The organism is Micromonospora haikouensis (assembly GCF_900091595.1).
In the GTDB taxonomy this organism is placed as follows: domain Bacteria; phylum Actinomycetota; class Actinomycetes; order Mycobacteriales; family Micromonosporaceae; genus Micromonospora; species Micromonospora haikouensis.
The window spans coordinates 1-57436 of record NZ_FMCW01000006.1; the positions used below are offsets into that span (position 1 = coordinate 1).

The window sequence follows — 57436 nt, forward strand, 5'->3', positions numbered from 1 at the left end:
GACCGGCCTCGACGAACGCGCCGCCGTCATCTCCATCGGCACCGCCCTGCAGGAGTCGAAGCTGCACAACCTGGGTCACCTGGGTGACCGCAACGACCACGACTCCCTCGGCCTGTTCCAGCAGCGCCCGTCCAGCGGCTGGGGTTCGCCGGAGCAGATCACCGACCCGCAGTACGCGACCACGGCGTTCCTCAAGGGCCTCCGACAGGTCGACGGCTGGCAGGACATGCCCCTGACCGACGCCGCCCAGACCGTCCAGGTCTCCGCCTACCCCGACGCCTACGCGCAGTGGGAACAGCAGGCCGCCGACCTCGTCACCCAACACTGGAACAACAGCTGACACCACACACGCACACACACACGCTGCCGGCCGGGCCCCGACAACAGGGGCCCGGCCGGCAGCGTCTTCACCTCACCCAGCCGAGTGTTAGGAAGGGGCCCCTCCTATACCGAAAGCGTTAACAAGGGGCCCTTCCTTGCACCTCAGCAGAGGTGGCGCAGGAGGGTGGCGGCGCGGCCCGGGTCGAAGGCGTCCGGGTCGTACGCCTCGCCGGCCCAGTCCCGCAGCCGTTCGTGCTCGGGGTGTGCGGGGTCGGCGAGCGCGGCCAACAGCACCTGGTGTCCGGCCGGACCGCCGACGTCCTCCGGCGGACAGGCCCGCTCGCCGGCCAGGCAGGTCGGGTACCGCTCGTCCGGGTCGGCGGTGACGGCGTCCTCGACGACGATGTCGTGCTCCCACCAGTCGCCGAAGTCGTAGGTGTAGTGGAAGCGGCTGCCCTTGCCGAGCACCGCGTCCAGCCGGACGTCCAGCTCGTCGCGCACGGCCAGTTCCCCGTCCGGGTCGGGCTCGGCGTACTGCGTGCCGTCGATCTCGAACGAGTGCAGGTGGCAGTCGCGCCAGCCCATCGCGTGCTGCACGACCCGGTGCAGCCGGTCCAGCGTGTAGCCGGCGGGGACCAGCACCCGCCGCCAGACGAGGGGGTGGACTCCGGCGAGGGACACCTTCAGCTGGAATATCTGACGTGGCATGTGCTGCCCCCTTCCATCACGACATAGGCTGCCGGCATGATCTGCCGAGCCTGCCGGGAACGGCGGCACGACGAATGCCCGGGCCGGAAGTGGTGCGACTGCCAGCACCGTACCCCCGAACCCACCCCTCCGGTCACGGGTCCGGCCGGCGAATGAGCGCCGACGCCGCGATTTCCCGGCTCTGGCCGGCCCCGTCGGCGGCCCCGTTGGACGACACGGAGCTGACCGCGCTGTACGGCCGGACGGACCGGCCCCGCCTGCGGGTGAACTTCGTGACGAGCGTCGACGGCGCGGTCTCGCTCGACGGCTACTCGGCGGGGCTGTCCGGCGTGCCGGACAAGCGGGTCTTCGGCCTGCTGCGGATGCTCTGCGACGGGCTGCTGGTGGCCGCCGGGACGCTGCGCCACGAGGGGTACGGCGCGGTGCGGCTCGACGCGGCGCGGCGGGCCTGGCGGCGCGCCCACGGGCTGGCCGAGTATCCGACCCTGGTGGTGGTCTCCGGCTCGCTGGACCTGGACCCGGCGCAGGCCGCCTTCGCCGACGCACCGGTGCGCCCGGTGGTGCTCACCCACGCCGCCGCCGAGGCGCCGCCGGGCCTGACCGAGGTGGCCGACCTGGTGCGCTGCGGGGCCGACCGGGTGGATCTCGCCGCCGGCCTGGCCGAGCTGCGCCGGCGCGGCCTCTCGCAGGTGCTCTGCGAGGGCGGCCCGCACCTGTTCGGCGCGCTCACCGCCGCCGATCTGGTAGACGAGGTCTGCCTCACGGTCGCGCCGCTGCTCGCCGGGGCCGGGCCGGGGCGGATCGCCGCCGGGCCCGCCGGCGGGCACCGGGAGCTGCCGCTGCGGCACGTGCTGGCCGCCGCCGACGGCGTGCTGATGCTCCGCTACGCCCGCGCAGCCCAAGCCAACGCCAACGCCAACGCCAACACCGAAGCCGAAGCCAACGCCGAAGCCAACCCCGACGCCGCCAACGCCGAAGCCAACCCGGACGCAGCCCCGGCCCCGGCCCCGGCCGCCGCTTCGTAGGCGGGGCGGGGACGCGGGGCCGGGGACGCGGGCGGTTCCGGCACGGCGGGGACGTCGCCGCCCCCGCCGTACGCCGATCGGGTCAGGCGACCTTGACCGCCGTCCAGGCGGCGGCGACGGTCCGGTACTCGACGCTGCTGGCGCCGTACAGGTCGGCGGCGGCCGACAGGGTGGCGGTGCGGGCCCCCGAGTAGTTGGTCCGCGAGGTCATGTAGGTGGTCAGCGCGCGGTACCAGATCGCGCCGGCCTTGGCGTTGCCGATGCCGGTGATGGTGCTGCCGTCGCAGGTGGGGCTGTCGCCGTACGCGGACGCGCCGCTGCCGACGGCGAGCAGGTAGAAGAAGTGGTTGGCCACGCCGGAGGAGTAGTGCACGTCCTTGAAGCGCAGGAGGCTGGACCAGCAGTCGGCCGAGGAGCCGTCCTTCGAGGGCTTGTCCATGTAGCGCAGCGGCGTGCTGCGCAGCTTCTCGCCGATGAGGTAGTCGCCGGGGTCGCTGGCGTTGGCGGCGGAGAACTCCACGAGGGTGCCGAAGATGTCGCTGGTGGCCTCGTTGAGGCCGCCGGACTCACCGCTGTAGACCAGGCCGGCGGTGTTGCTGGTGACGCCGTGGGTCATCTCGTGGCCGGCGACGTCGAGGGAGGTCAGCGGGGCGAAGCCGGAGCCGCCGTCGCCGTAGGTCATGCAGAAGCAGGAGTCGCTCCAGAACGCGTTGGCGTAGTTGGTGCTGTAGTGCACCCGGCTGTAGGCGGCGACGCCGTCGTTGCGGATGCCGTTGCGGCCGAACGTGTTCTTGTAGTAGTCCCAGGTGACGGCCGCGCCGTAGTGGGCGTCGGCGGCAGCGGTCTGCCGGTTGGCCGTGGTGCCGTCGCCGAAGACGTTGGTGGCGCTGGCGACGAGGGTGCCGGTGCCGCTGGTGGAGCCGTTCAGGTCGTACGTCTTGTGGCCGCCGCGGGCGCCGTCGGTGAGCTGGTACGTGCTGCCGGAGGCGGTGGTGCCCAGCGGCACGGTGCCGGAGTGGAGGGTGTTGCCGGTGCCCTCGCGCTGCACGCCCTCCCAGGAGCTGCGGACCCCGCCGGTGGCGGCGTCGACGAGCACGTGCAGCTCGCTGGGGGTGCCGTCGGCGTACACGCCGCCGACGACCACCTCGTAGGCGAGGGCGGTGCGCGCGCCGTCGGCGTCGTACACGAGCTGGGTGCCGTCGACGCGGCGGGCGGTGGCGGTGGAGGCGGCGAGGGCGGCGCGGCCGGCCGCGGCCTCGCCGACGGCGGTCCGCGCGGAGCGGTCGGCGCGGCGCGGGGCGGCCGTCAGGGTCTGGCTGGCGCCGCGCCAGGCGCCGCCCTTGCCGAGGTGCACGACCAGGTCGCCGCCGAGCACGGGCAGCCCGTCGAGGTAACGGTGCAGCCGGACGTGCTCGGTGCCGTCGGCGTCGGTCGCGACGTTCTTCAGCGTGAAGCTCTGCCCGTCGCCGGCGAGGGCGTCGCCGGCGTGGGACTTCAGCTGGGTGACGGCGCGGGTGAACGCGTCGGCGGAGGGGGCGGCGGCCGGGGCGGCGACGGCCGCGCCGGGCACGGCGGTGGCCAGCAGCGCGGCCGAGGCCAGGCCCGCCAGGACAGTGGTACGACGCATGAGGCTCCTGCCTTCGATCGACGGCCGGTCGGAAGGGGGTGCCGACCGGCGGTGACCCGGCGGTGGTGGCCGCCGGGCCGGCCCACGGCCCGCAGGTGGCGGGCCGCAGGGGCACACCCCGAAACATCGACGTAACGAAGATCCTCGATGAGTGCCGGTGTCATTGTTGCGCCGAGCAACCGGTTCGTGTCACCTCTGCGCCGAGAAATTTTTCGACACCGTGCGCGTTCGGAGGAATCCGACGAGTGATCGCGTACCGGGCGGAGGGTGGCGTCCGCCGCGTCGCGTGGCAACCTGTCACATCCCTGCGGCAGGATGCTCCTCGTGTGCCGTGACCGAGACGACCAGCTGACGGGAGCGGGCCGATGACCGAGAGCCTGCCGATCACCGACGACGGGTCCGCCGGCCCCGGCGAGGGGGTCGGCCGCGTGCTCGGCACCGCCGACGCCACCCCGCTGACGTTCTGGACGGCCGTGGCCCCGGGCAGCTACCTCCAGCTCGACGACGTGGTGGTGACCCGCCGCGAGATGCCCGACCGCGAGCCGGTGACCATCGCCGGGGTGGTGACCCAGGTGCGGGCGCGGCACGAAGGCGCCCAGTTCGACTCGGACGTGTTCGCCATCGCCGACGGCACCCTGCCGGCGATGGTGCAGGAGGCCGCCGAGATCACCACCACCCGGGTCGACCCGGAGGTCTACGTCCCGCCGACGCCGGGGGCGGTGGTGCACCGGGCCGAGGGCGACGCGCGGGCCCGCGCGCTGCACTTCGACCGGATGGAGCGGCGCATCCCGATGGGCATGGGCCGCGACGGGGTGCCCGTCTACCTCAACGCCGACTTCCTCGACGGCACCCGGGGCGCGCACGTCTCCATCTCCGGCATCTCCGGGGTCGCCACCAAGACCAGCTTCGCCACGTTCCTGCTCTACTCGGTCTTCCGTTCCGGGGTGCTCGGCGGCGACGCGGTCAACGCCAAGGCGCTGATCTTCAACGTCAAGGGCGAGGACCTGCTGTTCCTCGACCACCCCAACACCCGCCTCGACGACGCCACCCGCGCCGGCTACGCCAGGCTCGGGCTCAGCGCCGGGGCGTTCCCCGACGTGCGGGTCTACGCCCCGCCCCGGGTCGGCGACTCCTCCGGCACCCCCGACGTGAGCAGCCGGCTGACCGGGGTGGACAGCTTCTACTGGACGCTGAGCGAGTTCTGCGCCGACCGCCTCCTGCCGTACGTCTTCGCCGACGCCGACGACGAGCGCCAGCAGTACACGATGGTCGTCCACTCGGTCGCCGCCCACCTGGCCCGCTACGCGCAGCCCGCCGACGGCGGGGTGAGCGTCGACGGGGTGCGCCTCGGCTCCTACACCGACCTGGTCGACCATATCGTCGAGCAGCTCAACGACGACGAGACCCGGGGCGACTGGGCCGGCAGCGCCGTCGGGCTGGGCACGGTCAACGCGTTCGCCCGGCGGCTCATCGGCAGCAAGAAGGACCTGGGGCGGCTGATCCGGGGCGACCTCGCCACCCGCCGCCCGCACAGCATCAACACCAGCGAGTCCGCGCAGGTGACCGTGGTCGACCTGCACAACCTGCCCGACCGGGCGCAGCGGTTCGTGGTCGGCGTGACCCTCAAGAGCGAGTTCGAGCGCAAGGAGAAGGCGGGCACGGCCAAGCCGCTGCTCTTCGTCGTCCTCGACGAGCTCAACAAGTACGCGCCCCGGGAGGGCTCCTCCCCCATCAAGGAGGTGCTGCTCGACATCGCCGAGCGGGGCCGCTCGCTCGGGGTGATCCTGGTCGGCGCGCAGCAGACCGCGAGCGAGGTGGAGCGGCGCATCGTCACCAACTCGGCGATCCGGGTGGTCGGCCGGCTCGACCCGGCCGAGGCGTCCCGCCCGGAATACGGCTTCCTGCCACCGGCCCAGCGGCAGCGGGCGCTGCTGGCCAAGCCGGGCACGATGTTCGTCAACCAGCCCGACATCCCGGTCCCGCTCTGCCTGGAGTTCCCCTTCCCGGCATGGGCCACCCGGGTCTCCGAGGCCGGTCGCGCGCCCTCGGAGACGCTACGGTCGATCACGGGGGCGGCCGACCCGTTCGCGGTGGTCGGCTCCGGCGGCGGCACGAGCGACGACGACATCCCGTTCTAGGGGGCAGTCATGAAGATCCTGCACACCTCGGACTGGCACGTCGGCAAGGTGCTCAAGGGGCAGTCCCGGGCCGAGGAGCACAAGCAGGTCCTCGCCGGGGTGATCGAGGTCGCCCGCGCCGAGCGCCCCGACCTGGTGATCGTCGCCGGTGACCTCTACGACACGGCCGCGCCCACCCCGGAGGCGACCCGGCTCGTCACCCGGGCGCTGACCGCGCTGCGCCGCACCGGCGCCGACGTGGTGGCCATCGGCGGCAACCACGACAACGGCCAGGCCCTCGACGCGCTGCGGCCGTGGGCCGAGGCCGCCGGCATCACCCTGCGCGGCGGGGTTCGGGAGAACCCCGACGAGCACGTGATCGACGGCACGACGGCCGGCGGCGAGCGCTGGCGGGTGGCCGCGCTGCCGTTCCTGTCCCAGCGCTACGCGGTGCGGGCCGTGGAGATGTACGAGCTGACCGCCGCCGAGGCCACCCAGACGTACGCCGACCACCTGGGCCGGGTGCTCGGCCGGCTCACCGAGGGCTTCGGCGAGCCCGACCGGGTGCACCTGGTCACCGCCCACCTCACCGTGGTCGGGGCGGCCACCGGCGGCGGCGAGCGCGACGCGCACACCGTCCTGGGCTACGCGGTGCCGGCGACGGTGTTCCCGGGCACCGCCCACTACGTGGCGCTGGGCCACCTGCACCGGTCGCAGCGGGTGTCGGGGCCCTGCCCGATCCGCTACAGCGGCAGCCCGCTCGCCGTCGACTTCGGCGAGCAGGAGAACGTCCCGTCGGTGACGGTCGTCGAGGTGACCGCGACCAGCGCGGCGCGCATCCGGGAGGTGCCGGTGCCGGCGGCGGTGCCGCTGCGCACGGTGCGCGGCACCCTGGCCCAGCTCGCCGAGATCGCCCCGCCGGAGGGCTGGCTGCGGGTGTTCGTCCGCGAGCAGCCCCGGGCCGGGCTGCGGGAGGAGGTGCAGGAGCTGCTGCCCCGGGCCCTGGAGATCCGGATCGACCCGGAGCTGGTGCCGGCCCCCGGCAGCGGCACCCGCACCGCCCAGCGGGCCGGCCGGTCGCCCCGGGAGCTGTTCGCCGACTACCTCGACAGCCGGGGGCACGCCGACGCCGACGTCCGGGAGCTGTTCGACGAGCTGTTCGAGGAGGTGGACCGCTGATGCGCCCGATGCGGCTGGACATGGCGGGCTTCACCGTCTTCCGCGACGAGACCACCGTCGACTTCACCGACGCCGACTTCTTCGCCCTCGTCGGCCCGACCGGCTCCGGCAAGTCCACGGTGCTCGACGCCATCTGCTTCGCCCTCTACGGCACGGTGCCGCGCTGGGGCGGGACGCGGGGGCTGGTCAACGCGCTCGCCCCGTCCGCCACCGAGGCGCGGGTGCGGCTGGTCTTCGAGTCCGCCGGGGACCGCTACGTGGCGACCCGCGTGGTGCGCCGCGACGGCCGGGGCAACGTCAAGACCGCCAACGCCGGGTTGCAGCTCATGCCGCCCGGGTTCGACGTGACCAAACTGGACACCGGGCTCAGCCCGGAGGACCTGGGCGAGGTGGTGGCCGGCACCCCGGCCGAGATGGACCGGGCGGTGCTGGAGGCGGTGGGGCTGCCGTACGACCAGTTCACCAGCTGCGTGGTGCTGCCGCAGGGGCAGTTCGCCGACTTCCTGCACGCCAGGCCGGCGACCCGGCAGCAGATCCTGGTGAACCTGCTCGGCCTCGGCGTCTACGAGGAGGTGCAGCGGCGGGCCACCGAGCGGGCCGGGCAGGCCGAGGCCAAGCTGGAGGCGGTCGACCGGATCCTCGGCGGGCTCGCCGACGTCGACGACGCGGCGCTGGCCGGGGCACAGGAGCAGATCGGGCGGGCGCACGAGCTGGCCGGGGCGGTCGCGGCTGCCGTACCGGAGCGGGATGCGGCCCGGGCGGCGGCGCGGGACGCGCACGCGGCCCTGGCGGCCCTCGACGCCGAGCTGGCCGTGCTCGACGCGGTGCGCGCGCCGGGCGGGGTGGCCGAGGTGGCGCGGGCGGTGGCCGACGCGCGGGCCGGCGTCGGCGAGGCCGCGGGCGCGGTGGCGCTGGCCGAGGAGCGCGAGGAGAAGCTGCGCGGCGAGCTGGCCGGCGCGGGCGACGAGAGCGCGCTGCGGCTGCTGCTGAAGGCGCACGCCGACCGGGACCGGCTCGCCGGGCAGGCCGGGTCGGTGGCCACGGCGGTGACGGCCGCGCAGGCCGAACACGACGCGGCGGTCGCCGCGCTGGACGCGGCGCGGGCGGCGGCGCAGCGCGCCGAGGCGGAGCTGGAGGCGGCGTTCCGGGCGCACGAGGAGGCCAAGGCCACCGACCAGGCGGTGGCGCTGCGGGCGCACCTGGTCGACGGCACGGCCTGCCCCGTCTGCGAGCAGGTGGTGCCCCGGGTGCCGGCGGTGCCGGCGGGTTCGGCGGTGGCGCGGGCCACGGCCGCCGGGAAGGCGGCGCGGGCGGCGGCGCAGGCGGCCCAGCGGGTGGTGCAGGAGCGCGACGCGGCGGCCCGGGACGTGGAGCGGGTGCTGCTGCGGGCCCGCGCCGAGCACGAGCAGCTGCGGGGCCGGCTGGCCGAGCTGGACGACCAGCTCGCGGGTGCCGCCGCCCCGGCGGCGCTGCGGCACGACCTGGCCGAGCACGCCCGGCTGCGCAGGGCCCTCGACGACGCGGCGGGCGCGGTGCGGGCGGGGCGCGACGCCGCCCGGCGGGCCCGGGGGGCCCTCGACGCGGCAGAGGAGCGGCTGCGCGGCGCGTGGCGGGACTTCGACGCGACCCGCGACGGGCTGGCCCGGTTCGGCCCGCCGGCCGCCGACCGGGACGACGTCGCCGCGGCCTGGGCGACGCTGACGGGGTGGGCCGGCGGGGAGGCGGCGCGGCGGCGCGCGGACCGGCCGGGGCTGGCCGGGGCGGTCGCCGGGGCGGAGGCCGCCGTGGCGGCCGTGCAGGACCGGATCGCGGAGATCTTCGCCGCCGCCGGGCTGGCCGCCACCGACGACCCGGTGCGGGCGGCCACCGTCGCCGTGGAGCGCGCCGAGGCCGCCCACCGGCGGCTGGTGGAGCGCCGCGAGCAGGCCGCCGAGCTGCGCGAGCAGCGGGCCGGGCACGAGCGGCAGGCCCGGGTGGCCCGGGCGCTGGCCGGGCACCTGCGGGCCAACAACTTCGAGCGCTGGCTGCTGGCCGAGGCGCTGGACCTGCTGGTCGACGGCGCGTCGGGGATCCTGCGCGAGCTGTCGGGCGGCCAGTACGACCTGGTGCACGACAAGGGCGAGTTCTTCGTCGTCGACCACCACGACGCCGGGCTGCGGCGCGGGGTGCGCACGCTCAGCGGCGGGGAGACGTTCCAGGCGTCGCTGGCCCTGGCGCTGGCTCTGTCGGAGCAGCTCGCCGGGTTGTCCACCACGGCGGCGAGCCTGGAGTCGATCGTGCTGGACGAGGGGTTCGGCACCCTGGACGCGGCGACCCTGGACACGGTGGCGGCCACCCTGGAGAGCCTGGCCGCCCGGGGTGACCGGATGGTCGGCGTGGTCACCCACGTGCCGGCGCTGGCCGAACGCATCCCGGTCCGGTTCGAGGTCCGCAAGGACGCCCGCACCGCCCGGGTGGAACGGACGGGCCTGTGACGGGGCCGGGCGGGGGCGCTCCGACTGGGCGGGGGCCGGGCGGGGCGGGGCCGGGCGGCGCCGATCCGGTGGGCGAGGCGCCGGAGCTGTTCGTCGACGCCTGGGACCCGGGCTACGGCGCGTCCTTCGAGGCGGTGCCGGGCGGGCCGGCCACGCCGAGCCGCCAGCAGGTCGACGCGGAGGTGGAGCTGCCGGCGGTGGACTGGCGGGCCATCGACGTCCGGCCCGGCGTCCGCGCCCCGGACGTGGTGCTGCTCGTCGACGGCGTACGCCGGATCGACGCGAGCGTGTGGACGGCCGAGGCCGACGGGGCGTCGTTCCCGGGCGTGGCCGCCTCGTACGCCGCCGGGGTGGTCCGCTGCGACCTGGAGCGGGGCGCGGCGCGGCTCGCCGGCACCCAGGTGCGGCGGGGGCTGTTCACGGCCAGCCCGTCGGCCCGGGAGGTGCGCGCCGGCACGGTGCGCTACCCGGTGCACCGGGTCGGCGGCACCGGCGAGCTGAACAAGCTCCAGGCGGCCGTGCAGGGGCCGCTGACCGCGCTGGAGGTGGAGGTCTCCGGCGCGGCCCGGGTCGACGGGGACCTGCTGGTCGTCGACGGCCCGCTGCGCAGCCGCCGGCAGCTGCCCCGCACCCTCGGGTACGTCAAGACCCAGCACAGCCAGTATCTCGACGCCCGGCTGACGGCCGTGGTGACCGGGCTGCGGGCCGGCCAGCGGTCCCCCGTGTTCCGGCTCGTCACCGCCTGGGGCGGCTACTCCTGGTATCTGCGGCTGCCCGTCTCCGGGGGCGCGCCGTGGGCGGGCATCGTGCGGGTGGAGTGCTCGGCCGAGCTGGCCGAGTCCGAGGCGTTCGCGCTGGCCGACCTGTCGCTGGTCACGCTGCCCCGGTTCGCGTCCACCCCGTACAAGGACCCGCGCGCCCCGCAGAACCTCGTCCCGATCGCCGGCCTGGAGCGCCGCCTGCGGGCGCTGCTGGGCGACGCCCGCCTGCTGCACCGGGCGCTGACCGCCGCGGCCCGGGGCCGCGGTCCCCGCGTCTGATGGGCCGCCGCCGGGACACGGGCCGGGTGACCGCGCGGGTCGACACCGGCGAGGCCGAGCTGGTCCCGGACGCCGACCGGCCGCGGTCGTTCACCCTGCTGCTCGACGGCGCGCCGCAGTCGCACGTGGACCTCGCCGACCCCACCCACCTGGAGTTCGAGTACGTCCGGCGGCTCGCCGCCGCCCTCGACCTGGTCGCCCCGGCGGGCGCGCCGCTGCGGGTGCTGCACCTCGGCGGCGGGGCGCTGACCCTGCCCCGGTACGTGCAGGCCACCCGCCCCGGCTCCACCCAGCGGGTGTCCGAGGTGGACGCCGCCCTCGTGGAGCTGGTCCGTCGGGAGCTGCCCTGGCCGGCCGACCCCCGGCTGCGGGTGCGGGTCGCCGACGCGCGGGCCACCCTGGGGTCCACCCGCGACGCCAGCTACGACGTGGTGGTCGCCGACGTCTTCGCGGGCGCCCGCACCCCGGCGCACCTGACCAGCGTGGAATACGCGGCCGAGGTGGCCCGGGTGCTGACCCCCGGCGGCTGGTATCTGGCCAACGTCGCCGACGGGCCGCCGCTGCGGCACGCCCGCGCGCAGGTCGCCACGGTCCGGGCGGTGCTGCCCCGGGCCTGCGTGGTGAGCGACGCGGCGGTGCTGCGCGGCCGGCGCTACGGCAACCTGGTGCTGGTCGCCGGCCGGGTGGACCCGCCGGTGCCGGAGCTGACCCGGCGGGCGGCCGGGGACTGGTTCCCGGGCCGGGTGCTGGCCGGCGACGAGCTGGACCGGTTCGCCGGCGGGGCGGCCGTGGTGCGCGACGCCGACGCCACCGACTCCACTCCGCCCCCGCCGGGAATTTTTTCGGTGCGCCGTTGATCCGCTGGGCTCCCCGGTGCGTATCACCGGGCGGCCATGCCCGGTGGGGGTCGGGCTGATGTCATCGGACACCCGGAGGTCTGCATGCATGCGGTGGCGGCCGGCTGGCACGGCGACGCGGTGAGGGTGGACTGGATGTCCGCCCGCGCGCAGCCGCAGTCCCGCGCGTCGAGGTCGACCCGGGGGGTCGACGTACGCCCCGCCGATGGCCAGAATGGCCCGGTGTCTCCGAGATCAGCACCCGGGCGGCACCAGGCCGTGTCCACTGAGACCAGCCACTCCGACCAGTTGATCCGGCTGCTCTACGCCGAGCACGCGGGGCCGCTGCTGGCGTTCGTGATGCGGCTCACCGGCGGGGACCGGCAGCGCGCCGAGGACATCGTGCAGGAGACGCTGCTGCGGGCCTGGCGCAACGCCCACCGCCTCGGCGCGCAGGGGCAGGGGTCGCTGCGGCCCTGGCTGGTGACGGTGGCCCGGCGGATCGCCATCGACGAGCACCGCAGCGAACAGGCCCGCCCGGCGGAGACGTACGACCGGGACCTGACGGCCTTCGCCGAGTCGGACAGCACCGACCGGGTGCTGCGCACCATGACGGTGGCCGACGCGCTGCGTACGCTGAGTCAGTCGCACCGGGAGATCCTGGTGGCGACGTACTTCCGGGGCCGGACGGTGCCGGAGGCGGCGGAGGAGCTGGGCCTGCCGCTCGGCACCGCCAAGTCGCGGGTCTACTACGCCCTGCGCGCGCTGCGCACGGCCCTGCAGGAGAGGGGGGTGACGGAATGAGCCGGGCAGATCACATGGACGTCGCCGCGTACGCGCTGGGCGTGCTGGACGAGCACGACACCGAGCGGTTCGAGGAGCACCTCGCCACGTGCTGGGCGTGCGCCGCGGAGCTGGAGACGATGGTTCCCGTGGTGGGGCTGCTCTCCGACATCGACGGCGAGACGATGACGGCCCTGGAGCAGACCGCCACCGACCCCGCCCTGCTGGACCGGACGCTGGTCGCGGTGCGGGCGCACCGGCGGCGGACCCGGTTCCGGCAGATGCTGGCCAGCGCCGCCGCCGTGGTGGTGTTCGGCGGGCTCACCGGCGTCGGCATCGCCAGCGTCGCCGGCGGCGGTGAGACGCCGCGGATCGGCGCGCAGCCGACGGCGCCCACGACGCTCGACGGCACGCCGAGCCCGGGGAAGAGCACCGGCCCGAACGACCCGGGCACCGGCGGCAACGAGCAGGAGGGCGAGCCGTTCACGGCCGTCGACGCGTCCACCGGCGTGCAGCTCAACATGTGGCTGATCTCGAAGGACTTCGGCACCCGGATCGACTTCCAGCTCAAGCGGCTGCCGGGGCCGCGCACCTGCCGGCTGATGGTGGTCCGCAAGAACGACACGACCGAGGTCCTGTCGACCTGGTCAGTGCCCGGGGGCGGCTACGGCACCACCACCAATCCGCTGCCGCTGGAGCTGAGCGGGGCCACGTCCGTGCCGAAGGACGACATCGCCAAGGTGCTGGTGCAGTCGGTGGACGCCAGCGGCGTGGCCAGCCCGCTCGTGCAGGTGCCGATGTAACACGCGTACCCGAGATCGGCGTCGGTCGCTGTCGCGGCCGGCGCCGTTTCGGCGTTTCCGCAGGCCGCCGAGGGGTTGTCCGGCGGTACGCGCGGCGGCCGGAAATGGTTCAACCGAGATAAGTGAAATTGACCACTGTTATTCCTTCAACCTTGACAGCCAGCCGATCCGTACTAACCGGCGAACTGCAAAGAATGAGGAGGGCACGTGGCACAGCTGAAGCGGACCGTCATCGTCGCAAGCGCCATGGTCGCACTTACGGCCTGCGCTCCCGCAGGCTACAACGGGGCGAACTCGAGCGCGGCCGAGCCGGTCGCCGTGGCCGCGGCCGAGCCCACTGCGGCAGTGGAACCGGAGGCCTCGGCCTCCCCCGACGCGGCGGCCACCACCGCGGCCCCGGACGCCGCGCCGCCGGCCGACGTCGAGCTGACCGACCAGCTCGTCGGCAAGAAGGTGGCCCGGATGGGCAAGGTGGTCACCGACGAGGAGGGCTGGGTCCTCTACCGGTTCGACAAGGACTCCGACGACCCGCCCGCGTCGAACTGCGTGGACAAGTGCGCCGAGGTGTGGCCGCCCGCGCTGACCGACGGCAGCCCGCAGCTCAGCGGCGTCTCCGACGACAAGGTCGGCACCATCACCCGGCAGGACGGCACCCGGCAGATCACGCTGGGCGGCTGGCCGCTGTACCGCTACATCGGCGACAAGAAGCCGGGCCAGTGGAAGGGCCAGGGCGTCGGCGGCACCTGGTTCGTCGCCCAGCCCGACGGCAAGAAGAACCTCGAGTGCCTGCCGACCGGCACCCCGAAGGCGGTCGCCCCGCCGTCGGCGGACGACTCGGGCTCCGGCGACTCCAGCTACTCGTACTGACGGACCCGGTGGTCGGTCGCGGCCGGGGAGGGCACGACCGACCACCGCCGTGAACCGGACCGGCGTACCGGCAACGCCGCGTCCCGGCCGCGGCGCCGGCCCCCGACAGGGCGGCCGGCGCCGCGATCGCCGGACCTCCCGGAGCGGAGGAGGGCGGCGGGCGCGCTGACGCCAGCAACCGCGCCCGCCGAGGTCCCCCCACCCCGCACCCCACGGCCGGCTCCGGCCGCTCCGCTCCGGCAAGGAGGCACCGCCGACGTTCCCCACGTCGGCGGTGCCGCTCTTTGCGCGCCGTCCACTCCCCCGCGCCGCGCCGGCCGGGGGCGTGGCAGAGTGACGGCGTGAGCGAACCCTCCGCCCGCCGGGCGCTGCGCCCGCCCGCCGGCTACCGGCTGGCCGCGTCGGTCCGGCCGCTCACCTTCAGCACGTACGACCCGTGCGCCCGGATCGCCGCCGGCACGTTCTGGTGGGCGGCCCGCACCCCCGCCGGCCCCGCCACCCTCGCGCTCCGCCCGGCCGCCGCCGGGGAGCTGCTCGCCGAGGGGTACGGCCCGGGGGCCGACTGGGTCGTCGAGCGGGCCGACGCCGTCGCCGGGCTCCGCGACGACCTCACCGGGTTCGCCGAGCGGGCCGCCGCGCACCCGGTGGTGGCCCGGCTGGCCGCGCGCCACCCCGGGCTGCGGATGCCGGCCACCGGCCAGGTCTTCGCCCGGGCGCTGCGGGCAATCCTGGAGCAGAAGGTCACCGGCACGGAGGCCTACCGGGCGTACGCGGCGACCGTGCGCCACTTCGGCGAGCCGGCGCCCGGGCCGATGCAGCCGCTACTGCTGCCGCCCGACCCGGCGGCGGTGGCCGCCGCGCCGTACTGGGTGTTCCACCCGTTCGGGGTGGAGCAGAAGCGCGCCGACACGCTGCGCCGGGCCGCCGCCGAGGCCGCGCGGCTGGAACGTTGCGCCGACGCCGCCGAGGCGACCCGCCGGCTGACCGCCGTGCCCGGCATCGGGGCGTGGACGGCCGCCGAGGTGGTGCGGATCGCGTACGGCGACCCGGACGCGGTCAGCGTCGGCGACTACCACGTGCCGAACACGGTGGCCTGGGCCCTGGCCGGCGAGCCGCGCGGCGACGACGCCCGGATGCTGGCGCTGCTGGAGCCGTTCCGGGGGCACCGGGGGCGGGTCTGCGTGCTGCTCGCCGCCGAGGGCGTGCAGGCCCCGAGGTACGGCCCGAGGATGCCGATCCGCTCCTTCGCCCGCTACTGACCCGACTGCCAGCTGGAGGCGGCGGGACGGTCAGGCGGTCGCGGCGGGGCCGGGCGCACAGGCGGGCGGGGCGGTCAGGCGGGCTGGGCGGGGCGGGCGCACAGGCGGCGCAGGGTGCGGCCCAGCCACCAGGCGTACCCCCGTTGGAAGGCCCGGCCGGCGGGCCCCGCGGCGCGCATGAACCAGCGGTCCGGCCGGCTGAACGCGCGCACCTCGAACCAGACGGCGCCGGAGTCGTCGCGCTCCACCACGAACGCCTCCTCGCCCCGCGCCGGGTGGCCGGGCAGCGTGCCGTACCCGAAGCCGGCCCGGCGCTCGTCGTCGGCCGCCCAGACCACCTGGCACGGCGCGGCCAGCCGCAGCGGGCCGACGCCCAGCCGGGAGACGACGGTGACCCCGGGTGCGGCGCGGGGCGCGGTCGCGTCGATCCGGATGCCGGCGGCCCGGTGCAGCCGCCAGCCCAGCACCGCCGCGCCGGCCGCGTCGAAGGACCCGGCGGGCAGCGGCACCCGGTGCCGGACGTGCCGCCACCCGGCCGGCAGCTCACCGGCGCGGGTCGCGCCGGGGTGCGGGTAGGTCAGCTCGGGCACGGCGGCGGCCTCCTCGCGTGGGACACCCGCCAGGGTACGGCCGCCCGGGCCGGCTGTGGTGAGCTGGCCCGGTGACCGATCACCTGACCATCGCCCCGGCCGGCTTCGCGGACGCCGGGGAGATCCTGACCGTGCAGCGGGCCGCCTACGTCACCGAGGCCCAGCACTACGGCGACCCGTTCCTGCCGCCGCTGGCGGAGACGCTCGACGAGGTCCTGGCCGTGCTGGCCGGTCCCGCCACGGTCCTGGTCGCCCGCGCGGGGCACCGCCTGGTCGGGTCGGTCCGGGCCCTGGTCGACGACGCCGGCACCGCCCACGTGGGGCGGCTCGCGGTGGCCCCCGACCAGCAGGGCCGGGGCGTCGGCACCCGGCTGCTGGCCGAGGTGGAGGCGGCCTGCGCCGGCCGGGCGTCCCGGTTCGCCCTGTTCACCGGGGCGGCCAGCGAGCGGAACCTGCGGCTGTACCGCCGGCACGGCTACGAGATCGTCGGGCACCGCCCGGACGCCAACGGCATCGCCCTCGCCGTGCTGGAGAAGCGGTCGGCCGGCGGCGACGCCTGAGCCGGGGTCGCCGGTCAGGCGGCCTCGCGGAGGTCGGCCAGGGTCAGCGGGGTACGGCGGCGCAGCAGCTCCTCCAGCTCGGCGACCGTGCCCACCTCGCCGAGCACGTCCTTGCCGCCGCCGAAGCGGGCCGGGTAGCGGCGCACCAGGCGGTACCGGTAGCGCCCGTGGATCAGCTCGACGCTGACCCGCCAGCGCCCGCAGCACCCGCAGACCCACTCCCGCACCCGCTCCCGCACCCGGCGAAGGTAGCTCCGAGCCGGCCGAACGCCATCCGGTCGCGCGGGCGGGGACGGGACGCGCGGGGACACGCCGTCCCCTCACCGCCGGTGATCCGCCTCACGACTGTCGGTGGCGTCTGGTTGACTGTCGCCGTGGACCTGCCGATCAACCCGCCGGTCGAACCGATGCTGGCCAAGGCCGTCTCGCGGCTGCCCACCGACCCCGGCACGACGTACGAGCCGAAGTGGGACGGTTTCCGTTGCATCGTCTTCCGCGACGGCGACGAGGTGGAGCTGGCCAGCCGGGGCGGCAAGACGATGACGCGTTACTTCCCCGAGGTGGTCGAGCAGGCGCTGCGGCAGCTCCCCGAGCGCTGCGCCGTCGACGGCGAGCTGATCGTGATCCGCCGGGACGGCCCGGACGGGCAGCCCCGGCTCGACTTCGAGCTGCTCGCCCAGCGCATCCACCCCGCCGCGTCGCGGGTGAAGCTGCTGGCCGAGACGACCCCGGCCGACTTCGTCGCCTTCGACCTGCTCGCCATCGACGACGAGCTGCTGACCGCCCAGCCCTACCCGCAGCGCCGGGCCCGGCTGGAGCGGGCCCTGGCCGGGGTGCGCCCGCCGGTGCACGTCACCCAGGTCACCACCGATCCCGAGACGGCCCGCCGCTGGTTCGACGTGTTCGAGGGCGCCGGGCTCGACGGGCTGATCGCCAAGCCGGCCGACCTGCCCTACGAGCCGGGCAAGCGGCTGATGGCCAAGGTCAAGCACGCCCGCACCGCCGACGTGGTGGTCGCCGGGTTCCGCTGGCACAAGACCGGCCCGGTGGTCGGCTCGCTGCTGCTCGGCCTCTACGACGACGACGGCGTGCTGCACCACATCGGGGTCAGCTCCTCGTTCACCGCCGCCCGCCGCAGGGAGCTGCTGGACGAGCTGGCCCCCTACCGGGAGGTCGGCCCCGACCACCCGTGGGTGCACGGCGACCACGAGCGCGGCCAGCGCATCCCCGGCGGGGTGAGCCGGTGGACGGGCACGAAGAACCTGGAGTGGGAGCCGCTGCGCCCGGAGCTGGTGGCCGAGGTGGGCTACGACGCGATGGAGGGCGACCGGCTGCGGCACACCGCCCGGTTCGTCCGCTGGCGGCCCGACCGGGACCCCCGGTCCTGCGGCTACGACCAGCTCGACCGCCCGATCCGCTACGACGTCGACCAGGTCCTGCGCGGCGATCCGGCGGCGACGGCCGAGCCCACGCCGGGGCGGGCGTAGCCTGAGGCGTCGACACGACCGGTCGACACGAGCACGAGAGGCGCGCCGGTGACCCGTACACCCGACCGGATCCGCCGGGCCCGGCTGACCCTCGCCGGGCTCGTCGCCGCGGCCGTGGTCGCCGCCGGCTGCACGCTGCCCGCGTTCGCTCCGCGCACCGAGGGCGCGGGCGAGGCCGCCCCGCCGGGCACCGCCCCGACCTGGCGGGCCTGCCCCGAGGTGGCCGACGAGCTGGTCGGCCGGCGCGCGCCCGACATGCGCTACGAGTGCGCCCGCATCGCCGTGCCGCGCAACTGGGGCTCCGGCGGCGGCGCGACGGCCGGACCGGGCACCGGGGAGACCTTCGAGATCGCCCTGCTGCGGGCCCGCTCGACGAAGCAACGCGACCGGATCGGCTCCCTGGTGATCAACCCGGGCGGCCCGGGCGGCTCCGGCGTGGACACCGCCGTCTACCTCTCCTTCGGCCCGACGTTCGGCGGCCTGCCCCCGTCGGTCACCGAACGCTTCGACATCGTCGGCTTCGACCCGCGCGGGGTGGCCCGGTCCAGCCCCGTGAAGTGCATCTCCGACGCCGACCTCGACGCCAGCTTCGGCTACGACCCCGACCCGCGGTCCGCGGCGTCCTTCGACGGTTTCGTGGCGCTCAACGAGCGGATCGGGCGCGGCTGCGGCGACAAGTACGGCGACCAGCTCCCGCTCTACGGCACCGAGCAGGCCGCCCGCGACATGGACGCGGTGCGCGCGGCGGTCGGCGACGAGAAGCTGACCTACCTCGGCTACTCCTACGGCACCCTGCTCGGCGCGACGTACGCCCAGCTCTACCCGCAGCGGGTGCGGGCCCTGGTGCTCGACGGCGCGGTCGACCCGACGCAGGACCTGGTGGCCGGCTCGGAAGGCCAGGCGAAGGGCTTCGAGCGGGCGTTCGACAACTTCACCCGGTGGTGCGCGGCCAACGCCGGGCGCTGCCCGCTCGCCCCGGACGCCCGGGCGGCGGTGACCTCGGCGATCGACAAGGCGAAGGTCTCCCCCGTGAAGGCGGCCGACGGCCGGGAGGCCACCTCCGGCTGGGTCTTCTACGCGGTCATCTCCTCGCTCTACACGGAGTCGGGCTGGCAGGAGCTGGCCCACGCCATCGAGCGGCTGGACGGCGGCGACCCGGGCGAGGTGTTCCGGCTGGCCGACGCGTACGCCGGCCGCGACGCCGACGGGAAATACTCGAACCTCTTCGACGCCAACCTCGCGGTCAACTGCACCGACGAGACCGCGAAGCCCAGCGTGCAGCGCATCCGCGAGCTCCAGTCGCAGTGGCGGCAGACCTACCCGCTGTTCGGGCCGGCCCTGGCCGTCGGCATGCTCGGCTGCGCCGAGTGGCCCGGCGCGCGGGACCCGTACCCGACGGGGAAGGCGGTCGGCGCGCCGCCGATCGTGGTGGTGGGCACCACCGGCGACCCGGCGACCCCTTACGAGCAGACGGCGACGCTGGCCTCGATGCTGGGCGTGGGCCGCGTGCTGACCTGGGAGGGCGAGGGGCACACGGCGTACCCGCAGACGAGCTGCGTGACCGACGCGGTGGACGCGTACCTGATCTCGCTGACGGTGCCCCGGGAGGGGCTGCGCTGCCCGGCCCGGTGACGACGCACCGGGTCGACCGCCGGCGGGCCCGCGCGGCGGGACGGCTCACCTGCGGGATCTGCGGGCGCGGCGGGTGGCCGGCGGCGGGGGCAGCGGCGGCTCCGGCGGCAGGGTGATCCCCTGTCGGGCCGCCAGCTCCTCCACCAGGGCCCGCATCCGCCGCACGTCGGCCTTCAGCTCCTCCTGCTCGTCGTGCTCGAAGGCGTCGTCGTCCACGATCAACTGGCTGGCGAAGTGCGCGGTGATCAGCGGGATGACCAGCAGCACCATGGTCGAGATGAGCAGCGCCGCCAGGGCCCGGCCCGCCCCCGTGGTCGGGGAGATGTCGCCGTAGCCGACGGTGGAGGCCGTGACCACCGCCCACCAGACCGAGTCGGTGGCGCTCTTGTGCTCCACGTGGCTGTAGATCACCCCGGCCACCACGATCATCAGCAGGTACGACGTGATCAGCGTCCGGGGCGAGTTGGCGAACCACACCAGGCCCCGGTAGACCCAGCGGAACGGCTGCAGCAGGACGTCCATGCCGCATCATGCTGCCCGGTCCCGGCAACCCGCGGCCGGGACATCGCCGGCTGTCGTTGTGTCAGGCTGACGCCATGCGCACAGTGATCTTCCGGGAGGCGGTCCGGGCCGACCTGCCGGCCATCCTCGCCCTGCTCGCCGACGACGTGCTGGGGCGGGCCCGCGACGTCGGCGAGGTGGACGACGCGTACGAGCGGGCCTTCGCGGACATCTCCGCCGACCCGCGCAACCATCTCGTGGTGGCCGACGACGGCGGGGTGGTCGTGGGCTGCCTGCAGATCACCTACATCCCCGGGCTCGGCCGGCACGGCGCCCAGCGGTCCCTCATCGAGGCGGTGCGGGTGCGCTCCGACCGTCGGGGGCAGGGGCTGGGCGGGGAGATGATCCGCTGGGCGATCGACCAGGCGAGGCAGCGCGGCTGCGCCCTGGTGCAGCTCACCACGGACAAGTCCCGCACCGACGCCCACCGCTTCTATGTGGCCCTGGGCTTCCAGTCCACCCACGAGGGCATGAAACTCCCCCTCTGATCCCCATCCCGTCAGGGGGCGGGGACCAGATGGCCGTCGCGGAGGGTGAGGGTGCGGTCGGCCAGGTCGATGAGGGCCGGGTCGTGGGTGGCGACGAGGGCGGTCATGCCGCGCGCGTGCACCACCGCGCGGAGCAGGTCCATGATGGACCGGCCCGTCTCCGAGTCGAGCTGGCCGGTGGGCTCGTCGGCGATCAGCAGGTCCGGCTCGTTGGCCAGGGCCCGGGCCAACGCCACCCGCTGCTGCTGACCGCCGGACAGCTCGTACGGCCGCTGCGCGGCGTGCCCGCCCAGCCCCACCAGCTCCAGCAGCACCGCCACCCGTTCCTCCCGCTCGGCGGCGGGCACCTTCGCCAGCCGCAGCGGCACCCCGACGTTCTCGGCGGCGGAGAGGATCGGGATCAGCCCGAAGGTCTGGAAGACGAACCCGACGGTCCCCCGGCGCAGCCGCAGCAGCTCCCGCTCGCCGGCCGCCCCGAGGTCGTGCCCGGCCACCCGCACCTGGCCGGAGTCGGGCCGGTCCAGGCCGCCGACCAGGTTCAGCAGGGTGGTCTTGCCGGCGCCCGACCGGCCCCGGACGGCGACCAGCTCCCCCCGTCCGGCGACGAACGAGACGTCCCGGACGGCGTGCACCGCGCGCTCGCCCCGGCCGAAGGTGCGACTCACCCGGTCCACCCGCACCACCTCGTCCACCGTCGCGGTGTGTCCGGGGGCGGCGGCCACCCCGGCGGCCGTGCCGACGGGGGGACCGGACTGCTGCTGCTCGCTCATGCGTCACTCCGTTCGGCGTCGGCCCGGCCGCCCGGCCGCACCTCGACGTGGTCGGGTTCCAGGGTGAGCCGGACCCGGTCGCGCAGGGCCAGGGCGTCGACGAACGACTCCGGCAGTTGCATCCGGCCGGCGCGGTCCAGCACGGCGTACTCCTCGCTGACCAGTTCCGTGCTGCCGTCCGCGCCGATCCGCGCGGTCCGGCGTACCTCGGAGGCGGTCCGGCCGTCGCGGATGGCGACGGTCCGGCGGACCTGGGTGGCCACGGCGTGGTCGTGGGTGACCACCACGACCGTCACCCCCAGTTCCGCGTTGATCTGCCGCAGCGCGGCGAAGACCTCCGCGCCGGTGGCCTCGTCCAGCTCGCCGGTCGGCTCGTCGGCGAAGAGCACCTCGGGGTCGTTGGCCACGGCCACCGCGACCGCGCAGCGCTGCTGCTCCCCGCCGCTGAGCTGCGCCGGCCGCCGGTCGGCGCAGTGGCCCACGCCGACCAGGTCGAGCAGCTCGCGGGCCCGCTCGCGGCGGGCCCGCCGGGAGCGCCGCCCGGCCAGCCGCATCGGCAGCTCGACGTTCTCCAGCGCGGTCAGGTACGGCAGCAGGTTGCGGCCGGTCTGCTGCCAGACGAACCCGGCCATCCGCCGGCGGTAGCTCAACCGGCGGCGGGCGGACATGGCGAGCAGGTCGTACTCGGCGACCCGGGCGATGCCGGCCGTCGGGGTGTCCAGCCCCGAGAGGATGTTCAGCAGGGTGGACTTGCCCGAGCCGGACGCGCCCACGATCGCGACCAGCTCCCCCCGGTCGATGACCAGGTCGAGCCCCTGCAACGCGACCACCTCGACCCCGTCGGTCTTGAAGATCCGCACCAGGCCGTCGCAGACGATGTGCCCGCGCAGCCGGTCGTGCCCGCCGGCCCGCTCGGCCGCCCGCTGCGCGGCCCGCCGTTGCAGGGTGGCCAGGTCCGGCGCGGCGGGCGCCGTCACAGTGGCTGTCATCTCAGCATCCCTCTCCACGCATCGTCAGCATTCCTCGCCGCATCTCCACGGACCCCCAGCTCCCTGCGCCGTGTCTCCACGGACCCCCAGCTCCCTGCGCCGCGTCTCCACGGACCCCCAGCTCCCTGCGCCGCGTCTTCCCGCACGGTCAGCTCCCCTCGCCGAGCCGGAGCACCTCGCCGAGGCGCATGCGGCGGTTGTTCACCGTCTCCACGGTCACCGCGAGGGCCAGCGCCACCGCGCCGGCCGCCAGGACGGCCCCGACCAGCCCGGGCGAGAACGCGACCCGGACCGGCTCGCCGCCGGTGAACGCGGCCAGCCCGAGCGCCGGGGTGAGCAGCAGGGGCAGCAGCGCCCCCGTGAGCGCGCCGGTGAGCAGCGCGGCGGCGACCAGGGGCGTCAGCTCCACCAGCAGCAGCCCCCGCCACTGCCGGCGGGACAGGCCGAGGGTGCGCAGCCGGGACAGCACCTGCGCCCGCGTCCGCGCACCGGCCAGCACCGCGAAGGCGACCGCCAGCAGACCGAACGCGGCACCCCCGGCCGCGCCCGCGGCGAACCCGAAGACGAGCAGGCCGTTCGCGCCGCCGCCGCCGAGCTGCTGGCGGGCGCCCCGCCAGGTGGTCACCTCGGCGCCGCGCGGGCGCTCCCCCGCCGCGAAGCTGCCGCCGGTCTGGTAGCGGCGCTGGCCCTCGTCGCCCGCCCGCCGCAGCGCCTCGACGTCGAACCCGTCGCCGGAGACCAGGAACGCCGTCGGCACCGGGCCGGACACGCCCGAACCGGGGGCGCCCGGCCCGGACGACACCGGACCAGGCGTGCCCAGGCCGGCCGACACCGGCTCGGGCAGCGCCTGCCAGGGCAGCACCACGAACCGGTCGACGTCGGGCGGGACCAGCGGGAAGCCCTCGGCCGTGGCGGCCACCCGGAACGGCTGGGCGTACCCCTGCAGGGTCACCAGGGCCGTCCCGTCGAGGCCCGCGCGGGCCAGCTCGGCGGCGAGCCCCGGGGAGACGAGCGCGGGCGCCGGCCCCGGCGACCGGCCCGCCCGCAGCACCGGCGGCACCGACACGTCCACTCCGGCGTCGCGCGCCGTCTCGGCCAGGCCCGGCCCGTCGACCAGCAGCACGGTGACGGCGGCGAGACCCGCGTCGACGCCCCGGGCGTCGGCGACGCGCAGCGCGCCCTCCCGCAGCACCGGGGTGCTGCGCCGCACGCCGGGCAACCGTTGCAGGGCCGTACCCGTGTCCGGGGCGAGCCGTTCCCCGTCGACCAGCGCCGACGCCGGCACGGCCGTGGTGGCCGTCCGGTCCCGGCCGGCCTCGATGCCGCCCGCCACGACCCCGCAGAACGCGGCCGTGGCGACCGCGACCACGACGACCACCACCGGCCCGGTGGCGGCCGACCGGCTCGCCCCGGCCACCCCGAGGAACGTCACGCTGCCGCGCATGCGGGCCGCGACGCGGCCCAGCAGCCGCAGCGGCCAGGGGTAGAGCCGCAGCACGAGCACCGCGGCGGCGACGGCCAGCAGCACCGGCACCGAGACCAGCAGCGGATCGACCGAGCCGGGGCTGAGGCCCCGGCGGCGGATCAGGAAGGTGGCCAGCACGGCGAGGGCGACGACGAGGAGTTCGAGGGTCAGCCGGCGGCCACCGGCGCGGCGGCCGGACAGGTCGCGTCGGCCGCCCGGCAGGGCCGAGGAGCCCAGCGTCGCCAGGGGCAGGGCCAGGGTGGCCAGCGCCGCCGCGACGAGGACCAGCCAGTCGGTCCCCGCCGTCCCCGCCGTGGAGCCGGGCAGCAGCCGGCCGAGCAGCCAGCCGAGCGCCGCGGCCGGCGGCACCACCAGTGCCGACTCGGCGAGGCTGCGCCGCGCCCCGCTGGTCGGTGCGCCGCCCCGGGCCACCAGCAGGGCGAACTCGGCCTCCCGGCGGCGAGCCGCCAGCCGGGCCGCGAGCACGATCAGCCCCGCCACGGTGGCGAACATCCCGGCGGCGATCACCGCGAGCAGCGTCCGGGCCGCGGAGACCGCGTCGAGGAACTGCCGCAACGGGACGTCCACGGCCTGGGTGACGCTCAGCCCGGCCGGGGGCGTGCGCTCCAGCCGCCGCACGCCGTCGATGACGGCACCCAGGTCGGCCACGCCCAGGTCGCCGAGGCGGTAGCGCCAGGAGAACCGGACCGGCACGCCGGTCGCGATCGCCGCGTCCAGGCCCGCGTCGCTGGTCAGCGCCACCATCTCGTACGGCTCCTCGTCGCCGGCCGGCTCGGTCACCCGCAGCGCCGACGGCAGGGTGTTCCAGATGCCGTCGGCGCTGCGCGCCGGCTCGAAGACGCCCACCACGAGCAGCGGCACCGGCTCGGCGCCGGCACCGCTGAACCGCAGCCGACTGCCCGCGCGGAGGTTCAGCTTGCGGGCCGTGTCGTCGGCCAGCGCGACCTCGACGGGCTGCCCCGCGCCCACCGCCTCCGCCGGCCAGCGTCCCTCGGTCAGGGTGGCCGCCCCGGTGACGCCGGGTGCCGCGCGGAGCCGGGTGACGACGAGATAGTTCTTCGCCGCGAGGTCGGGGCCGGTCAGCCGACCGAAGGCGGTCTCCGCGAGGAACCACCGGCTCTGCACCGCCTCCCGGACGGCCCCGGGCAGGCCCGCCTGGAGCGTGTCGAGTTCCCGGCCCCGGGTCGCGGTGACCGGCGCGACGACCCCGCCCCCACCGGCCGGCAGCTCGGCGGCGGTGAGGGTGAGGTCCCGCTCGGCGGCCGGCCGCTCGGCGACGTGTTCCCGCAGCCCCTGCTCGGCGAGCCGGTCGGCGGTACGCGGAACGCCGGTCACCAGCAGCGCGGCCACCAGCGCCAGCACCCCCAGCAGGACGAACTGCCCGGCGAACGCCCGCACCCGGCGAACGACCCCCGCCAGCGCGGCCACGCCGCCGGACACCGCCGGCCGAGGCCCCTCGGTCCCACCCCTGGTCATCGCTCTCCGCCGATCCGTAGTTGGGCCGCCGCGACGCGTTGACGGACGCCGGAGGCGATCGCCGTGCTGAACGCGAGCGCCGCGAGCAGCAGGCCGAGGGCGGTGCCGGCGACGGGCAGCCAGGGCAGCGCGAAGGCCGCCTCCGGCACCGGCCGGTCCGCCGACCGGGTGAGCACCACCAGCGGGGCCATGGTGGCGCCCACCCCGGCACCGACCAGCAACCCGACGCCGACGCCGATGCCGGCCAGGAAGGTCTGCTCGGTGAGCAGGGCGCGGGCGAGCAGCCGCACCGGGGCGCCCAGGGTGTGCAGGACCGCGAGCTCGCCGATCCGTCGGCGCGCGGTGGCCCAGACGTCCACGCCCAGCCCGACCAGGGCGAGCAGGACGGAACCCGCCGCCGCCGCGAGCAGCCCCGTGCGCGTGCCGAGCCAGTACGGGTCGCGGCCGGCCTCCACCGCCGCCGCCCGCCGGTCCAGCACGGTCACCCCCGGCAGGTCGGCCGCCGCCCGCGCCGCCTCCGCGGACCCGCCGGTCCCGGTGCGGATCCACCACTCCGAGACCGGCCGGACGGTGCCCGTGGCCCGCAGCAGCCAGTCCGTGGCCGCCGGCAGGTCCAGCAGCATGCCGCCGGCCGCCCCACCGCTGGCCGGCACCGCGTCGACCTCCCCGACCACCTCGACGGTGAGCGTCACCCCGGAGAGGACGACGTCCATCGTGTCGCCCCGGCCCACGCTCAGCGCCCGGGCCACCTGCGGCGTGATCAGCGCCGGGACCGGTGCGCCCGCGCCGGCCGGCACCACCGCGAAGCGGCTGGTCGGCTGCGTCGCGAACCGGCCGCCCGCGACGCGCGCCACCTTCCGGCCGGCGCGCAGCACGCCGTCGGCGAACCGGGCCGGCTCCGCGCTCTCCGGGTCGTCCAGCCGGGGCACCCAGTCGCCGGCCAGCGGCACCGGGCTGGTCGCGCCGCCCGCGTCCACCGTGCGCAGCCCGGTCACCTCCAGCCCGTAGCCGGAGCCGATCGCCGGCCCGGCGTCGACGTCGAATCCGGCCAGCCGGTAGGCCCGGCCGCCGTTGTCCGGCAGGTCCACGGCCACCGGCACGGGCCGTCCGTCGCTGCCCGCGCTGGCCAGGGGCAGCTTCCACGCGCCGCCGTCGGCGGTGGTGAGCAGGGCGGACACCCGCACCGGGTGCGGCCTGGCGGCATCGGTCACCGGGGTGGCGACCGTGCCGGCGAGCCGGCGGGCGGCGGCGGGCAGCTCGACGCCGAGGGGGGCGGCCCGGCCGCGCACCTGCCGGTCGAAGAGCGCCCGGGGCGGCTCGCCGGCGAGCCGCTCGTCGAGCCGGACCACGTCGGGCGCCGCCGCCGCGTCGAGGCTCAGCACGCTCACCGGCAGGTCCTCGCGGCCCACCCGGATGTCGTCGCGCCAGGCCGGCACCGCCCGGTCCACGCCGGGCACGGCGGCGAGGCGGCCGGCCCGCTCGGCCGGCGCGGCCCCGGACCGCTCGACCAGCCGCAGGTCGGCCCCGACGGTGAAGTCCGCCTGGTCGAGGTGCGACCGTTCCCCCGTGGTCACCAACGACCAGGCCAGGGTGCTGCCGCCCACGGCGAGCGCGAGCAGCAGCACCGGGCCGGCGTGCGGCCGGCGGCCCGCCTGCCACATGCCCAGCGTCGCGGCCAGCCACGGCCGGCGGTCGACGAACCGTTCGGCGAGCCGGGCCGCCGGCGGCAGCAGGCGCAGCGCGACGACGGCACCGGCGAGCACCCCCAGCGTGGGCGCCGCCACCAGCAACGGGTCGACGCCGAGCCGGCCGTCGGCGCCGGCCAGCGGCGACGAGTACCGCCGCAGCTGCGTCCAGGCCAGCAGGGCCAGGCCGACCAGGGCCAGGTCGACGCCGATCCGCTGGGCCGCCGCGCCCCGGCCCGGCCGGGACCGGGCCGCCAGGTCGGCGACGTACGTGCCGGCGCGGCGCAGCGCCGGCAGCGCCATGGCCACCAGGCAGCCGGCCGCCGCGGCGGAGGCGACCGCCCAGGTGAGGGTCGTGCCGCCGCGGGCGGTCAGCTCCGACCAGCCCTGGTCGCGGCCGATCCGACGCAGGGCCTCGGCGGCGAGCGGGGGGCCGAGCAGCGCGGCCGGCAGGACCACCAGGGCGGCCTCCCGCACGGCCAGCCCGGCGATCTGCCTCCTCGCCGCGCCCCGGGCGCGCAGCAGCGCCGTCTGCCCCCGACGGTCCTCGTTGAGCAGGGCCGCCACCAGGACCAGCGCGTACCCGCCGAGGACGAGGACGAGCAGCAGCGGGGTGAGCAGCGACGACCGGCCCACCAGGTCGGCGCGGGTCAGCCGGTCGATCAGCCGGTCCATGGTGGTGACGGTCTGGGCGGAGGAGCCGAGGCCGGTCGCCCCGGGCAGGTCGGCGACCTCCGTGGCGACGGCGCGGCGCACGGCGTCCAGCCGGCTCGGCCCGACCGCCGCCAGGTCGGGCTCGACCAGCCAGGCCGCCGAGGTGGTGCCGGGGAACGTCCGGTCGAAGTCGGCGGGGTCGAGCAGGAACGGCCCGTACGACGTCTCGGAGCCGGCCGCGACGGCGCCCGGCGCGAGTCGCCAGTACGACCCGGTGGGGTCCCGGGGCCGGAACAGGCCGACCACCTCGACCTCGCCGGCGCGCTCGGTGGCCCGGTCGCGCAGCGGCACCCGCTCGCCGACGGCGAGGCCGAGCACCGCGGCGACCCGCTCCGGCAGGAGCACCTGCGTCGGCACGGCCCCGCCCGTGGGCTGCCGCCCCGCCACCAGCTCGGCGTGCCCGGCCAGGTCCTCCAGGGTGGTCAGCTCGGCGAACACCGGGTCGTCGCCGGCCCGCGCGGCGCCGAGGTCACCGGTCAGCTCCCGCCCGGTGCCGTAGCGGGCCCCTCGCACCGCCACCGCCGCCCCGCCGAGCCCGGCGGCGAAGCGGTCGCGGACCGCCCGGTCCCGGGCGGCGAAGGCGGCCCGGTCGGGGCCGCCCGAGCCGCTGACCAGCAGGCTGCGTTCCTGGGCGGGCGACGCGGCGAGCACCGCCCGCGCTCCCGCGTCGACGGCCCGCCGGCTGTAGTCGGCCAGCCCGGTGACGAGGGCGACCGCCACCAGGGCCGCCACCAACGCGGCCGACAACAGCCCCCGGGCGGCCCACGCCCGCCTCCACACCAGCACCATCGCGCCGCCTCCCCGGGCCCCCCGCGGAGCCGACGGACACAGAGACCCACTGCGGGTACGGAAAGGTTCGCGCCCGTTATCCGACCGTTATGGCCCGGCGCTCACCGGCCGCCCGGTCCTGCCCCGGGGGGCGGGCCTGGCGGCGGCCTGCTTGGATGGCTGGCATGGAGATCGCCCTCATCGTGCTGACGATCGGCGTCGTGCTGCTGCTGGGCGGCCAGCTCGCCGGCCCCCGGCGGGACCGGGTCACGGAGGCCCGGCTGGCCGAGATCGATCGCCGCCTCCAGCTCGTGATGGACCACCTCGGGGTGGTCGACCGGCGGCCGGAGCCGCCCGGGGTCCGCGAGTATCTGGCCCGGGGCCAGAAGATCCAGGCGATCAAGGCGTACCGGGAGGCGACGGGCGCGGACCTGCGCACGGCGAAGGAGGCCGTCGAGGCGATGATGGGCCCGATCAGCTGATTCCGCGTACGTCAGCTCTGCCCGCGGTCAGCGGGGCCGGTCGCGGTCCTTCGACGGCTGGACCCGCTTGGGCTCGCCGGGCATCTTCGGGTGGTCCGGCGGGTACGGCAGGTCGCCCTGCCCCGCCGCCGCGTCCCGGTCGGCCCACTCCAGCAGCGGGGTGATGTCCCACGCCGCGTCGTCGATGCCGGCGTGCGGGTCGCCCCGCTGCGCCAACCGGGCCGGGACGCTGCCCAGGTGCAGGTCGTCGGGGTCGACGTCGGGCAGCTCGTCCCAGGTGACCGGGGTGGACACGGTGGCCCGGGCGTTGGCCCGCAGCGAGTACGCGCAGGCGATCGTGCGGTCCCGGGCCATCTGGTTGTAGTCGACGAAGACCCGCTCGCCCCGCTCCTCCTTCCACCAGGCGGTGGTGACCAGGTCGGGGCGGCGGCGCTCCAGCTCCCGGGCCAGCGCGATGGTGGCCCGGCGCACCTCGGTGAACGTCCACCGGGGCGCGATGCGCAGGTAGACGTGCACGCCCCGGCCCCCGGACGTCTTCGGCCAGCCGGTCGCGCCCAGCTCGTCGAGCAGGGCCCGCAGCTCGGTGGCGGCGGCGACCGCGTCGGCGAAGTCGGTGCCGGGCTGCGGGTCGAGGTCGACGCGCAGCTCGTCGGGGTGGTCGACGTGGCCGGCACGCACCGGCCAGGGGTGGAACACGACGGTGCCCATCTGGGCCGCCCACGCCACGTGGGCGAGGTCGGCCGGGCACAGCTCGTCGGCCGTCCGGCCACTGGGGAAGGTGATCCGGGCGGTGGTCAGCCACGGCGGCACGCCCCGGGCCGGCACCCGCTTCTGGAAGAACGCCTCCCCGCCGATGCCGTCGGGAAAGCGTTGCAGCGTGGTCGGGCGGTCCCGCAGGGCGCGCATGATGCCGTCGCCGACCGCCAGGTAGTAGCCGAAGACGTCCGCCTTGGTGAAGCCCCGCTCCGGGAAGATCACCCGGTCCGGGCTGCTCAGCCGTATGGTGTGCCCGGCCACCTCGACCTCGGCGGCCGGGGCCTTCGCGGTGCCTGCCATCTGGCGACCATATGCCACGGCACCGACAGCCGACGTACCGTTGCGGGGTGAGTCTTGACGAGAACGAACTGCCCCGCACCGAGGACGAGTGGCGGGTCCGGCTCAGCCCGGAGGAGTTCCGGGTGCTGCGTGAGGCGGGCACCGAGCGCCCGTGGACCGGCGAGTACGTGGACACCAAGACCCCCGGCGTCTACCGCTGCCGCGCCTGCGGGGCGCAGCTCTATCCCAGCGACACCAAGTTCGACTCGCACTGCGGCTGGCCCAGCTTCGACGACGCGATCCCGGGCGCGGTGAAGGAGATCGAGGACGACAGCCACGGCATGCGGCGTACGGAGATCCGCTGCGCCCGCTGCGACAGCCACCTCGGGCACGTCTTCCGGGGCGAGGGCTTCACCCCGAAGGACACCCGGCACTGCGTCAATTCGATCTCGATCCGGCTGGAGCCGGCCCAGGGCTGACGGGCGGCGGTCCGGTTCCGCCCGACGGCGCGCGCCACGTCAGACGAGCAGCACGCTGCCCTGCTCGTCGACCCCGTCGGCCGACTCGTCGTCGAGCCAGATCCCGCCGGTGGCGAGATAGCGGAACCGGTACGCCCCGGGCCGGAGCCGGACGGTCACCGTACGGGTGCCGTCGCGCCGGGCGACCAGTTCGTGGCGGCCCGGCTCCCAGTCGTTGAAGGAGCCGACCACGCTCACCGGGCCGGCCGGCGCCTCGCGGGGCAGGCAGAAGGTGACCCGGGTCTGGTTGCCGAAGAGCCTGCTGCGCTTGATCACGTCGTCCTCCGGGGGTCGAGGCTTTCACCAGGCACAACGCTGGACACGCCGACCCCGACACGCCGCCTGGGCGGCCCGGTTTCGGTCGTTTCGGCCGCCCGGTTCGGGCCGTTGTCGCACGCTGGGGGGACATCTGTCCTTTCGGCTACGGGGGTTCGGCGATGGCGACGTGCGAGGTCTGCGGCAACGACTACTGGATGGCGTTCGAGGTGCGCACGGTCAGCGGCGACGTGCACACCTTCGACTGCTTCGAGTGCGCGGCGCACCGGCTGGCCCCGATCTGCGAACACTGCCAGGTCAAGATCGTGGGCCACGGGGTCGAGGTGTCGGGGCGCTTCTTCTGCTGCGGCCACTGCGCCCGGCAGGAGGAGGGCGACCGGGGCGCGGAGATCCGCGACGCCGTCGGTGCCCGCCCCCGCTGAATCGCAAGGAAGGGCCCCTTATTAACACGGGTGTTAATAAGGGGCCCTTGCTCTACAGAATGCGTTAACAAGGGGCCCTTCCTTGCGCCGAGGGCGGGCGGCCTAGCATCGGCGGGTGTCGCCGCAGACGGTCGAGGCCCGGATCGCCTCCTTCACCCAGCTGGACGCCCGCACCCTCCACGACCTGCTCCGACTGCGCGTCGACGTGTTCGTGGTGGAGCAGCGGTGCCCGTACCCGGAGCTCGACGGCCGGGACGTCGAGCCGGGCACCCGGCACGTGTGGCTGACCCGTGCCGCTGACGGTGGCGGGCGGACCGAGGGCGACGTCGACAGTGCAGCCGGGGGCGACGCCGAGAACGAGGGCGACGGCACAGGAGACGGGAACGACGGCGGGGCCGACAGCTACGGCGGCGTCGTGGCGTACCTGCGGATCCTGGCCGACCCCGGCGGCCTGGCGCGGATCGGGCGGGTCGTGGTGGCGCCGGGGGCCCGGGGCGGCGGCCACGCCGGGCGGCTGATGACCGAGGCGCTGGCCGCGGTGGGCGACCGGCCGTGCGTGCTGGAGGCGCAGTCCCACCTGGTCGGCTTCTACGCCCGGCACGGCTTCGCCGTCAGCGGGCCGGAGTACGTCGAGGACGGCATCCCGCACACCCCGATGCGCCGGCGCCCCGCCCGCCCCGACGCCCCGGAGGGCGCCGCAAATTGACACATCCCTATGGGTGTGGGAATCTCGCAGCAGAGCCGCCACGGGAGCAACTCGAACCGGCACGGGAGGGGCAACTCCCGAGATCCGGGCGTCGTCACAGTCGACCCCTCAACCCGGAGGCTCCATTGTCCACCCTCGCGCGTCGGCGTTCCACGCCGCGCCTGGCAGCCTGGCTGCTCGCCGTCGGCACCGCCGCCGCCATGCTGCTCACCACCGCCCTGGCGAACCCCGCGTCCGCCCACGGCTCCGTCGTCGACCCGGCATCCCGCAACTACGGCTGCTGGCAGCGCTGGGGCGCCGACCACATGAACCCCGCCATGGCCACCCAGGACCCGATGTGCTGGCAGGCCTTCCAGGCCGACCCGCAGGCCATGTGGAACTGGATGGGCCTGTTCCGGGAGGGCGTCGCCGGCAACCACCAGGCCGCCATCCCCGACGGCCAGCTGTGCAGCGCCGGCCACACCCAGAGCGGCCAGTACAACTCGCTGGACACGATCGGCGCGTGGAAGACCACCTCGATCTCCAACAGCTTCCGCATCCAGCTCAACGACCAGGCCAGTCACGGCGCGGACTACATCCGGGTGTACGTGACCAAGCAGGGCTTCGACGCGCTGAACAAGCCGCTGGGCTGGAGCGACCTGGAACTGGCCGGCCAGATCGGCAACACGCCGGCGTCCCAGTGGAAGAAGGAGGCGTCGGGCGTGTCGATCCAGGTGCCGGCCAACGCGCCGGGGCGCACCGGGCGGCACATCGTCTACACGATCTGGCAGGCCAGCCACCTCGACCAGTCGTACTACCTGTGCAGCGACGTGGACTTCGGCGGGGGCGGCCCGACCACCCCGCCCACCACGACCCCGCCCACCACGCCGCCGCCGACCACCCCTCCCCCCACCACGCCGCCGCCGACGACCCCGCCGGCGACCGGGGGCTGCACGGCGACCTACCGGCCCGTCTCCTCCTGGAACGGCGGGTTCCAGGCCGAGATCGACGTGATCGCCGGCTCGTCGGCGATCAAGGGCTGGACGGTGACCTGGACCTGGGCCAACGGCCAGCAGGTCAGCTCCTACTGGAGCTCGACGGTGACCACCAGCGGGTCCACGGTGACCGCGCGCAACGTGGCCTACAACGGGTCGCTGGCCGCCGGGGGGAAGACCTCGTTCGGGTTCGTCGCCTCCTCGTCCGGCACCAACACCGCGCCGACCCCGACCTGCACGCCGACCGTCTGACGGCCGGCGGCACGACGCCCGCCCGACGCGGCGGCGCGTGTCAAGAAGGGCCCCCTGTACAACGTTCTGCGTTAACAGGGGGCCCTTCCTTGCGCCTAGCCCCTCACGGGAGGCAGGTGACGATGTCGGCGATCGCGCGGCGGCGGCCCGTGTAGAACGGGACCTCCTCCCGGACGTGCCGGCGCGCACCCGAGGCCCGCAGGTCACGCATCAGGTCCACGATGCGGTGCAGCTCGTCGGCCTCGAAGGCGAGCATCCACTCGTAGTCGCCGAGGGCGAACGAGGCCACCGTGTTGGCCCGCACGTCCGGGTACCCCCGGGCCATCTTCCCGTGCTCGGCCAGCAGCTCCCGCCGCTCGGCGTCGGGCAGCAGGTACCACTCGTAGGAGCGGACGAACGGGTAGACGCACAGGTACGCCCGCGCCTGTTCGCCGGCCAGGAACGCCGGGATGTGGCTCTTGTTGAACTCCGCCGGCCGGTGCAGCGCCAGCTGCGACCACACCGGGGTCAGCGCCCGGCCCAGGGTGGTGCGGCGGAACCGCAGGTACGCGTCCTGGAGCGCGTCGCTGGTCGCGGCGTGCCACCAGATCATCAGGTCGGCGTCGGCGCGCAGCCCGGCGACGTCGTACGTGCCGCGCACCGTCACGTCCTTGCCGGCCAGCTCCGCGAAGAGCGCCTCGACCTCGCCGGTGACGTTCTCCCGCAGCGACGGCAGCGGGCTCGTCGCCCGGTACACCGACCACATCGTGTAGCGGATGCTCTCGTTGAGCTCCCGCAGCCGCGCCGCGTTGGTCTGCTCGGTCATGCCGATCCTCCCAGTGCCGTGATGATCTCCTCGGCCGCCGTCTCGCCGGAGCGGACGCAGACCGGGATGCCGACGCCGTCGTAGCCGGCGCCGGCCAGGGCCAGCGTGGGGTGCGCGCCGCGCAGCGCCGCCCGCACGGCGGCCACCCGGTCCAGGTGCCCCGGGGTGTACTGCGGCAGCGCCCCGCCCCACCGCTGCACGTGGCTGGCCATCGGGGCGGGCAGCGGCGTGCCGAGCACCTTCGACAGCTCCCGGTGCACCGCCTCCACCAGGTCATCGTCGGTGACCTGGAGGGACGCCTCCTCGCCGTAGCGGCCCACGGAGGCACGCACCAGCGCCAGCCCGTCCGGCCGGGCCAGGTGCCCCCACTTGGTGGTGAAGAACGTCGACGCCTTGACCAGCAGCCCCTCGGTGGCCGGCACCAGGAACCCGGACAGCGCCGGCAGCTCCGGGCGGGGCAGCGCGAGGGTGACCAGCGCGACGCTGGCGTAGTCCAGGGCGCCGACGGTCGCGACGGCCTCGGGGGCCAGGTCGGCGACGCCGGCCAGCAGGCGGGCCGCCGGGCGCGCCGGGACGGCGAGGAGCACCGCGTCCGCGTCGACCAGCTCCGGGTCGCGGGTGGGGCCGACGGTCAGCCGCCAGCCGGTCGCCGTCCGGGTCAGCTCCCGCACGGCCGCGTCGCGGCGGATCGTCGCCCCGCCGGCCGCCGCGGCGGCCTCGACGAGCCGGCTCAGCCCGCCGGCCAGGGTGCCGAAGACCGGTTCGCCGGGGGCGCGCGGAGCGGCGGCCTGCGCCACCCGGACCGCGCCGACGAGGGTGTGCGCCACCCGGGCCGCGCGGGCCAGCGCCGGCATCGTGGTGGCCAGGGACAGGTCGTCGGCCCGGCCGGCGTAGACGCCGCCGAGCATCGGGTCCACCAGCCGGTCGGCCACCGCGTCGCCGAACCGGGCCCGCACCAGCGCCCCGACGGAGACGTCCGCGCCGGGGGCCAGCAGCGGCCGGCCCTCGTCGCGGTCGGCGTCCGCAGCGGGCTCGGCCACCGCCGCCACCTTCGCCAGATCCCCGGGTACGCCCACCAGCGTCCCGCCCGGGATCGGGCGCAGCCCCCCGTCGACGGCCAGGGCGGCCTGCCCGACGCTCGGGTGCACGATGTCGCCGGCCAGGCCGAGCCGGCGGATCAAAGTCACGGCGGCGGACTCGCCGCCGGCCGGGTCCCGCATCAGGAACGACTCCGCGCCGAACTCCACCGGACCGCCGGCCAGCTCGCCCGTGCGCAGCTTCCCGCCGAGCACGCCGGACTGCTCGTACACGGTGACCTCGGTGCCGGCCGGGGCCCGGTCGGCCAGCCGGACGGCGGCGGCCAGCCCGGTGACCCCGCCCCCGACGATCGCCACCCGCCACGGCTGCCGCACGGTCGCCCCCTCTGCTACTCGCCCGGGCGCGCGGACACCTCGTGCACCAGCGCGACCACCCGGGTCAGCACATCCGGATCGGTCTCCGGCAGGACGCCGTGACCGAGGTTGAACACGTGGCCGGGGGTCGCCCGCCCCTCGGCGAGAATGCGCCGCACCTCCGCCTCGACCACCGGCCACGGGGCGAACAGCACGCACGGGTCGAGGTTGCCCTGCACGGCCTTGTCCGCGCCGATCCGGCGGGACGCGACGTCCAGCGGCGTACGCCAGTCGACGCCGACCACGTCCGCGCCGGCCTCGGCCATGGCGGGCAGCAGCTCGGCGGTGCCCACCCCGAAGTGGATCCGGGGCACCCCCGCGTCGGCCAGCCCGGCCAGCACCTTCGTCGAGTGCGGCAGCACATAGCGCCGGTAGTCGGCCTCGGACAGCGCCCCGGCCCACGAGTCGAACAGCTGCACCGCCGACACCCCGGCCTCGACCTGCACCCGCAGGAACGCCAGCGTCACCTCGGCCAGCCGGGCGCACAGGGCGTGCCACAGCTCCGGCTCGCCGTACATCAGGGCCTTGGTCTTCGCGTGGGTCCGCGACGGCCCGCCCTCGACCAGGTAGCTGGCCAGCGTGAACGGGGCGCCGGCAAAGCCGATCAGCGGGGTGTCGCCCAGCTCGGCGACGAGCAGCCGCACCGCCTCGTCGACGTAGGAGACGTCGGCGCGGGTGATGGGCCGGATCCGCTCGACGTCGGCGAGGGTGCGCACCGGCTCGGCGACCACCGGCCCGGTGCCCGCGACGATGTCCAGCTCCACCCCGGCGGCGGCCACCGGCACCACGATGTCGCTGAACAGGATCGCCGCGTCGACCCCGTGCCGGCGTACCGGCTGGAGGGTGATCTCGGCGACCAGCTCGGGGCGGCGGCAGGACTCCAGCATCCCCACGTTCTTGCGGATCTCGCGGTATTCGGGGAGGGAGCGGCCGGCCTGGCGCATGAACCAGACCGGGGTGTGCGGGCCGGGCTCGCGTCGGCAGGCCCGGACGAACGGCGACCCGCCCGTCCCGGTGCGGCGGGGTTCTCCGTCTCGGGCGGCGGTGCCCGTCGTCTCGGTGCTCATCGCGGCTATCGTGCCACGCCCCCGGACCCCCTCCCCCACCCCCGCCGCCTTTTGTGACGTGTAAGGAAGGGCCCCCTGTTAACGCATCCGGTAGAGAAGGGTGCCCCTCTCACCATCCACCGTCCGCGGCACCCGCGAGGGCCGCCGCCGCAGGCCGTCGGCGTGCCGTTCCGTCGGCCGGGCGGCGGGCGGCATAGGCTGCCGGCATGGCCCCCCCGATCGCGCTCCCGGAGACCTTTGCCCGCGCGGTCGCCGGGCTGCGGTCGGCCGCGCCCCGATCGGAGATCGTCCTGGAGGAGGTCGGCGCGCCGCAACGCCTCGCGCCGTACGCCTTCGCGCTCTCCGCGACGGTGCTGCGCGACGACGACGAGGTGGCCACGGGGCGGCTGATCCTGTTGCACGACCCCGCCGGGCACGAGGCGTGGCAGGGCACCCTGCGGCTGGTCACCTACGTCACGGCGGAGCTGGAGATCGACCTCGCCGCCGACCCGCTGCTGCCCGGGGTGGGCTGGACCTGGCTGACCGACGCGCTGGACGCGCAGGACGCCCCGCATCGGGCCATCGGGGGCACGATCACCCAGACCATGTCGACCCGGTTCGGCGACCTCGCCGGGCCGCCGGCCGCCGGCGACATCGAGATCCGGGCCTCGTGGACCCCGCTCGGCGAGGACCTGACCCCGCACCTGATGGCCTGGTGCACCCTGCTCGCCTCGACGGCGGGCCTCCCCCCGCCCGGGGTGACCGCCCTGCCGGAGCGCCGCCCGGCCGGCGCCGCCTGACCCACCGCACGACACCCACCGCACGACGCGCGCCTCAGATCTTGGAAGATTTCGGCCCCTGGAGGGGCCGTTCGCTCCAAGATCCCCAGGTGCCGGGCCCGGCGCAGCCCCGCCCGCCCGTGGTGGCGTGGGCGGGGCGGGGTCGGGGACTTCCTACCTGCGCGACGTCAGAGGTAGTTCTCGGCCTCGTCGCAGACCTTGTTCATGCCCTCGGTGGCCTTGTCGTACGCGGCCTTGTTGTTCGCCGCCGCGGCCGTCAACGCACTGGTGAGCTTGTCCAGGCAGGTGGCGATGACCTTCTTCTGCCGGGCCTGCTCGTCCCGGTCGTTCCGGGTGCCGGTGAGGTCCTGCTCGGTGTTGGAGAGCTTGTCCCGCACGGCCTGCAGGTCGGTCTTGAGCTTCTCGATCTCGGTCTTGTTCGCCGCGATCGTGCCGTCCCGCTCGCTGACCTGGCCGGTCAGCCGCTTCTCGGTGCGGTCCAGCTCGCTGCTCTTGGTCACGTAGAGGCCGGTCATCACACCGCCGAGGACGAAGAGCAGCCCGGCCACCACGGCCAGGACCAGCACCTTGCGCCCGCCCCGGTTGGCGGCCGGTGCCGGGGCACCGTAGGGCGGCGTCGTGCCGGGCGGGCCGTAGGACGGCGTCGCGCCCGGCTGGCCGTAGGGCGGCATCGCTCCCGGCGGGCCGGACATCGGCTGGCCGAAGGCCGGGCCCGAGGCGGGCGGCACCGACATCGGCTGGCCGAACGCTGGCGACGGCTGCCCCGGCCCGGAAACCGGCGGGTGCCCGGCACCGGAAACCGGCGGGTATCCGGCACCCGAGACCGGTGGCATCGACACCGGCGGGTATCCGGCACCGGGAACGGGCGGCGTCGACACCGGCGCGGTGAACGGCTGCGTCGGCTGCGGCTGCGGCACGCCCTGCTGGACCGGGGCGAACTGCTGGGTCGGCTCCGCCGCCGGCTGCGGCGTCCCGTACTGACCCGGGGCGAACGGCCGGGTGGGCTCCGCCGGCTGGCCCGTCGGGTCGTACTGCGGGGGCACGGGCTGGCCGGGGCCGCCCGGCGGCGGATACGGCGGCTGGCTCCCCGGCCCGGTCGGTGGCTGCGACATTCTTCTCTTCCTCCAGGTGGGGCGGCCCGTGGCCGGGGCCGCGACGAACCGGCTGGTACGGGACGGACGGCGCGGAGCGGCCGAAGTCAGCAGATCCGGAAGCCGTCGCAGGCGACCTTGATGGGTACGGCGAGGCCGATGCCCTCGGCGTCGCGGGCCTTGGCGGTGGCGATGCCCACCACCTGCTTCTGGCCGTTGATGACCGGGCCACCGGAGTTGCCGGGGTTGATCGGCGCGTCGAACTGGATGACCGGGCCCGAGCCCTGGCCTGCCTCACGGAAGGCGCTGACCACGCCGGTGGTGACGCTGTCCTGCAGGCCGAGCGGCGCGCCGACGACGACGATCTGCTGGCCGGGCTTGACCGCGGCGGACGCCGTCACCAGCCCGGTGAACTTGCTGGTGGTGCGCAGCTGGGCGATGTCGTTGACCTCGTCGACCTTGACGATGGTGGCCGGGTAGCGCTGGTCGGTGCGTTCGAGGAAGACCTCCCGGCCGCCGCCGACCCAGACCGACTCGACCACGTGGAAGTTGGTGAACAGGTTGGTGCCGCCGCCGGTGTCGGGCTTGCCGACCGCGAAGGCGGTGCCGGTGAACTGCCCGGCCCGGACCCGGAAGACGCTGGGCAGGACGGCGCTGGCCACCGCCTCCGGGTTGAACTGCGCCCCGGCCTGCTTCTCCAGGGCCTGCGCCCGCTGCTCCAGGCCGTCGAGCCGGGCGCCGTCGCCGCTCTGCGCGGTGGCCAGCCGCTGGTCGGTGTCGGCCAGCCGGTCGGAGAGCCGACTGATCTGGTACGCCTGCACGCCGCTCACCACGGCCAGGACCAGGGCGAGCCCGAACGCGACGAACGTCAGCGCCCTGCCCCGGGGCCGCGGGGTGGCCCCGCCGGTGGGGGCGGACGCGGGCCAGGCCGGCCCGGGGGCCGGGGCCGTCCCGCCGTGCGGGTACGCCGGGCCGGGGACCACGGGCGACGGCGGCGCGGCAGCGTACCCGGCCGGGGGCTGCTGGCCGGGGGCGGACGACTGCTGGCCGGCGGCGGGTGGCTGCTGCGGTGCGGGCCAGCCGGCGGGCGCGGGACCGGACCACTGGCCGGGCGCGGCGGGCTGGGCGGGCGGGGGCGACGAGCCGGGCCAGTGACCGGGCGACGCGGCCTGACCGGCGGGCGGGTGGCCGCCTCCGGCCTGCGGGTAGGAGCCTGCTGCCTGCGGGTAGGAGCCTGCGGCCTGCGGATAGACGGCGGCGCTGCCGCGGTGCGGGTCGAGCCGGGGCGGGTCCATGCGGGGCGGCAGCGGGCCGGGACGGGTGTCGCCGGCCGGGGTCGCGGTGGCGGGCGGCTCGCCCACCGGCGGCTCGGCGGGTCGCGCCGGGGCGGCCCAACTCCCGCCCGAGCCGTCGCCGGGCCCCTGTCCCGGGCCCGTCGCACCGTACCCAGCCGTCGTCATCGTCACGTCCTCCCCGTCGCCGCCCTGGTGCCCGCCGACGCCGGTTCCGTCCCGGGCGGCGGCCCGAAGGAACGTACCCGCGCCGCCGCGCTTTGTCTTCCCCGATGTCCGACCCTGGCATGCCGGGTCAAGTAGCCGACGCCGACCCACACCGCGCGACGCCGACACACACCGCACCCGGCTGCGCGCGCCGGATCGCCGCGCGCACTAGGGTTGTCAGGTGACCGACGAACCACCCCTGCGCCGTCGGGCCGCCGAAAGCCGTACGGGAAACGAGCCGCACCAACCGCCGTCGGCCGCGCCGGAGCCGGTGGACGCGGGGCCCGAACCGACCGTCGACGGGCCCGTGCCCCTGACCGCCCCCCGCGAGGGGACACCCGAGCCGGTGACAACCGAGGCCGGGCTGGCCGAGGTCGTGGCCCGCTTCGCCGCCGGCACCGGCCCGGTCGCCCTGGACGCCGAACGCGCCTCGGGCTACCGCTACAGCCAGCGGGCATACCTGGTGCAGTTGCGCCGGGCGGGGGCCGGCACCGCGCTGATCGACCCGCTGCCGCTGCCCGACCTGAGCAGCCTGGACCTGGCCATCGCCGACGCCGAGTGGGTGCTGCACGCCGCCAGCCAGGACCTGACCTGCCTGGCCGAGGTGGGGCTGCGCCCGCGCCGGCTGTTCGACACGGAACTGGCCGCCCGGCTGGCGGGATTCGAGCGGGTCGGGCTGGCCGCGCTGACCGAGCAGCTACTCGGCTTCAGCCTGGAGAAGCACCACTCGGCGGCGGACTGGTCGAGCCGGCCGCTGCCGGAGTCGTGGCTCACGTACGCCGCGCTGGACGTGGAGATGCTGACCGACCTGCGTGACGTGCTCGACGCGGAGCTGGCCCGCCAGGGCAAGTCGGCGTGGGCGGCGGAGGAGTTCGCCGCGCTGGTGCGCAGCGTCGACCGCCCGCCCCGGGTCCGGGCGGAGCCGTGGCGGCGCACCTCCGGCATCCACCGGGTGCGCGGGGCGCGTGCCCAGGCGCGGATCCGGGCCCTCTGGTACGCCCGCGACCAGATCGCCGCCCGCCGGGACGCCGCGCCGGGCCGGGTCCTGCCGGACTCGGCGATCGTGGCGGCCGCCGAGTTGGACCCGAAGGACGAGAAGGCGCTGCTGACCCTGCCGGGCTTCGGCGGCCGGTCGGTGCGTCGACTGGCCCGCACCTGGCTGGCGGCGCTGGACGACGCCCGGCAGTTGCCCGACGACGCGCTGCCGGTGACCCCGGTGGTGGAGGGGCCGCCCCCGCCGCACCGCTGGGCGGAGCGGGACCCGGTGGCGGCGGGCCGGCTGGCCCGGTGCCGGGAGGTGGTGGTCCGGATCGCGGGCGAGCACGCCCTGCCGCCGGAGAACCTGATCGCCCCGGATTCGATCCGCCGGCTCGCCTGGACCCCGCCGGAGGAGGTGACCGAGGCGACGGTCGCCGAGACGCTGCGCGGCTTCGGGGCGCGCGAGTGGCAGCTTGCGCTGCTGGTGCCCGACCTGACCGCCGCGCTCGCGGGTCCGGCCCCGGCGGCCTGACCCGGCAGCCGGGGTCGGTCGGGGGCCGGTCGGTGGGTTGGCGGCGGTCGCGGGGTCGGCGGCGGTCGCCGCCCCGCGCCGGACGCCGCGCCGGTGTGGGGTGGGCCACACGGGGGGTGGTGTCGACGATGGTTACTGGCGAGTAGCATCCGAGGGACCACGCCCGTGCCGCGATCCTCGTTCGGTCCGTGGTGCCGCTGGTCGGCGACGTGGCCGAGTCAGGGTCGAAAAGGAGGCTCAAGTGCCCCGTGAAGTCCGCGATGTCGTCTTCGTCGACGGCGTCCGCACCCCGTTCGGCAAGGCGGGTGGCATGTACGCCAACACCCGCGCCGACGACCTGGTGATCCGCTGCATCCGCGAGCTGCTGCGCCGCAACCCGCAGCTGCCGCCGGAGCGGGTCGAGGAGGTCGCCATCGCCGCCACCACCCAGATCGGCGACCAGGGCCTCACCATCGGCCGCACCGCCGCCCTGCTGGCCGGCCTGCCGAAGACCGTCCCGGGCTTCGCCATCGACCGGATGTGCGCCGGGGCGATGACCGCCGTCACCACCGTGGCCGGCGGCATCGCCATGGGCGCGTACGACATCGCGATCGCCGGCGGCGTCGAGCACATGGGCCGGCACCCGATGGGCGAGGGCGTCGACCCCAACCCGCGGATCGTCGCGGAGAAGCTGGTCGACCCGTCCGCCCTGGTGATGGGGGCCACGGCGGAGAACCTGCACGACCGGGTGCCGCACATCACCAAGGAGCGCACGGACGCGTTCGCGCTCGCCTCGCAGCAGAAGACCGCGAAGGCGTACGCCAACGGCAAGCTCCAGGGCGACCTGGTGTCGATGGCGATCCGCGACGACGAGGGCGGCTGGGGTCTGGCCACGGTCGACGAGGCGCCCCGCGACACGTCGCTGGAGAAGCTCGCCACCCTCAAGACGCCGTTCCGCCCGCACGGCAAGGTCACCGCGGGCAACGCGGCCGGCCTGAACGACGGGGCCACCGCGAGCCTGCTCGCCGCCGAGGACACCGCCCGCGAGCTGGGTCTCCCGGTCGCCATGCGGCTGGTGTCGTACGGCTTCGTCGGTGTCGAGCCCGAGGTGATGGGCGTCGGGCCGATCCCGTCGACGGAGAAGGCGCTGCGCATCGCCGGCCTGAGCATCGACGACATCGGCCTGTTCGAGCTGAACGAGGCGTTCGCCGTGCAGGTGCTCGCCTTCCTCGACCACTTCGGCATCGCCGACGACGACCCCCGGGTCAACCCGTGGGGCGGCGCCATCGCCATCGGTCACCCGCTCGCGTCCTCCGGGGTGCGGCTGATGACGCAGCTCGCCCGGCAGTTCGCCGAGCACCCCGAGGTCCGCTACGGCCTCACCGCCATGTGCATCGGCATCGGCATGGGCGGCACGGTCATCTGGGAGAACCCGCACTGGACCGGTTCCGCCGTTCCGGCTGGACAGGAGGGCAACGAGTGAGCGCGCTCGCCGCACCGAACGAGGTGGTCACCCGGGCGCTGCTGCGCCAGGTGAACGTGCCGGGGCTGGCCCGCCCGGCCGCCCTGATCACCCTCGACAACGGCTTCGACCACACCAAGCCGAACAGCTTCGGCCCGGGCGGCCTGACCAGCCTCGACGAGGCGATCACCGCCGCCCTCGCGGCGGACCCGGCGTTCGTCGCGGTCACCGGCAAGCCGTACATCTTCTGTGTCGGCGCCGACATCACCAGCCTGCCGCAGCTCGCCGACCGGGAGCAGGCCCTGGAGATCGGCCGGCTCGGCCACCGGGTCTTCGCCCGGCTGAAGGACAGCACGGTTCCGACGTTCGCGTTCGTCAACGGCGCGGCGATGGGCGGCGGCCTGGAGCTGGCGCTGCACTGCCACTACCGGACGCTGTCCGGCGGGGCGTCGGCCCTGGCGCTGCCGGAGGTCTCGCTCGGCCTGATCCCCGGCTGGGGCGGCACCCAGCTCCTGCCGAACCTGATCGGCATCCCGGCCGCCACCCAGGTGATCCTGCAGAACCCGCTGATGCAGAACAAGATGCTCAAGCCGAAGCAGGCCGCCGAGCTGGGCATCGCCGACGTGCTGCTGGAGCCGGCCGACTTCCTGGAACGGTCCCTGCAGTGGGCGGCCGGTGTGGTGCGCGGCGAGATCACCGTGACCCGGCCCGAGGTCGACAGGGACATGTGGGCGGGCGTGCTCTACTTCGCCCGGCAGACCCTCGATGCGCGGCTGCACGGCGCGGTCCCCGCCGCGTACAAGGCGCTGGACCTGCTGGAGACGGCGAAGGACGCCGACTTCGCGGCCGGCACCGCCGCCGAGGACGAGGCCCTCGCCGACCTGATCTTCTCCGAGGAGCTGCGCAGCGGGCTCTACGCGTTCGACCTGGTGCAGCGGCGGGCCAAGCGGCCGGCCGGCGCGCCCGACCGGGGCCTGGCCCGGCCGGTGAACAAGGTGGGCATCGTCGGCGCCGGCCTGATGGCCAGCCAGCTCGCGCTGCTGTTCGCCCGCCGCCTCCAGGTGCCGGTCGTCCTGACCGACCTCGACCAGGGCCGCGTCGACAAGGGTGTGGGCTACGTGCACACCCAGATCGAGAAGGCCGTCACCAAGGGCCGGATGGACAAGGGCACGGCCGCCAAGCTGTACGGGCTGGTCAGCGGCTCGGTCGACAAGGCCGCGTTCGCCGACGCCGACTTCGTCATCGAGGCCGTGTTCGAGGACCTGGACGTCAAGAAGCAGGTCTGGGCCGAGCTGGAGAAGATCGTCTCCCCGGAGGCGGTGCTCGCCACGAACACGTCCAGCCTGTCGGTCACCGCGATGGCCGCCGAGCTGGAGCACCCGGAGCGGGTGGTCGGCTTCCACTTCTTCAACCCGGTCGCGGTGCTGCCGCTGCTGGAGATCGTCCGGGGCGAGCGCACCGACGACGCCACCCTCGCCACCGCGTTCGCGGTCGGCAAGCAGCTCAAGAAGTCGAGCGTGCTGGTGTCCGACGCCCCGGCGTTCGTGGTCAACCGCCTGCTCACCCGCTTCCTCGGCACCGTCTTCGCCGCCGTCGACGCCGGCACCCCGCTGGACGTGGCGAACGCCGCGCTGGACCCGCTGGGCCTGCCGATGCGCCCGCTCGCCCTGCTCCAGCTCGTCGGCCCGGCCGTGGCGTACCACGTGGGCGGCACCCTGCACGGCGCGTTCCCGGACCGGTTCGCCGTGAGCGAGAACCTGCGCCGGATCGCCGAGTCGGGCCAGCCGATCGTGGTCGACGACGAGATCAACGCCGACGTCGCCAAGCTGCTGGTCGTCGGCGACGAGCCGCTGACCGCCGAGCAGGTGCGGCGCAACGCGCTCGACGCGCTGGCGCAGGAGGTGCGGCTGATGCTCGACGAGGGCGTCGTCGCCGAGGCGCAGGACATCGACCTGTGCCTGATCCTCGGCGCGGGGTGGCCGTTCCACCTGGGCGGCGTCACGCCGTACCTGGACCGGACGGGCACCAGCGAGCGGGTGACCGGCCGGCGGTTCCTGCCGCCCGGCGTGGCCAGCCTGCCCGCCTGATCCTTCCCGCTCCCCCGCGATCGCGGCGGCCGGACGTCCCTTTCGTGGGCGTCTCGGCCGCCGCGATCGTCGTTCACCTCACCTTCGCCCCGGCGGGGTCGGCTGCTGTCGGTGGGTCTGGCTACGATCACCGCTCCTGATCAACCAACTGGAGCTGAATCGACATGTCCCAGCCGTCGGGCAACCCCTATCCGCAGCAGCCCTACGGGGAACAGCCCGCCCCGCAGCAGCCGGGCGGCTACCCGCCGCCGGCCGGCCAGCCGTACGGCGCGCCGTCCGCCGCGCCGCTGCCGCCGAAGAAGTCCAAGGCCGGCAAGATCGTGCTCATCGTCCTGGCCGTGGTGCTCGTGCTCTGCCTCGGCGGCGCGGCGATCACCTGGTTCGCCGTGAAGGACGAGGTCGGCGACGTGGTCGACGCCGCCAACACCCGGGTCACCGCCCCGGCCACCCTCGCCGGCCGCAAGCAGGTCACCGACCCGGAGCTGACGAAGCTGGCGGACGAGCTGGTCGCCGAGATGAAGTCGAACGTGCAGAACGAGACCAGCACCGCCGGGGCGTTCTACGGCGACGCCGCCAAGCAGGACCTCGTGATGGTCGCCGCGGCGTCGGGCGTGCTGGCAGACCCGAAGAAGGAGCTGGACGACGCGATCGCCGGCCTCAAGACGGAGCTGACCGTCCAGGAGATGACCCCCACCGAGCCGGGCCCGCTCGGCGGCGAGGCGCGCTGCGGCGACGGCAAGACCGCGGGCATGCCGCTGGGCGTCTGCGTCTGGGCCGACCGGGGCAGCCTCGGCATGATCGTGGTGTTCTTCAAGTCCGCCAAGGAGGCGGAGGCCGAGTTCGTCACGATGCGCGGCCAGATCGAGCAGCGCTCCTGACCGGCGGGCGCCCGGGCCCCTCACGCGAGGCGGCCCGGGTGTGACCCGGCCCCCGCGCGAGGCGGGGCAGGCGGGTCGGGCCCCCGCGCCTCTGCGCGGGGGCCCGACCCGTTTCCGGGGCTAGGCCGACGCGGCCCGCTCGGCGGCGCTGCGCAGCACGCAGAACTCGTTGCCCTCCGGGTCGGCGAGCACCACCCAGCCGGTGCCGTCCGGCCGCCGCCGGTCGTCGACCTGGGTCGCGCCGAGGGCAAGCAGCCGCTCGACCTCGGCGTCGCGGGACCGGTCGGCCGGCTCCAGGCACAGGTGGACCCGGTTCTTCACCGTCTTGCCCTCCGGCACCTGGAGGAACAGCACGGTCTCCCCGTCGGCGGTGAGCACCATCGCCTCCGGGTCGCCGGGGTGGTCGTCGGGCTGCCGCCCGGTGCCGAACACCTGCGCCCAGAACCCGGCCAGGGCGTAGGTGTCGTGACAGTCGATGCTGATGTTCCTGATCCGTGCGCTCACGGTCGCCTCCGTGGTGGAGTGGGCGCCCCGCGGGATCGACAGAGGTCAGCGGCGGGTGGAGCGGGGCGCGGGACTGGTCGTGGTGGACATCAACCGCACCTCCCTCCGGCCGTCGGGCTGACGGGGACGATCCTGGCACGCCACCGGCCGCCCCGCAACGCCGTTTCCGCCGGGACGCGCGGCGGGGCCCGGTCGACGCGTACCCCGGAAAGGGCACCGGCCCGGCGCCGCGCGAACGCGGAGCCGGGCCGGGGTGCCCCCGTGGTGCGGCGGGGGTCTACGGGCCGACGAAGACGGCCTTGGCGCGCCAGTTGACCCCGTCGACGGCGGGGCCGCTGACGGTGGTGAACGCGCCGGTGGGCACGCCGTCGGCCCACGCGGTGGAGGCCAGCGCGCCGGTCGAGCGGCTGACCCGGTAGAGGGTGCCGCCGGCGAGGAAGATCGACGCGGTGTCGGCGAACCCGGTCACCCCCGCGACGGTGAACTTGTCGGCGCCGACCGCACCGCTGTCCGGGGTGAACCAGCGCCAGAACAGCCCGTTCTGGCCGGAGAGGGTGTAGTAGAGCCGGCCGTTGGTGTAGAGCATGCCGGTGACGTTGGCGATCTCCGCGTAGAAGCTGGTGGTGACCCCGGCGTACGTCTGCCCGGCCGGGCCGGAGTCGGTCTCCACCGTGTCCCAGTAGGCGTCGTGGTACGGGTCGACGAGGCTCGGCGTGCCGAAGGTCGTCCCGTCGAAGGTGCGCCGCTGGAGCGCGCCGTCCATCCCGTAGAACAGGGTGCCGCCGACCCAGAACGCGCCCTTCGCCTCCGACCAGTCCGTGTCGTCGGGGTTGGCGACCGGGGTGGCCGCGCCGACCGTGGTCGCCCCGTCGTACGAGCGGGCCTGCACCTCGTCGCCGGTGCCGGCGGGCGGCGGGCCGGTCTTGACGATCTCGATGGCGTTGACGAGCGGGTTCTCCACCACGTGCCCGAAGTCGATGTCGACGGTGCCGTCGCTGACGATCGTGAACGCCCGCGTGGTGCCGGTGTCGTGCCCCGGCGTGACCGCGAGGTCGAGGTCGTTCAGGACGAGCGTGCCGTCCAGGGTCACGTCGAAGACCCGCTTGCCGGGGGTGCCGGTGCCGGCGTACCGGTTGGCCAGGTAGAGCCGGACGGTGACCTCGGTGCCGGCGGGCACCGGGAAGTCCCACTGCATCTCCGGCGCGCCGGTGCCGTCCCACCGCTCGGTGCTGTAGAGCGCGGCCGGGGTGCCGGCCGGGACGGTCCCGTCGAGGTTGGGCACGACCCCGTAGCTCGCGGCGCTGCTGCCGGTGTTGTGGTACGGGCTGGGCGCGTCGGCGGTGTCGGCGCTCCAGTCCGGCCCGTTGTCGGTCGACGCGACGGCGGGGCCGGCGGCGTTGACCCGGTACAGCACGTTCGTCGGCACCGGCACGCCGGCCTGGTAGACCGTGCCGGACAGGCCGGCGGTGGTGGTCGGGTGCGGGGCCTTGCCGCCGGTCAGCGGGAAGAACGCGATCCGCTCCCGCCGGTACTGGAAGTTGCCGATCCAGGACTGGTCGGAGCCCAGCCAGATGCCCTGCGGGGTGACGAGCATCTCGGCCACGCCGTAGCCGCGCGGGTGCCGGCCCGGGTTCCACGACAGCGGCAGCCCGTTGCGCGGGTCGAGGGCGGCGATGCTGGCCCGGCCGATGGCCCCGGCCTTCGCGTTGTCGCCGCCCAGGGTGTTGTTGAGCCAGCGCAGGTGCCCGCCGACGTAGACGGCCTGCTCGCTGATGCCGACCGAGAGGAAGGTGTCGCCGCCGGAGTAGTCGACCCAGGTGGGCTGCTGTTCGTCGCCGGTCGCGGCGGCCTCCCAGCGGGCGGCCGTGTCGCAGAGCGACCCGCTGTACTGGCCGCCGGTGGTGACCACCACGAAGTAGCTGCCGTCCGGGGCGAAGGCCACGTCCCGCATGTACGAGTCGAACGCCTTCCACGAGCAGCGCGGGGTGTACCGGCTGGTGTTCCAGTCGGCGACGGTCGCGGCGGTCGCGCCGAGGTCCAGCCGCACGATCTGGTCGTGCAGGACCCCGTCGGCCTTCTTGAAGTTGCCGATCACGACGAGCTGGGTGCCGTCCGGGGAGAGCGCGAGCTTCTCCGCGCCGACGCCGGCCTTGGCCCCGCTCACCCCGTCGTAGTTGTGGTTCTCGGTGAGCGTGGTGGTCAGGTAGCTGTCCAGCGCGCCGGTGGTGGCGTTGAGCGAGGCGAGGCCGCCGCGCGGGTTGGCGTTGCCGGCGGTGGTGAAGATGCCGCCGACGAGCAGCCGGTCGCCGACCAGGGCGACGTCGTCGACGAGGCCGTTGAACGCCGGCCCGGCGAAGCTGGTCACGGTGGCCCCGGTGGCGATGTCGACCAGGGCGACCTTGCGCCGGGTCACCCCGTTGACCGTGTTGAACTTGCCGGCCAGGTAGACCGTGCCGGCGGTCGGGCCGGCCGCCACCGCGTTCACCTCGTTGTCGACGACCGGCACGAAGGCGGTGTCGACCGCGCCGGTGGCCTTGTCGAACGCCAGCACGTAGTTACGGGTGATGTCCACGTCCGAGTTGCGATTCTGCACCGTGGTGAACGAGCCCGCCGCGATGATCTTCGTGCCGGCGTCGTGGATGGCGAACACGGTGCCGTCCACGATGTCCGGCGACGCCGTGGACGGGACGGCGGAGACCACCTTGTCGTGGTCGGGCGCGGCGCTCGCCGGGCTGGCGGCGACGAGACCGGCGGCGGTCAGCGCGATCGCGGCGAGGACCGCCGGGGCGCGGCGGGTCAGGGACGAGGAACGGATCACGGGCAACTCCCGGAGCACGTGCGGACGGAGGTGCGGCTCACAGCCGGGCCGCCGGGGACGGCCGGCTCGGCGGCGCGCACCACGTGAGGCATGGCGCCATCACACCTTCACGCACCCGAGCCCGCCGAGTCCAGCGGCGGCGTCCGATTCTGCCCCAACCGCGCGACGGCTCCACCCGAGCACCCGACGTCGGGCTGCCCGCCGGAGGCGGACCCCGCCGGGTCAGCCGGGCGGGGCACACGAACAGCCGATCACGACCGGCCCCGGGGCCAGGTCAGGGCCGCCCGGCGGGCCGCCGGCCGGGCCGACCGTCAGGACCGCCCGACGGGGGAAGGGCCGGCGACGGCGGGCACGGCGTCGGCGGCCGGCAGGGTCACCGTCACCTCCAGGCCACCGCCGGGCTGCGCGAACACCCGCACCGTGCCGCCGTGCGCGTCGCAGACCGCCCGGACGATGGACAGGCCCAACCCGGAGCCCCGCGCCCCGGTGCGTTCCTGCCCGCCCCGGCGGAACGGCTCGAACAGGCCCGGCACGTCGCCCGGGCTGACCTCGAAGCCGGTGTTGGCGACCACCAGCCAGGACGTGCAGCCGTCCGTGCCGGTGCGCACCGTGATCCGGCCGTGGAGGTGGTTGTAGCGCACCGCGTTCTCGATCAGGTTGCCGGCCAGCCGGTCCAGCAGACCGGGATCGCCCACCACCGGCGCGGGCTCCAGCGACGTCTGCACCCGCAGCCCGATCCGCTCCACCTCCCGGCGCACGGCCGACAACGCGTTGACGGTGCCGGCGGCCAGGTCGCACTCGGTGCGCCGGCCCAGCCGCCGCCCCGCCTGGGCCTCGCTGCGGGCCAGCACCAGCAGGGCGTCGACCAGGCCGTTGGCCCGTTCCGAGGCGTCGCGGACCACGGTGGCCATCCGGCGGTACTCGGCGGCGTCGGCCTCGTCGTCGCTGAGCGTCACGTCGATCTCGGTCCGCATCACCGCGAGCGGGGTACGCAGCTCGTGCGAGGCGTTGGCGACGAACCGCTTCTGCGCCTCGAACGCGGCGGCGATCCGGTCCAGCATCGCGTCGAACGTCTTGGCCAGCTCCGCCACCTCGTCGTCCGCCCCGGACCAGCCGATCCGCTGGTCGAGGGTGGCCTCGCCGAGGCGCTGGGCGGTCGCGGTGACCTGGTGCAGCGGGCGCAGCGCCCGGCCCGCCACCGCGTACGCGCCGGCCACCCCGACCACGCTGATCGCCAGCAGCGCCAGCAGGCCCTTGACCAGCAGCTCCCGGGACGCGGCGTCGACGAGCTGCCGCTGCCACTCCCCCGCGTCCAGGGACCGGCCGTCGGCCAGCAGCACGGTGGTGCCGGGCAGCAGCTCGTCGGTGGGACGCAGCGCGTCGCGGACCAGCAGCCAGGCCAGCAGCACCAGGATCGTCCCGGCGCCCACCAGCAGCACCCCGTTGAGCAGCGTGAGGCGCAGCCGCAGGGTCGGCCGCAGGCGGACGCTCACGACAGCCCCTCGGCGGTGCGGTAGCCGGCGCCGACCACCGTCTCGATCAGCGGCGGGTCGCCGAGCTTGCGGCGCAGCGTCATCACGGTCACCCGGACGATGGTGGTGAACGGGTCGGTGTTGGCGTCCCAGACCCGCTCCAGCAGCTCCTCGCTGGAGACGACGGCGCCGCGCGCCTTGAGCAGCTCGGCCAGCACCCCGAACTCCTTGTTGGTCAGGTCGACCGCGGCCCCGCCCCGGGTCACCACCCGGCGGGCCGGGTCGAGCACCAGGTCGGCGACGGCCAGCACGGGCGGGGCGGCCGGGGTGGCCCGCCGGCCCAGCGCCTGCACCCGGGCGACCAGCTCGTCGAAGGCGAACGGCTTGGGCAGGTAGTCGTCCGCGCCGAGCTGCAACCCCTCGACCCGGTCGGCGACGGTGCCGCTGGCGGTGAGCATGAGCACCCGGGTCAGCGTGCCGGAGGCGGCCAGCTCGGCGCAGATCTGGTCGCCGTGCATGCCGGGCAGGTCCCGGTCCAGCACCACCACGTCGTACCGGGTGACGAAGGCCATCTCGTGGCCGCTGTCGCCGTCGTAGGCGACGTCGACGGCCATGCCGCGCTTGCGCAGCCCGCGCGCGATCGCGTCGGCGAGGTTGCGCTCGTCCTCGACCACCAACACCCGCATACCCGCCTCCTCGCCGGCCGACCTCCCGACAACCTAGTGCCGGCCACCAAACCAGCGTGGCACCCGGCCCGGCCGGGCGTCCGGGCGGGGAGGACCGGGCGGAGAGGCCGCCGGGGGGGACCGTCAGGCGGGCAGCCGCCACCAGCCGTACGTGCCGGCCTGCCGGCGGCAGACGATGTCGCGGCCGTCGGCCGCGCAGTCCCCCGCCGCGTCGGGCAGCACGTCGCGCAGCCGGGCCGCCACCCCCGCCAGGTCCAGCTCCACGACGACCAGGCCGCCGCCGGCGCGGTCGGGCCGGGTGCCGTAGTACGGCCCGTCCGGGGTGCGGCTGAACGCCAGGTCCCAGCGCCCCAGGTCGGCGACCTCCCGCCCGGTCGCGGCGTCGAGCACGCCGAGGTGGCTGGCCGTGCCGCCCGCCTGGTCGTCGGCGATCACCAGGAGCCGGTCGCCGCGCACCGCGACGACCGTCTGCCAGCGGGGGTTCGTCCACCGGACCCCGCCGGTCGCCGGGTCCAGCCCGGACAGTTCGGAGCCCTGGTACGCGAAGGCGCAGACCACCTTCCCGCACGTCCCCGCGTAGCCGAAGCTCGGCCGCTCCACCGCCCAGCGCCGGTCCAGCGCGGCGAGGCCGTACGCGGTCACCCGCCAGACCTCGCCCTCGTCCTGCTCGAAGGCCAGCAGCAGGTCACCGCTGACCTCGACCTGCAGGCCCCCCTGCCAGCCGCCGGGCGGCGGGGCGAGGGTCGCCCGCACCGCCCCGGAGACCACGTCGCGCAGCTCGATCCGGCCGGCGGCCGTGACCAGCGCCACCTGATCGGCCGCCCAGTCCTCGTCGCGGTCGGAGAAGGCCGCCTGGCCCAGGTGACCCGGCACCGACCACCGGACGCGGCCCGACGTCGGGTCCACCGACCGCAGCTCGCCCCGCTCGATGTCGTCGCCGAGGAGCAGCAGTCCCCCGCCGGCCGCGAGCGCCGGGTAGCCGGCCTGCTGCCAGCGCCGCTCGCCGGTCGCCACGTCCACGGCGACGGTCTTGACGCCGTCCGGCTGGTAGTCGACGAGCAGGGCGACGCCGTCCCGCTCCTGCACGCCGTCCAGGCGACCGGTGCTCGCCACGGCCGTACGCCACAGCGTCCGGACGCCCGCCCCGGCCCGGGCGGGCGTCGCGTGGGCGGTCACCTCGCGGGACCCGCCGCTGCCCACCTCGGGGGCCAGCACGTAGACCCGGCCGCCGAGGACGACGACCTGGGAGCCCAGCCGGCCGCCGAGCACCGCCGACGCGGGGCGCGCCACGGGCGCCGACGAGGCCAGGACGAACAGCGCGAGCAGACCGGCCAGCGCCACCCGCAGCGGCCGGCCCACCGCCCGGGGCGGCCGGGAAGCGGGCTCCGGCTCCCGGTCGCCGCGCACCTCGCCGAGGTCGATCAGCGTCACCCTCGCTCCTTCCCGGGCCGTGGCCGGCGCTCCGGCGACGCGTCCTCCCGGGCCGCCGCGGTTCTTGCGACGGAATCGGTCTCCGAGAGGGCTCCACGCGGGGCGCCCGGCCGACCGGGACCGCGCGCACGCGCCTGTACGATGGCGCGTCGTGGCCGTGCCGGTGGTAGACCCCTCGCTGAAATCCGACTCCGCACCCGTCGACTCCGCACCCGTCGCGACGCGGGCCAGCTCGACCGGGCCCGAGGCGGCGGGCACAGGCACACCCCGCCGGCCCCGCTGGCGGCCGGCCCGCGCCGACCTGCTGGCCATCGGAGCGTACGTGCTCCTCGGCGTCCTCGTGTGCCTCAACTACTGGGGCGACGTCGAGCACCGCGTGTCGTCGCACCTGCCGACCGACCACAGCTGGTTCGAGTGGCTCTTCGCCCACGGCGCGTACTCCGTGCAGCACCTGGAGAACCCGCTGTTCTCCCTGCGCCAGAACGCCCCGGACGGGGTGAACATGATGGCGAACACGTCGCTGCTCGGCGCGACCCTGCCGCTGGCGCCGGTGACGCTGCTGTTCGGCCCGCAGGTGACGTACGCCCTCTACCTGGGCGGGGCGCTCGCGGCGACGGCCGCCACCTCGTACTGGATGCTGTCGCGGCACCTGGTGCGCTCGCGCGCGGCGGCGTTCCTCGGCGGCGCGTTCCTCGGCTTCGCGCCCGGCATCGTGCACCACGCCAACGGGCAGCCGAACTTCGTCTCCAACTACCTGCTGCCGCTGATCGTGGCGCGGGTGCTGCTGCTGGGCGCGGCGGGGCGCAACTGGCGGCGCGACGGGGTGGCGCTGGGGCTGCTGGTGGCCTACCAGATCTTCATCAACGAGGAGATGCTGCTGCTCACGGCGCTGGCCTGCCTGGTGGTCGTGCTGGCGTACGCGGCGCAGCGGCCCCGGGCGACGTGGGCCCGCGCCCGCGGTTTCCTGTCCGCGCTCGGCCTCGGCGGCGCGCTGGCGTTGCTGCTCACGGCGTACCCGATCTGGTTCCAGTTCAACGGCCCGCAGTCCTACCGGGGGTTGCAGGGCGGGGTGTTCCACAACTGGGGCGAGGACCTGGTGGCCTTCGTCACGTTCGCCCGGGACACCGTGGCCGGCGACGAGGCGGTGGAGAAGACCATCGGCCTCACCGAGCAGAACACCTGGTTCGGCTGGCCGCTGGTGCTGGTGGCGCTGGTCGCGCTGGCGCTGCTGGTGCGCCGGTCGCTGCCCGCCCGGATCGTCGCCGTGCTGGTGGTCGTGTTCACCGTCGCCTCGATCGGCCCGGTGGTGCGCTTCGACGGGGCGGAGACCACGATCGACGGTCCGTGGGCGTACATCCCGGACGACCTGCCGCTGGTGGAGATGATGATGCCCACCCGGCTGGCCCTGGTGGTGGCCGCCGCCGTCGGCGTGCTGCTCGCCCTGGCCTGGGACGCGCTGGCCCGCACCGCGCCGGCCCGAACCGGGGCCGGGACCGCCGGCCGGGCGGGCCGCTGGCTGCGCCCCGTCGGGTACGCGGCGCTCGCGCTCGCCGTGCTGCCGCTGGTCCCCCGCCCGCTGCCCGCCGAGCGGATCGACCCGCCGCCGCACTTCATCACGTCCGGCGGCTGGCGGCCGTACGTCCCGGCGGGCCGGACCCTGGTGCCGGTGCCGATCCCGAGCAACGTGCACGGCCTGCCCACGCTGCGCTGGAGCGCGCTGACCGGGCACGAGTTCCCGATCCCCGGCGGCTACTTCATCGGGCCGAACCCCGACGGCGAGGGCGTCTTCGGCGCCCCGAACCGGCCGACCAGCACCCTCATCTACTCCACGATGGACACCGGCGTCGTGCCGCCGCTGACCGAGGAGAACCGCCGGCAGGCCGCCGAGGACCTGCGCTACTGGAAGGCGTCCGTGGTCGTCCTCGGCGCGCATCCCCGCGAGGCGGTCCTGCGCGAGCTGATGACCGCCCTGCTCGGCCCGCCGCAGCGCATCGACGACGTCTGGCTCTGGCAGGTGTAAGGAAGGGCCCCCTGTTAACGCATTCTGCATAGCAGGGGCCCCTTGTTAACGCCGCGGCGCGGGCGCGCCGCCCGCGGCGGCGCGGTGGCCGTCAGCCCACCAGGGGGCGCACGTCCCACACCCACGCGCCGTCGACCTCGCGCCCCGGGCCGACGAGCGCGTCGACGGTGCGGCGGACCGCCTCGCCCTGGTGCAGCCCGCCCTGCACCAGCACCGCCGCCCGCCAGTGGCGCAGGTCCGCCACCGCCTGCCGGCGGTCCGCGTCGGTCACCACCGGCACCTCCCCGGTCTCGGCGGCCCGGCGCAGCAGCGCCGCCGTCGGACGGTCGGGCGCGCCCCAGTGGGCGGTCGGGTCGTCGGCGTCACCGCTCGGGCCGATGAAGTAGCCGCCCGGCGCCGTGAAGGCCAGCCCGGTGCGGGCCGACCAGAACGTCGCCGGGCTCACCCCCGCGCCGGTCACCGGCGGCACCGGCACGAGGGTCCGCCCGGCCGGCACGTACGCCCGCCAGCCGCCGTCGGCCACGAAGGCCGGTACCGGCCACGTCGGCACGGTGCGGATCGGCGTGGGGGCCAGCGGGAGCAGCGCGGCGGCCACGGCCCCGCCCCAGAGCAGCCGCACCGGCACCCCGGGCCGGTCGGCGGTCGCCCCGCCCCCGGAGCCGGTCCCAGACGAGGCCGCCGTCCCGCCCCCGGAGCCGGTCCCAGACGAGGCCGCCGTCCCGCCCTCGGAGCCGGTCCCAGACAAGGCCGCCGCCCCACCCTCGGAGCCGGTCCCGGACAAGGCGGTCGCCCCGCCCCCGGAGCCTGGCCCGGCCGACACCGCCCCGCCGCCGGCCGGGGCCAGGGCGAGCGCCCGGTCCAGCGAGAGCGCGACCAGCACCCCCAGCACCGGCACGCAGATCAGGGCGAACCGGGCCGGCACCACGAGGTCGAGCAGCGGCACCCCGGCCAGCAGCCGGTACGGCCCGGGCAGCCCGGTCGACGCGCCGTCGACCCGCACGGTGTCGCCGAGGGAGAACAGGGCGGCGAGCAGCCCGACGGCGGCGAGGGCCCGCACCAGCGGCCGACGCCACAGCCAGACCACGACCACCACGGCGAGCACCAGCAGGCCCGGCCCGAAGAACGAGTTCTCCTCGGTGGGGTTCGGCGAGAGCAGCCCGGGCAGGTACCCGTCGCCGAGGACCGTCTGCCGGGCCGACGCGGTGAACGAGGCCGCGTCGAGCTGGAAGCCCCGCGCGTGGAAGGGCATCCCCCGGTAGTGCTGCGGGCCGAGGAACTGGAACCACAGCGGGTACGCCAGCAGCGCACCCGCCACCAGCGCGCCCACGCCGAGCCGGCCGAGGAGGGCGGGCGCCAGCCGGCGGGCCGCCGCCCGGTCGGCGAGGGCGTACGCCACCGCGAACACCCCGGCGGCGAGCGCCAGGAAGACGAGCAGTTCCTCGCCGACGAAGACCTGGTAGGCCACTAGCAGCCCGAGCGCCACCCCGTGCCGGCGGACCCGGTCGGTGCCGGGCCGGAACACCAGCGCCAGGATCGGCGGCACCAGGAACTGGGCGGCCATGTGCAGGTGCGCCCCGGCCTGGGCCACCATGCCGGGGGCGAAGCCGCAGACGAGGCCGCCGACGGCGGCGGCGACGCGGGAGCCGACCAGCCGGCGGGCCAGCAGGACGTACCAGGCGGTGGCGGTGCCGGCCAGGCTGACCACGACCGCGACGAGGAAGGCCGCCTGCGTGCCGAACAGCAGCGTCACCGGGGCCAGCGGCACGCCCAGCCCGAGCACCGACGTGTTGGCCATCAGGTTCACCCCGTCCGGGGCGTTCAGGGCCGCGCTGTGCAGCGGATTCTCCCCGGCGGTGACCGCGCGGGCCGCCCGGGCGAGCATCCACTCGAACAGCATCTGGTCGTTGTCCTGGTGGAACAGCCGGTCGGGCCGGCCCCACTGGCGGCTGGTGAGCAGCACCGCCAGGCCGAGGTAGCCGGCGACGACGGCGGCGTCGACGCTGCGTACCCGTCGGGTCCGCACCGGGCCCGGCTGCCGCCGCCCGCCCGGCGCGAGGTCGGCGGCGGGCGCGGCCATCAGGCCGACGGGCCGGTCAGGGTCCGCACGTCCCAGACCCAGACGTCCAGCTCGCGGCGCGCCGGGCCGACCAGGTCCTCGACGGTACGCCGCAGCGGCTCGGCGTTGTGCTGGCCGACCGGGAGCACCAGGATCGCGGCCCGCCAGTGCCGCAGCTCGTCCAGCGAGCGGCGGCGCTGGCGGTCGTCGAGCTTCGGGGAGCGGCCGGTGCTGGCCACGTCCTCCAGCAGCTCGCCGACGCCGCTGGGGCGCCCGCCGAACCGGCCCGGGTCGCCGGTGTTGCCGTTGCGCGGGGCGAGGAAGTAGCCGCCCGGGATCTTGAAGTCGAGGTTGGTGGTGGCGGCCCACCGCATCCCGTGCGTGTTGCCCATGCTCGGCACCGGGATCGGCACGAGGGTCTGGTCGGGGCCGACGTAGTCGCGCCACCGGTCGGCGGTGATGAACTTCGGCACCGGCGGGCGGGAGGTGACCTTCAGCGGCATCGGCGCGATCGGCAGCAGCGCCATGACCAGCGCGGCCACCCCGAGGGTACGCATCGTGCGGGCCTCGGCCGTGCGCAGCGCCCAGACCCGCTCGACGGCCACGGCGAGCAGCACCCCCACCACCACGGTGGTGATCATGCCGAAGCGGGTGGGCACGACGGCGTCGAGCAGCGGCAGCCGCACCAGGAACTCCCAGGGGCCGGTGAACAGCTCCCGGTCCCACCAGGACACCCGCTCGCCGAGAGAGAGCAGCGCGAAGAACGCGCCGGTCGCGGCGAGGGCGCGGACGATCGGCTCGCGGCGCAGCCAGAGCACGATGCCGACGGCGATGAGGGCGAGGCTCCAGCCGAGGAAGGCGTTCTCCTCCGAGTAGTTCGGCGCGAGGTTGACGTTGGCGCGCTCGTTGCCGCCGAGGGTGGGCGAGCCGG

General features: G+C 75.7%; 47 protein-coding genes and 2 pseudogenes (1 of these 49 cut by a window edge). 26 read left to right on the plus strand and 23 right to left on the minus strand.

Annotated features, from left to right (window positions below):
- Positions 1 to 340: pseudogene (locus tag GA0070558_RS07540) on the plus strand (hypothetical protein); the annotation flags it as partial.
- 143 nt (positions 341 to 483) lie between these two features.
- Here the strand turns inward: GA0070558_RS07540 and GA0070558_RS07545 are convergent.
- Positions 484 to 1029 carry a plasmid pRiA4b ORF-3 family protein gene (locus tag GA0070558_RS07545; RefSeq protein ID WP_091277218.1) on the minus strand — a complete coding sequence of 182 codons (546 nt, stop codon included), beginning with the start codon at positions 1027 to 1029 and terminating at the stop codon, positions 484 to 486.
- Positions 1030 to 1181: 152 nt separating this feature from the next.
- On the opposite strand from GA0070558_RS07545, the pseudogene GA0070558_RS07550 reads away from it, so the two are divergent.
- Positions 1182 to 1922 (plus strand): annotated as a pseudogene (locus tag GA0070558_RS07550) (pyrimidine reductase family protein); the annotation flags it as partial.
- Between the two features lie 214 nt (positions 1923 to 2136).
- On the opposite strand, the gene GA0070558_RS07555 reads toward GA0070558_RS07550, so the two are convergent.
- The gene (locus tag GA0070558_RS07555; RefSeq protein WP_091277222.1) at positions 2137 to 3681 is read right to left on the minus strand and encodes a M4 family metallopeptidase; all 1545 of its coding nucleotides are present in this window, start codon (positions 3679 to 3681) and stop codon (positions 2137 to 2139) included.
- A 383-nt stretch (positions 3682 to 4064) separates the two neighbouring features.
- Between GA0070558_RS07555 and GA0070558_RS07560 the strand changes: the two genes are divergently transcribed.
- From GA0070558_RS07560 to GA0070558_RS07600, 9 genes are all read left to right on the plus strand, one after another.
- On the plus strand, positions 4065 to 5819 hold the full coding sequence (locus GA0070558_RS07560) for an ATP-binding protein (protein WP_074479420.1): 1755 nt from the start codon (positions 4065 to 4067) through the stop codon (positions 5817 to 5819).
- 9 nt (positions 5820 to 5828) lie between these two features.
- The gene (locus GA0070558_RS07565) at positions 5829 to 6977 is read left to right on the plus strand and encodes an exonuclease SbcCD subunit D (protein ID WP_091277224.1); all 1149 of its coding nucleotides are present in this window, start codon (positions 5829 to 5831) and stop codon (positions 6975 to 6977) included.
- Positions 6977 to 9451, plus strand: coding sequence for an AAA family ATPase (locus GA0070558_RS07570; RefSeq protein WP_091277226.1), 2475 nt, complete (start codon positions 6977 to 6979; stop codon positions 9449 to 9451). Before GA0070558_RS07565 ends, GA0070558_RS07570 begins: the two co-directional genes overlap by 1 nt.
- A 68-nt stretch (positions 9452 to 9519) precedes the next feature.
- Complete coding sequence (locus tag GA0070558_RS07575) at positions 9520 to 10491, plus strand: hypothetical protein (RefSeq protein WP_043962564.1); 972 nt, start codon at positions 9520 to 9522, stop codon at positions 10489 to 10491.
- On the plus strand, positions 10491 to 11348 hold the full coding sequence (locus GA0070558_RS07580; RefSeq protein WP_043962563.1) for a spermidine synthase: 858 nt from the start codon (positions 10491 to 10493) through the stop codon (positions 11346 to 11348). Before GA0070558_RS07575 ends, GA0070558_RS07580 begins: the two co-directional genes overlap by 1 nt.
- Before the next feature lie 84 nt (positions 11349 to 11432).
- A complete protein-coding gene (locus GA0070558_RS07585; RefSeq protein ID WP_043962562.1) occupies positions 11433 to 12131 on the plus strand; it encodes a sigma-70 family RNA polymerase sigma factor in 699 nt (232 codons plus the stop codon).
- The gene (locus GA0070558_RS07590) at positions 12128 to 12913 is read left to right on the plus strand and encodes an anti-sigma factor family protein (RefSeq protein WP_091277228.1); all 786 of its coding nucleotides are present in this window, start codon (positions 12128 to 12130) and stop codon (positions 12911 to 12913) included. The genes GA0070558_RS07585 and GA0070558_RS07590 overlap by 4 nt, the downstream gene beginning before the upstream one ends.
- Before the next feature lie 207 nt (positions 12914 to 13120).
- Positions 13121 to 13780, plus strand: coding sequence for a COG4315 family predicted lipoprotein (locus tag GA0070558_RS07595; RefSeq protein WP_091277230.1), 660 nt, complete (start codon positions 13121 to 13123; stop codon positions 13778 to 13780).
- Between the two features lie 341 nt (positions 13781 to 14121).
- A complete protein-coding gene (locus tag GA0070558_RS07600) occupies positions 14122 to 15039 on the plus strand; it encodes a DNA-3-methyladenine glycosylase family protein (protein ID WP_077936833.1) in 918 nt (305 codons plus the stop codon).
- 74 nt (positions 15040 to 15113) lie between these two features.
- Here the strand turns inward: GA0070558_RS07600 and GA0070558_RS07605 are convergent, their stop codons facing one another.
- Positions 15114 to 15629, minus strand: a complete 516-nt coding sequence (locus tag GA0070558_RS07605) for a DUF1990 domain-containing protein (protein ID WP_091277232.1) — start codon at positions 15627 to 15629, stop codon at positions 15114 to 15116.
- 71 nt (positions 15630 to 15700) lie between these two features.
- On the opposite strand from GA0070558_RS07605, the gene GA0070558_RS07610 reads away from it, so the two are divergent.
- Positions 15701 to 16189, plus strand: a complete 489-nt coding sequence (locus GA0070558_RS07610; RefSeq protein ID WP_091277234.1) for a GNAT family N-acetyltransferase — start codon at positions 15701 to 15703, stop codon at positions 16187 to 16189.
- Positions 16190 to 16203: 14 nt separating this feature from the next.
- Here the strand turns inward: GA0070558_RS07610 and GA0070558_RS07615 are convergent, their stop codons facing one another.
- On the minus strand, positions 16204 to 16416 hold the full coding sequence (locus GA0070558_RS07615; RefSeq protein ID WP_043962555.1) for a hypothetical protein: 213 nt from the start codon (positions 16414 to 16416) through the stop codon (positions 16204 to 16206).
- Positions 16417 to 16563: 147 nt separating this feature from the next.
- Here GA0070558_RS07615 and GA0070558_RS07620 point away from each other — a divergent pair, with 147 nt between their 5' ends.
- The gene (locus tag GA0070558_RS07620) at positions 16564 to 17676 is read left to right on the plus strand and encodes an ATP-dependent DNA ligase (RefSeq protein ID WP_043962554.1); all 1113 of its coding nucleotides are present in this window, start codon (positions 16564 to 16566) and stop codon (positions 17674 to 17676) included.
- 69 nt (positions 17677 to 17745) lie between these two features.
- Positions 17746 to 19308: an alpha/beta hydrolase gene (locus GA0070558_RS07625; RefSeq protein ID WP_431894289.1), complete on the plus strand. Its 1563-nt coding sequence runs from the start codon at positions 17746 to 17748 to the stop codon at positions 19306 to 19308.
- Between the two features lie 45 nt (positions 19309 to 19353).
- Here GA0070558_RS07625 and GA0070558_RS07630 read toward each other — a convergent pair whose 3' ends face one another.
- Complete coding sequence (locus GA0070558_RS07630) at positions 19354 to 19830, minus strand: potassium channel family protein (protein WP_091277237.1); 477 nt, start codon at positions 19828 to 19830, stop codon at positions 19354 to 19356.
- A gap of 74 nt (positions 19831 to 19904) precedes the next feature.
- Here GA0070558_RS07630 and GA0070558_RS07635 point away from each other — a divergent pair, with 74 nt between their 5' ends.
- On the plus strand, positions 19905 to 20357 hold the full coding sequence (locus GA0070558_RS07635) for a GNAT family N-acetyltransferase (RefSeq protein WP_091277239.1): 453 nt from the start codon (positions 19905 to 19907) through the stop codon (positions 20355 to 20357).
- 11 nt (positions 20358 to 20368) lie between these two features.
- Here GA0070558_RS07635 and GA0070558_RS07640 read toward each other — a convergent pair whose 3' ends face one another.
- The 4 genes from GA0070558_RS07640 to GA0070558_RS07655 all read right to left on the minus strand — a co-directional run bounded on the left by GA0070558_RS07640 (position 20369) and on the right by GA0070558_RS07655 (position 28266).
- Complete coding sequence (locus tag GA0070558_RS07640) at positions 20369 to 21127, minus strand: ABC transporter ATP-binding protein (RefSeq protein ID WP_256091810.1); 759 nt, start codon at positions 21125 to 21127, stop codon at positions 20369 to 20371.
- Positions 21124 to 22116, minus strand: a complete 993-nt coding sequence (locus GA0070558_RS07645; RefSeq protein WP_077936825.1) for an ABC transporter ATP-binding protein — start codon at positions 22114 to 22116, stop codon at positions 21124 to 21126. Before GA0070558_RS07645 ends, GA0070558_RS07640 begins: the two co-directional genes overlap by 4 nt.
- Positions 22117 to 22264: 148 nt before the next feature.
- Positions 22265 to 25078 carry an FtsX-like permease family protein gene (locus tag GA0070558_RS07650; protein ID WP_091277241.1) on the minus strand — a complete coding sequence of 938 codons (2814 nt, stop codon included), beginning with the start codon at positions 25076 to 25078 and terminating at the stop codon, positions 22265 to 22267.
- Positions 25075 to 28266, minus strand: a complete 3192-nt coding sequence (locus GA0070558_RS07655) for an FtsX-like permease family protein (protein WP_091277244.1) — start codon at positions 28264 to 28266, stop codon at positions 25075 to 25077. Before GA0070558_RS07655 ends, GA0070558_RS07650 begins: the two co-directional genes overlap by 4 nt.
- Positions 28267 to 28430: 164 nt before the next feature.
- Between GA0070558_RS07655 and GA0070558_RS07660 the strand changes: the two genes are divergently transcribed.
- The gene (locus GA0070558_RS07660; RefSeq protein WP_077936822.1) at positions 28431 to 28727 is read left to right on the plus strand and encodes a hypothetical protein; all 297 of its coding nucleotides are present in this window, start codon (positions 28431 to 28433) and stop codon (positions 28725 to 28727) included.
- A 27-nt stretch (positions 28728 to 28754) separates the two neighbouring features.
- Here the strand turns inward: GA0070558_RS07660 and ligD are convergent, their stop codons facing one another.
- Positions 28755 to 29783, minus strand: a complete 1029-nt coding sequence (gene ligD, locus GA0070558_RS07665) for a non-homologous end-joining DNA ligase (RefSeq protein ID WP_091277246.1) — start codon at positions 29781 to 29783, stop codon at positions 28755 to 28757.
- Between the two features lie 47 nt (positions 29784 to 29830).
- Between ligD and msrB the strand changes: the two genes are divergently transcribed.
- On the plus strand, positions 29831 to 30241 hold the full coding sequence (gene msrB / locus GA0070558_RS07670) for a peptide-methionine (R)-S-oxide reductase MsrB (protein ID WP_077936820.1): 411 nt from the start codon (positions 29831 to 29833) through the stop codon (positions 30239 to 30241).
- A 39-nt stretch (positions 30242 to 30280) separates the two neighbouring features.
- Here msrB and GA0070558_RS07675 read toward each other — a convergent pair whose 3' ends face one another.
- Positions 30281 to 30556 (minus strand): isoamylase early set domain-containing protein, encoded by a 276-nt coding sequence (locus GA0070558_RS07675; RefSeq protein WP_077936819.1) that lies wholly within the window; start codon positions 30554 to 30556, stop codon positions 30281 to 30283.
- 161 nt (positions 30557 to 30717) lie between these two features.
- On the opposite strand from GA0070558_RS07675, the gene GA0070558_RS07680 reads away from it, so the two are divergent.
- From GA0070558_RS07680 to GA0070558_RS07695, 3 genes are all read left to right on the plus strand, one after another.
- A complete protein-coding gene (locus tag GA0070558_RS07680) occupies positions 30718 to 30978 on the plus strand; it encodes a metallothionein (RefSeq protein WP_043962543.1) in 261 nt (86 codons plus the stop codon).
- Between the two features lie 115 nt (positions 30979 to 31093).
- A complete protein-coding gene (locus tag GA0070558_RS34945) occupies positions 31094 to 31684 on the plus strand; it encodes a GNAT family N-acetyltransferase (protein WP_369523371.1) in 591 nt (196 codons plus the stop codon).
- A gap of 200 nt (positions 31685 to 31884) precedes the next feature.
- Positions 31885 to 32910, plus strand: coding sequence for a lytic polysaccharide monooxygenase auxiliary activity family 9 protein (locus tag GA0070558_RS07695; RefSeq protein WP_439709577.1), 1026 nt, complete (start codon positions 31885 to 31887; stop codon positions 32908 to 32910).
- A 103-nt stretch (positions 32911 to 33013) separates the two neighbouring features.
- On the opposite strand, the gene hemQ is transcribed toward GA0070558_RS07695, so the two are convergent.
- From hemQ to hemE, 3 genes are read right to left on the minus strand one after another with little or no spacing between them, the layout of a single operon-like run.
- Entirely contained in the window at positions 33014 to 33715 is a 702-nt protein-coding gene (hemQ, locus tag GA0070558_RS07700; protein ID WP_091277251.1) for a hydrogen peroxide-dependent heme synthase, read from the minus strand.
- A complete protein-coding gene (hemG, locus tag GA0070558_RS07705) occupies positions 33712 to 35127 on the minus strand; it encodes a protoporphyrinogen oxidase (RefSeq protein WP_091277252.1) in 1416 nt (471 codons plus the stop codon). The genes hemQ and hemG overlap by 4 nt, the downstream gene beginning before the upstream one ends.
- A gap of 14 nt (positions 35128 to 35141) precedes the next feature.
- Positions 35142 to 36233, minus strand: a complete 1092-nt coding sequence (hemE, locus tag GA0070558_RS07710; protein WP_091277253.1) for a uroporphyrinogen decarboxylase — start codon at positions 36231 to 36233, stop codon at positions 35142 to 35144.
- A gap of 206 nt (positions 36234 to 36439) precedes the next feature.
- Between hemE and GA0070558_RS07715 the strand changes: the two genes are divergently transcribed.
- On the plus strand, positions 36440 to 37012 hold the full coding sequence (locus GA0070558_RS07715; RefSeq protein WP_091277255.1) for a DUF3000 domain-containing protein: 573 nt from the start codon (positions 36440 to 36442) through the stop codon (positions 37010 to 37012).
- 167 nt (positions 37013 to 37179) lie between these two features.
- Here the strand turns inward: GA0070558_RS07715 and GA0070558_RS07720 are convergent, their stop codons facing one another.
- Complete coding sequence (locus tag GA0070558_RS07720) at positions 37180 to 38124, minus strand: hypothetical protein (protein ID WP_091277257.1); 945 nt, start codon at positions 38122 to 38124, stop codon at positions 37180 to 37182.
- Positions 38125 to 38210: 86 nt separating this feature from the next.
- Positions 38211 to 39563, minus strand: coding sequence for a S1C family serine protease (locus tag GA0070558_RS07725; protein WP_439709573.1), 1353 nt, complete (start codon positions 39561 to 39563; stop codon positions 38211 to 38213).
- 220 nt (positions 39564 to 39783) lie between these two features.
- On the opposite strand from GA0070558_RS07725, the gene GA0070558_RS07730 reads away from it, so the two are divergent.
- The 4 genes from GA0070558_RS07730 (at position 39784) to GA0070558_RS07745 (ending at position 45518) form a co-directional block, all read left to right on the plus strand.
- Positions 39784 to 41112 (plus strand): ribonuclease D, encoded by a 1329-nt coding sequence (locus GA0070558_RS07730; RefSeq protein WP_091277259.1) that lies wholly within the window; start codon positions 39784 to 39786, stop codon positions 41110 to 41112.
- A gap of 241 nt (positions 41113 to 41353) precedes the next feature.
- A complete protein-coding gene (locus GA0070558_RS07735) occupies positions 41354 to 42574 on the plus strand; it encodes a thiolase family protein (protein ID WP_091277261.1) in 1221 nt (406 codons plus the stop codon).
- Positions 42571 to 44640 carry a 3-hydroxyacyl-CoA dehydrogenase NAD-binding domain-containing protein gene (locus tag GA0070558_RS07740; RefSeq protein WP_091277263.1) on the plus strand — a complete coding sequence of 690 codons (2070 nt, stop codon included), beginning with the start codon at positions 42571 to 42573 and terminating at the stop codon, positions 44638 to 44640. The genes GA0070558_RS07735 and GA0070558_RS07740 overlap by 4 nt, the downstream gene beginning before the upstream one ends.
- A gap of 164 nt (positions 44641 to 44804) precedes the next feature.
- Positions 44805 to 45518, plus strand: coding sequence for a hypothetical protein (locus tag GA0070558_RS07745; RefSeq protein ID WP_091277265.1), 714 nt, complete (start codon positions 44805 to 44807; stop codon positions 45516 to 45518).
- A 120-nt stretch (positions 45519 to 45638) separates the two neighbouring features.
- On the opposite strand, the gene GA0070558_RS07750 is transcribed toward GA0070558_RS07745, so the two are convergent.
- The 5 genes from GA0070558_RS07750 to GA0070558_RS07770 form a co-directional block, all read right to left on the minus strand.
- A complete protein-coding gene (locus GA0070558_RS07750; protein ID WP_091277267.1) occupies positions 45639 to 46022 on the minus strand; it encodes a VOC family protein in 384 nt (127 codons plus the stop codon).
- Between the two features lie 277 nt (positions 46023 to 46299).
- The gene (locus tag GA0070558_RS34825) at positions 46300 to 48840 is read right to left on the minus strand and encodes a malectin domain-containing carbohydrate-binding protein (protein WP_091277269.1); all 2541 of its coding nucleotides are present in this window, start codon (positions 48838 to 48840) and stop codon (positions 46300 to 46302) included.
- Between the two features lie 311 nt (positions 48841 to 49151).
- Positions 49152 to 50333: a sensor histidine kinase gene (locus GA0070558_RS07760; RefSeq protein WP_228986959.1), complete on the minus strand. Its 1182-nt coding sequence runs from the start codon at positions 50331 to 50333 to the stop codon at positions 49152 to 49154.
- A complete protein-coding gene (locus GA0070558_RS07765) occupies positions 50330 to 50998 on the minus strand; it encodes a response regulator transcription factor (RefSeq protein ID WP_077936805.1) in 669 nt (222 codons plus the stop codon). The genes GA0070558_RS07760 and GA0070558_RS07765 overlap by 4 nt, the downstream gene beginning before the upstream one ends.
- A 123-nt stretch (positions 50999 to 51121) precedes the next feature.
- Positions 51122 to 52429, minus strand: coding sequence for an outer membrane protein assembly factor BamB family protein (locus tag GA0070558_RS07770; protein WP_176734136.1), 1308 nt, complete (start codon positions 52427 to 52429; stop codon positions 51122 to 51124).
- A gap of 151 nt (positions 52430 to 52580) precedes the next feature.
- On the opposite strand from GA0070558_RS07770, the gene GA0070558_RS07775 reads away from it, so the two are divergent.
- Positions 52581 to 54449 carry a hypothetical protein gene (locus GA0070558_RS07775; protein WP_091277271.1) on the plus strand — a complete coding sequence of 623 codons (1869 nt, stop codon included), beginning with the start codon at positions 52581 to 52583 and terminating at the stop codon, positions 54447 to 54449.
- A gap of 91 nt (positions 54450 to 54540) precedes the next feature.
- Here the strand turns inward: GA0070558_RS07775 and GA0070558_RS34160 are convergent, their stop codons facing one another.
- Both GA0070558_RS34160 and GA0070558_RS07790 read right to left on the minus strand, forming a co-directional pair.
- Positions 54541 to 56526, minus strand: coding sequence for a DUF6311 domain-containing protein (locus GA0070558_RS34160; protein WP_256091811.1), 1986 nt, complete (start codon positions 56524 to 56526; stop codon positions 54541 to 54543).
- Positions 56526 to 57436: the 3' portion of a DUF6311 domain-containing protein gene (locus tag GA0070558_RS07790; protein ID WP_091277505.1), read on the minus strand. 874 nt of this gene lie beyond the right edge of the window; only the last 911 of its 1785 coding nucleotides appear in the window; its start codon lies beyond the right edge, outside the window; it ends in the stop codon at positions 56526 to 56528. The genes GA0070558_RS34160 and GA0070558_RS07790 overlap by 1 nt, the downstream gene beginning before the upstream one ends.

What these genes read in the sequence shown, in the direction of transcription:
- GA0070558_RS07640 (WP_256091810.1), bottom strand. Translation starts at nt 21,127, where the DNA reads ATGAGCGAGCAGCAGCAGTCCGGTCCCCCCGTCGGCACGGCCGCCGGG.
- GA0070558_RS07660 (WP_077936822.1), top strand. Translation starts at nt 28,431, where the DNA reads ATGGAGATCGCCCTCATCGTGCTGACGATCGGCGTCGTGCTGCTGCTG.
- hemE (WP_091277253.1), bottom strand. Translation starts at nt 36,233, where the DNA reads ATGAGCACCGAGACGACGGGCACCGCCGCCCGAGACGGAGAACCCCGC.
- GA0070558_RS07715 (WP_091277255.1), top strand. Translation starts at nt 36,440, where the DNA reads ATGGCCCCCCCGATCGCGCTCCCGGAGACCTTTGCCCGCGCGGTCGCC.
- GA0070558_RS07720 (WP_091277257.1), bottom strand. Translation starts at nt 38,124, where the DNA reads ATGTCGCAGCCACCGACCGGGCCGGGGAGCCAGCCGCCGTATCCGCCG.
- GA0070558_RS07555 (WP_091277222.1), bottom strand. Translation starts at nt 3,681, where the DNA reads ATGCGTCGTACCACTGTCCTGGCGGGCCTGGCCTCGGCCGCGCTGCTG.
- GA0070558_RS07545 (WP_091277218.1), bottom strand. Translation starts at nt 1,029, where the DNA reads ATGCCACGTCAGATATTCCAGCTGAAGGTGTCCCTCGCCGGAGTCCAC.
- GA0070558_RS07650 (WP_091277241.1), bottom strand. Translation starts at nt 25,078, where the DNA reads ATGACCAGGGGTGGGACCGAGGGGCCTCGGCCGGCGGTGTCCGGCGGC.
- ligD (WP_091277246.1), bottom strand. Translation starts at nt 29,783, where the DNA reads ATGGCAGGCACCGCGAAGGCCCCGGCCGCCGAGGTCGAGGTGGCCGGG.
- GA0070558_RS07630 (WP_091277237.1), bottom strand. Translation starts at nt 19,830, where the DNA reads ATGGACGTCCTGCTGCAGCCGTTCCGCTGGGTCTACCGGGGCCTGGTG.
- GA0070558_RS07570 (WP_091277226.1), top strand. Translation starts at nt 6,977, where the DNA reads ATGCGCCCGATGCGGCTGGACATGGCGGGCTTCACCGTCTTCCGCGAC.
- GA0070558_RS07765 (WP_077936805.1), bottom strand. Translation starts at nt 50,998, where the DNA reads ATGCGGGTGTTGGTGGTCGAGGACGAGCGCAACCTCGCCGACGCGATC.
- GA0070558_RS07655 (WP_091277244.1), bottom strand. Translation starts at nt 28,266, where the DNA reads ATGGTGCTGGTGTGGAGGCGGGCGTGGGCCGCCCGGGGGCTGTTGTCG.
- GA0070558_RS34160 (WP_256091811.1), bottom strand. Translation starts at nt 56,526, where the DNA reads ATGGCCGCGCCCGCCGCCGACCTCGCGCCGGGCGGGCGGCGGCAGCCG.
- GA0070558_RS07590 (WP_091277228.1), top strand. Translation starts at nt 12,128, where the DNA reads ATGAGCCGGGCAGATCACATGGACGTCGCCGCGTACGCGCTGGGCGTG.
- GA0070558_RS07645 (WP_077936825.1), bottom strand. Translation starts at nt 22,116, where the DNA reads ATGACAGCCACTGTGACGGCGCCCGCCGCGCCGGACCTGGCCACCCTG.
- hemQ (WP_091277251.1), bottom strand. Translation starts at nt 33,715, where the DNA reads ATGACCGAGCAGACCAACGCGGCGCGGCTGCGGGAGCTCAACGAGAGC.
- GA0070558_RS07565 (WP_091277224.1), top strand. Translation starts at nt 5,829, where the DNA reads ATGAAGATCCTGCACACCTCGGACTGGCACGTCGGCAAGGTGCTCAAG.
- GA0070558_RS07680 (WP_043962543.1), top strand. Translation starts at nt 30,718, where the DNA reads ATGGCGACGTGCGAGGTCTGCGGCAACGACTACTGGATGGCGTTCGAG.
- GA0070558_RS07725 (WP_439709573.1), bottom strand. Translation starts at nt 39,563, where the DNA reads ATGACGACGGCTGGGTACGGTGCGACGGGCCCGGGACAGGGGCCCGGC.
- GA0070558_RS07635 (WP_091277239.1), top strand. Translation starts at nt 19,905, where the DNA reads ATGCGCACAGTGATCTTCCGGGAGGCGGTCCGGGCCGACCTGCCGGCC.
- GA0070558_RS07580 (WP_043962563.1), top strand. Translation starts at nt 10,491, where the DNA reads ATGGGCCGCCGCCGGGACACGGGCCGGGTGACCGCGCGGGTCGACACC.
- GA0070558_RS07585 (WP_043962562.1), top strand. Translation starts at nt 11,433, where the DNA reads ATGCATGCGGTGGCGGCCGGCTGGCACGGCGACGCGGTGAGGGTGGAC.
- GA0070558_RS07745 (WP_091277265.1), top strand. Translation starts at nt 44,805, where the DNA reads ATGTCCCAGCCGTCGGGCAACCCCTATCCGCAGCAGCCCTACGGGGAA.
- GA0070558_RS07695 (WP_439709577.1), top strand. Translation starts at nt 31,885, where the DNA reads ATGCTGCTCACCACCGCCCTGGCGAACCCCGCGTCCGCCCACGGCTCC.